Origin of the sequence: Clostridium sp. AF36-4 (assembly GCF_003435975.1) — a bacterium.
GTDB lineage: Bacteria > Bacillota > Clostridia > Lachnospirales > Lachnospiraceae > Eubacterium_F.
Genome location: NZ_QTVH01000019.1, coordinates 1 through 45,329 on the forward strand (window position 1 = coordinate 1; position 45,329 = coordinate 45,329).

The window sequence follows — 45,329 nt, forward strand, 5'->3', positions numbered from 1 at the left end:
CAGGTCACAGGTGTAGTCTGTCTAATACTTTCCGACAGTAAATTTACCCCATCCCCAACAACTTTCAGTTTGAAAAACTGACTATCATTATGGTATAATAGAAATATACAAATCGGAATTTTGCGGGGTGAATCTGATATATGAAATATTGGGAAATCTGCTGACATCAGCAGATTTTATCACGTGAGAAAGACAAGAAACGGTAAATAATTTCAGGACACTATCTCGCTTTTTTTGAACATAAATTGCGAGGTTGCTACAAAAGATATCCTTTATAAATAATTAGGAGATGAAGTATGGATTGGATAAATAGACTTAATAGTGCAATCAATTATATGGAAGAACATATAAAGAATGAGATTGATATGGAAGAGGTTGGGAAAATAGCAGGCTGTTCTTCGTATCACTTTCAGAGAATGTTTACATATATGGCAGATATTACGTTGTCGGAATATATTCGCAGAAGGAGAATGTCACTTGCGGCAGTTGATTTGCTTTCAGGTGAAAAGGTAATTGATGTGGCTCTCTCTTACGGATATGACTCGCCGACGGCTTTTAACAGAGCTTTTAAGAATATTCATGGGATTGCCCCTTCCAAAATATCAGAGGAAGGAGTAAATATTAAGTCTTATCCTCCAATTCATTTCCATATATCAATTAAAGGAGAATGTGAAATGAATTACAGAATTGTCAAAAAGGGGATGCGGACAAAATCCTGGACCTGAAAAAATGAATCAGGAGGGTTAATTAATATGTATTCCTACGAAGACAGAATGCGTGCTGTAAAGTTATATATTCAGTATGATTGTAGTTTTGGATCGGTTAAGAATGAATTAGGGTATCCTAATCATCATGAAACATTACACCAATGGTATCTTGAATATAAAGAAAAGGATGATCTAAAACAAAAGAGTACCAGAAAACCAAAGTTTTCTGATGAGCAACGTGCAAAAGCTATACAACACTATTTTGAGCATGGACGTTGTGTATCTAGAACAGTTCGTTTGCTTGGATATCCATGTCGTACCTTGCTAAAACAATGGATTTGCGAAGAGTATCCTAATGAATTTCCACCTTGTTCTCAAGGAGTTTCTTTGATAAGATTAACTGAAGAACAGAAGGAGCAAGCAGTAATGGATCTATGTACACGAGAAGGAACTGCACATGCTGTAGCAGACAAATATGGTGTCGATCGTTGCTCGTTATACAATTGGAAAAATCAGCTCCTTCCAGAGGGGAGTCCATCAAAAATGCCTAAGAGAAAGAAAAATATTACTGCTCAAACTAAATCAGATCAAATAGCTGAACTTACCAGTGAAGTAGCTGCGCTTTCTGTTGAGGCTGAAGAACTAAAAAAACAAGTCTACCGTTTGAAACTGGAAAAGGATGCATTGCAAAAAGCAGCAGAAATTATAAAAAAAGACCAGGGCATCAGTCTTGAAACCCTTTCAAATAGGGAAAAGGCTATGGTGATTGATGCCCTTAGAAATACATATAGCCTTAAAGAATTATTGCCTGTGTTTCAAATAGCTAAGAGTAGTTATTGCTACCAAAGAAAGGCATTACAATCACCTGACAAATATGAGGATGCACGTGAGCAACTTCGTATTTCTTTTACTGAATCGTATGAATGTTACGGATATCGACGTTTGTACATCTGTGTAAAGAAACCAGATGGAAGCAACTATTCAGAGAAGGTGATTCGACGATTAATGCAAGAAGAAAACCTAGTTGTAAAACGAACTAAGCGTAAAAAATATAGTTCTTATCAAGGTGAAATCACTCCCGCTGTTGAAAACTTGCTTCAGAGAGATTTTCATTCAGAAAAACCGAATGAAAAATGGATTACAGATATCACAGAATTTCATATTCCGGCTGGGAAAATTTATCTTTCTCCTATTGTTGATTGTTATGATGGTTTGCCTGTATCATGGACTATTGGAACATCACCTAATGCTGATTTAGTTAATACTATGTTGGATGCGGCTATTGCTACATTAGGCGACGATGAACATCCTATTGTACATTCAGATCGTGGGGCACACTATCGCTGGCCTGGATGGATTGAAAGAATGGAAAAAGCAGGGCTTACTAGATCAATGTCCAAGAAAGGATGCTCACCAGATAATTCGGCTTGTGAGGGATTTTTCGGTCGCTTAAAAAATGAGATGTTTTATGATAGAACTTGGACTGGAGTAAATATAAATGAATTTATTGAGATGCTTGATCGTTATATCCATTGGTATGCAGAAAAACGGATTAAGATATCTCTTGGAGGATTAAGTCCATTACAATATAGAAAGGCTCAGGGAATTGCGGCGTAGGTCTTAGCCTCCGCTACTATGGACTATCTATTTCCCGACAGCCCCGACAGCCCCATCAGCAATTGAACACCGCAGATGGCGTTGTTTGATTTTAAAACTTTTTTAATATGGCTATGTTGCTTGTTGAAAGCGAAAATGCAAAGATACTTCGTCAAATAATGTTGGATATCGTGATTGATTTTGTGAATCAAAGAACAGGTGGTTCTACAAAATATATCAGTCAAAGAGATCAAGATTTTATAAGTGCATTTCTACAAGAGGAGAACTATCGTAGAGAGTTTACGGATGCATTGAGAATTATGTTGATATGGGAAATAGTAAATATGCTATTTATACAGACAAAATTTATCAAAGTATTTTCAAAGAAAAGCCCCCAAATATAAGAAAATATTGCATCTTTCAAAGAAAGATAATGCGAGAAATACGATGTATTCAGAAGTGTTGGATTTAATCGCATCTTATGAATGTGGATTGGCTGCAATGATTAAAGACCAATCAGAGCAACTTGGACGTAAGTTAAATAACTGGGAAATGTCCAATTTATTCAGTTCATTTGAAACTTTACCTTTATGGAAACCTTTAATAGTAAGAGCCAGAACAAAGATGGCAAGTCAAGATATATTGTTTTTCAGATGGAAACAAAAGAATAGCTATAACTCTAACGGCTATGTTTTTGTTAAAAAATGGGTATATGGCAGTTGCAAATGTGTATTCTAGAGAGATGGAGAATATCAGTTATCATGTGGTGCAGGACATATAGATGAAAAACTATTGCGTAGGATTCTTGAGGCCATATTAAATTATACATATGATACAGATGAAGAATTGAAACTGCACATTTTTAATGCAATTTCTGTTGATGAGGAATATTATTAATAAGCAGTAATTGAAAAACTATTATATCAAAAAACTGCACAAGGACTAGATTGGTTTTTTGATTGAGGGGAACTGATCTACTATTGAAAATAGTCCTGCAAAGGAGTATAATGTCTTTTGTAAAGGGGGTTCTTGTTATGAGAATGAAAAGAATACTTAAAACATTGATTGTATCGCTTTTTTTTAGTTTTATAACATTTACAAATATTGAGGCAGCAGAAAATCCATATGTATATTCATACTATTCCGACAGTGGTAAGCTGTGTTATAATTGTACATATTATGCATGGAAAAGAACTTACGATGTAACAGGTGTTGCTTTACCCGGGTTTAAGGGACATGCAAAGGGATGGTATCAAGGTGCGGTAAATGCTGGGTATACAGTAAGCAGTGTTCCTAGAGTCAATTCTGTCGCTGTTTGGACAGATTCGAGTTTTGGTCATGTAGCATTTGTTGAATCAGTATCGGGAAATAATGTAACAATAAGTGAGGCTGGAACGAACGATGGAGCAACTTCGTATTCTTGCAATACATATACAAAGGAAACATTAAATAATAGATGGGGACAAACGCTGTTAGGCTATATATATGTGGGCAACAGTAGTTCATCTACTGGTATTCCAGCGGCAGTAACAAATCTGCGAAGCGAAAAGACAGTATACAATTCAAAAGAAAGTATAACATTTTCTTGGGATTCTTCATACGGTACACAGAATTATTGGGTGTATTTATGGAAAGATGGAGTGCAATTATACGCACTTGATTGTGGTACAAATACGACGTTTACATCTGCACCGACGGCACCAGGTAAATATACATTAGCAATTCGACCGGGTAATGTTAATGGTTTTAATGAATCTAGCAAGAGTTATTCATTTATTGTAACGGATAGTATTCCAGCGGCAGTAACAAATCTGCAAAGCGAAAAGACAGTATATAATTCAAAAGAAAGAATAACATTTTCTTGGGATTCTTCATACGGTACACAGAATTATTGGGTGTATTTATGGAAAGATGGAGTGCAATTATACACACTTGATTGTGGTACAAATACGACGTTTACATCTGCACCAACGGCACCAGGTAAATATACATTAGCAATTCGACCGGGTAATGTTAATGGTTTTAATGAATCTAGCAAGAGTTATTCATTTATTGTGACGGATAGTATTCCAGCGGCAGTAACAAATCTGCGAAGCGAAAAGACAGTATATAATTCAAAAGAAAGTATAACATTTTCTTGGGATTCTTCATACGGTACACAGAATTATTGGGTGTATTTATGGAAAGATGGAGTGCAATTATACGCACTTGATTGTGGTACAAATACGACGTTTACATCTGCACCGACGGCACCAGGTAAATATACATTAGCAATTCGACCGGGTAATGTTAATGGTTTTAATGAATCTAGCAAGAGTTATTCATTTATTGTAACCGATAGTACTGTGAATGAGGAAGAGATTGCGCAGAATAAGTCGCAGAGCACCATAAATACCACCACTACCGATGAAGCCACAGGAAAGGCAACTTTGCCAGAAGGCCGGGTATGGCAGGATGCCAATAAAGCAAAGGGAACTTATAGAGTGACAGCATCTGACCCTACAAAGGGTACAGTAACTTACCTTGCACCACTGGATAAAAAACAGGCTACAGTAACCATTCCGGCTACAGCAACCATTGATGGTGTGACATACAGGGTAACTGCAATCGAGAAGAATGCATTTAAGAATAATAGATATATTAAGAGAGTAATTATCGGAAACAATATTATTACAATTGGTGACGATGCATTTTATGGCTGTAAGAAACTTGAGAACGTGAATTTTGGTGAGAATGTTAAAATAATCGGAAATAAAGCATTTTGTAAGTGTGTAACACTTGCTAAGGTTACGATTCCATCGAAGGTTAAGACCATTGGTAAGCAGGCATTCTACGCTTGTAAGAAATTAAAGTCTGCAACCATTGGAAAGGGTGTAGCCAAGATTGGTTCAAAAGCCCTCTATGGATGCAGTAAGATGAAGACGCTTACAATCAAGTCTTCGAAGTTAACCGCAAAGAAGATTGGCAGCAAAGCATTTTCTAAGACACCAAAGAAGATGACGGTAAAAGTACCGAAGAAGAAATTCAAGGCCTACAAGAAAATGCTTATCAAACGTGGTGTGAACAAGAAAGCAAAGTTCAAGACGGTACAATAAGGATTGAATTAGATACAGTGGAGCAATATGCGTTGTTCCGCTGTGTTTTTCATAGTCGCGACAACAATTTCGTAGATGGCACATCGGACCTTTAGGTCAATTCTCATCTTTTGTTAGAGTAAAACAATGAATGCTGTTAATATGGAAATCTTGATAATTTTTTTAGGCATTTCCTGATTTGTGTATTTGGAACATCAGCTTCTTTTAATATAAGCATGTATGTAATTGCTCTGAGTAATTCGGCATCAAGAAATGTGTTATGGGAGAGCGTGTGTTCTTTATTACCATGATCTAATGCATTGCCCCCTTTCTCGTTTTTTATTCCACCCATCATTTAGATGGGTGATTTTGATTAATCGATTGCATTTTTAATATCGTTTTTAATTTCCATATTTTCCAATGCATATTGTAGAGCTATACTAATAAGTTCATTTCTAGAACGATTTGTTTTAGCTGAAAGTTTATTATATTCTTCTTGCAAAGTGGCATTTGGCACAACTGTAGAAAAAGATGTTGCGGAAACTATTGATGATTTTCAAGAAGAGTTAAAAAAATTAGAGACAGATATTGATACTTACGAAAAGTATAAAAAAAACCTAACAAAGTTAAAGAATTTTATATCAAAGTCTATAATATGAATAGTACATTGAGTACTAAATTAAAAGAATATGCTGCAAATTATGCTGAATTGATTGTTTTTTGCAACCCCTAAATACCTAAAAGGAAGCATTTAGAATTGTGGGAATTTCGATGCCACTTCAGAGGGAAGTGGAAAAGAATTTTGAGATGGTTCCCCAAATGTGGGGAAAAGCTCATATGGATGGAAGTATTCAAAAACTGCTTGGCATAATGGGTAAAGATATGCCGGGCATATTAGGTGTTAGTATGTGTAATGACGAAGAAGAATGGAAATATTACATTGCTGTTGCCAGCACACAAAGTATTCCGGAGGGTATGGAGGAAAGCATAGTACCCGCTTTTACATGGGCGGTATTTTCAAGTGAGGGAGAAGGGACTTCAATTCAGGATTTAGAACGTCGCATTGTAACAGATTGGCTTCCTACATCAGGATATGAATATGCAGACGGACCGGATGTGGAAGTATACTTAAATGCAGATCCGATGAATATGAAATATGAAGTATGGATTCCTGTTGTAAAAAAATAGAGGGAGGTATATGAAGATGGCAATAACATATGATGACTTTCTCAAAGTCGTAGAAACGAATAATCTTCCATTTGTTAATGAAGTACATAAATTATTTTTGGACAATGGATGTAAAATGGAAATTAAAGAGGCAAAGCAGGGATATGTAGTTACATATGCTCACATAAAAGATAAGAAAAAAATAGCACTTATGAATTACGTTTTTCGTAAGAGCGGAATGCTTGTCAGAATTTATGCAAGGCACATACATATGTATCAGACACTGCTAGATTCCATTCCGGAAGAGATGAAGAAGAATGTGATGAAGGCGGGCGATTGTAAAAGACTGACCGGAGTGTCTGAATGCAGTCCGACATGTACTGCTGGTTACGATTTCATGATGGATGGTGTGAATTACAAGAAATGTAAAAACAGTGCCTTCTTTTGGATAGTGAACGCTGATAGTATGGAACATATTAAGAAGATGTTTATAAAGGAACTGGAGTTGGTTGATGTTGATTAATCTGGAAATGATATTAGCAAATCAGCGAATTGATGTTATAGGAGCGTGAGAATATGGCAATGTGGAATCCGTGGAGAGGTTGCAAAAAATGTAGTGAAGGCTGTTTACATTGCTATATTCATAAAGGTGATGCTAAACGAGGTGTTGACACAAATTCTATTGAAAAAACAAGGGATTTTGATAGACCGATACGGCAACTGAAAAATGGTAACTATAAGCTGAAGTCAGGAATTGTTTATACTTGTTTTTCAACTGATTTCCTGATTGAAGAGGCAGATGAGTGGCGCTATGAATGTTGGCAAATGATTAAAACTCGTCAAGATTGTACCTTTCTGTTTCTTACAAAGCGAATTGAGAGATTTATGGAATGTATTCCTGATGATTGGAACGGTGGATATGATAATGTAGTTGTATGCTGTACGATTGAAAATCAGAAAAATGCAGATAAAAAGCTTTCTGTGTTTAAGGACTTGCCAATTAAACATAAGTGCATAACTGCCCAACCGTTACTGGAATCAATCAATATAGAACAATATCTCGATGATATTGAACTTGTGGTAGTTGGCGGAGAGTCAGATTATAATGCAAGACCCTTTGATTATTCTTGGGTACTTCATATCAGAGAACAGTGTATTGGTAAAAATGTATCCTTTGAATTCAGACAATGCGGAACAAATTTTATTAAAGATGGCAAGCAATATAAACTACAAACAAAGGATTTGTGCAGTCAAGCAAGGAAAGCAAATATCAACTTTAGAGCTAACAGTTAAACAATGTGGTGACAAGAAACTTCCAGTTTGTAGATGCAAATACATAGTAAAAAGGACAATTATGAACCAACTAAATAACATTTCAACCCCAAAGGGAAGAAAGGTATTTTCAAGAAGAATACTTTTCTTCTCTTTTTTTATTTTAGCAGTCATTGCTTTGGCTCTGGGACTTTGGTTTTAGTAATGCAGGCGCAGATGGTGGCAGAATCTCCGAATCTGTATATTGCCAATCTGCCGAAAGAACAGCAGGAATCAAAGGATTTTGTGCGTTGTATCTGCCTGGACAATAATCAGAAAAGAGGGTGGGCGGAACTATTGCAGAAAAACTGGAAAACGATTTTATATCTGTTAGATGAGGCTCAGTTTGTGGATGCGGACACACCGCCGAAACTGGATCTGCGTATGGAAGAACTGGTAAAAAAGAAGCCGGATCATCCGGCTGTAAAAGCCTATCAGCGATACCGGGGAGGTCCGGATGAAACGATCCGTTCTGTCATTATGACCGTAAATGCCCGTATGCAGCCTTTCGATAATGAGGAACTGTTGGAAATCTTTTCATCCAATGACATTCCGTTGGATGAGTTTGGAGTAGGAATTGACGGAGACAAGAAAACAAAAAGCAATCTGTTTATCATTATCCCGGATGACGATGACACCTTTAATTTCGTGCCGGGCATGGTTTACACGCTGCTTTTTCAGGAGTTGTACCGTCAGGCAAGATTCTTTGGAGGAAAGCTGCCGATGGATGTCGGTTTCTGGCTGGATGAAATGGCAAATATCAAGATGCCGAATAACTTTGATAAGATTCTTTCGACCTGCCGGAGCCGAGGTGTGTACTGTGTACCGATTTTACAGTCTCTGGCACAGTTAAAAACACTTTTTGCGGATGGTGCATGGGAGGGAATTGTGGGGATCTGCTGCAGGCACAGGCTCCGGAAGAAGTGATAAAGTCAATTATCCGCCCGGAGATAGAGGAAGGACAGGTACTGCAGAAAAAGAAGATGTGGATGGAGATGGAAGGAAAGTGATTTGGATTATAAAGATTATGCATCTATACCGATTGCAAATAATATTGCAACAGCGAATTTTCTGATTCGTTCTACACTTGTGAATGAACAGTATTCACATCAGATTGTAAAATTTAAAAATACTGTAGATGTCAGAGTAAAAGATATGCAGTGATATGTTATTTCACAACAAAAAAAGGTCGGTTTACAACATGTCGGCTAGCTATTAAAAGACTTTTTCCGATATAATAAATATAATTGTATGTAAGTAAGGAAGTGACAAGATGCAAATAGCAATCTGCGATGATGAAAAATCTATAGGATTGATATTAGAAGAAAAAATAAAGAAATTATTACCGGATGCAGTAATAGAAAAATATTTATCTGGTGATGAATTGATTGCAAGTGGTTGTAAGCCGGATATTCTATTTTTAGATATTCAGATGCCAGGAATGGATGGAATGGAAACGGCAAGGCTTCTGCGTCAGAAAAATGAAAGAATGGTATTGATATTTGTAACTGCTGTGGAGGAGTATGTTTTTCAGGCATTTGATGTTGCAGCATTTCATTATCTGGTGAAACCATTTTCCGATGAAAAATTTGAGGAAGTTGTGAAACGTGCGGTCAGAAGCATTGAACAATATTCTGAAAATCAATCGGATGAAAAATACATGATGGTGCAGTCCGGAGGAAGTCATATGAAAGTGTTTTTGAAGGATATTGTGTATGCTGAGGTATATAACCGAAAAGTCATTATCCATACACGGGATACGAATATTGAATATTATGGAAAATTGCAGGAACTGAGTGAAATTGCGGGAGCAGATTTTTTTCGTACACACAGAGCTTACCTCGTACATTTCAAATATGTTCAGAAATATGATGCAAATTGTGTGACGATGGAAAATGGAACTGCACTGATTGCAAAGCAGAATTATCCTGAGTTTGTAAAACAATATTTGAAATATAATCAGAGGAAAGGAAAAGAAATCGGATGAGTTTGGTAGAAAAATGCTGGATGGTTACATCGAAAATTTCTGTTATTGCACTCCTTATGATTACAGGAATTTATTTTGGAAAATTTGTTTGTCCTTATATAAAAAAGAAAAAAGGGGCTGTGGCAGTCAGTATTGTTTATATTACGATTATGCTTGTTTTATATATGATTCCGCCACAGATTGACAATTTTTCCGCATATCTGATTGGAGTTATAGCAGCATTTCTTACAATGTATGTAGAGGACAGAAAAAATATATATCAGAAAATATTTCTTGCAATTACGTTCTTTTCTATCCGATGGTTAACGGTTGCAATGGCAGACAGATTTGATGATCTTGTTACAAAAGCACTTGTATTTCGGAATATGGATGCAGAAAAAGTGTGGTTGCAATACGGACTATATGTTGGAACCAGAGTTTTGGATCTTGTACTTTGTATTGCTTTTATTGCGATTGCAATAGGACTAATCAATAAAGCGTATATATACAAAAAAGATGAAATGAGCGTCAAAGAGATGGTAATGCTTATTATACCTTCACTTGTAGGCGTCACCGGGTATGGCATTTTACAATATTATCTCATGATATACGAAAGAGATACTGGAAAGAACTTGATTGATACATATGAATTTTATGGAGCTTTAAGCTTTTTACACTATCTGATTTCCATAGTTGCTATTCTTGTTGTGATTGTAATGTTTCAAAACTGGAAAGAGATGCAGGAAGAACAGCGGGGACAAGAGCTGGTATTAAATCAGATCAGTGACATGAAAAAGCATATCGAGGAAGTTGAAAAGTTGTATCGGGATATCCGCTCCATGCGACATGATATGGGAAATCATATACAGACACTGGAACATCTGGTGGCACATAATAATATGGATGATGCTACAGAATACTTGGAACATCTGAAAAATGAATGGGACGAGGTATCTCCGGAAATAAAGACAGGAAGTCCGGTGATTGATGTCATTTTGATGGAAAAGCTGAGAGAAGCAAAAGAAAGGCAGATTCGGTTTATATCAGACTTTCATTATCCGCAGAATACGAAGTTAAATGCATTTGATCTGAGTGTGATCATGAATAATGCCTTGAATAACTGTATGGAAAATGTAAGTGGAGATGATCCATATATCAGCATTTCTTCTTTTCAGAAAAACAGTATCTTTATGATAACCATAAAAAACAGTTTTGAGGGTCAGCTTAATTTTGATGATAGCGATTTGCCAGAAACAACCAAATCTGGGAGGGAACATGGAATGGGTCTGAATAACATTCGCCGAGTTGCCAGAATGTATATGGGAGATATATCTTTGGAGCAGGGAAATGAGGAAGTAATCCTTAGCATTATGATGCAGGTAGAATAAAGAAATAAATTGACACTATGTATTTTGTAAATTACAGAAATATGTAGTGCTTTTTTGAAGCTTCACAACGAAAAAAGGGCGGTTCACAACATCGCGGTTTATTGTGAAGAAAGATATGCCGAAAGAAAAAATAAAGAGAAATCATGTTATACAGATTTTCAGGAAACGGATTTCAGAGTATTAGTTTAAGGAGGACAACGAAATGATGAAAATTAATGGATTTAACGGAACGAATACGCAGACAGGAGCAATGGGAATGGCACAGGCGAATGATTCTGTGAGCAAAAATATTCAGAATCAGATTGCAAATGCACAGCAGAAATTGCAGGACTTATCATCAAATGAAGAACTGTCATTAGAGGATAAGATGAAGAAACGTCAGGAGATACAGCAGGAAATTACAAATCTCAATCAACAGTTAAGACAGCACCAGATTGAACATAGAAAGGAACAGCAGAGAAAAAAATCATCTATGGATGATATGGTGGCTGGTACAAAAAATACATCTGCAAAGAAAGGAACAGGCTTGTCACAGGCAGGTATGCGGGCAATGATTTCCGCAGAATCATCTATGAAGCAAGCAAAAGTGCAGGGTAGTATGGCAACACAGATGGAAGGAAGAGCCGGTGTGCTTGAGTCTGAAATCAAGCAGGATGCTGGAAAAGGCAATACCGAAAAGAAAGAAGAAGAACTGGCAGATTTGCAGGCAAAAGCGCAGTCTGCAACAGCAGCACAGATGTCCTCACTTTCAGATGCAAATAGATCCATGGAAGAAGCATCAAAGGCAGACAACAGTACAGATGCAGCAGAAACAAAGAAGGATCAAACTCAGAAAGCAGAGATTACACAGGAAAATGCAGATACGACAACAGATGCATCAGAGAATGCAGGTGTCAAAACAGAAACAGCAGAAATAATAAAAAATCCAGCATCAGAAAGTGGACAGTCGGTAGTATATACACCGATAGATATACGTTTATAGTTCAGAAAGGAGGCTGGTGTTATGTCAGAAATCAAAAGTTTTAGTGATTATACAAGTAAATATAACAGCAATGCAGATTTTTCAGCTTTGTTTAGTGGAATATGCCGGTATACAGTATTCCTTATCCACAGATAAAAAAGATAGCGGCACTAAAAAATCATATATGGGGATTGTAAGAAAAGAAGAAATCGGATATAGTAAAAACAGTTATCAAATCTGAAACAGGTCACAGGTGTAGTCTGTCTAATACTTTCCGGCAGTAAATTTACCCCATCAATGACGGCTTCAGGCTCGATTTTGCTTAGCATGTAGTCGTATCCGCGTAAGAATTCCTTCTTGTTTTGCTTACTCTGATTAACCGCCAAAATGTTTGCCCCTGCCAAATAAAGCTCGTTCATAACCGAACTGAGAACTCCGGCATTGTCCTGAAGCTTGGCATTGATTGTTGTGGCATCATCCCCCTGCTCGCTGTACTCAAATATTTTATCCTTATATTTATAGTATGCCGAGCAAGATATTCCTGCCATCTTTATAGCCTGCGATGCGTTTGCCGCCTCTCCCGACTGCAAATAGCCCTTTGCCTCAATCACTTTTACATAAACTTCCGGCAAAACAGACATATCTAGAAGTAAATAATTAACTTTTCCCATAGTGTACACCACCTGTAGGCAGTTGTATTACTGTGAAAAACACTTTGTTGTATATATTTCGTTCTATTTTGGACTAATCATCCTTGTATTCTCTGTTCAACGGAAAAGTAACTGTCATAACAGTTCCCTTTTCTGTACTTTCTTCTGCCTGTACTTTGCCACCGTGAATATCAGCAATTTCCCAAACCAAAGAAAGTCCAAGACCCACACCGCCATTTTCTCTGCTACGGGATTTATCCACACGGAAGAACGGCTGAAAAATACTTTCTTTATACTTTTCTGGTATTCCGCAACCTGTGTCGGCAACCCTGACAACAAGATCGTCACCATCCTGAGAAACAGAAACACGCACAGTTCCGTCAGGGCGGTTATACCTGATTGCGTTTTCCGTCAAATTAAAGATCAAACGATAAATCAAGGTGTCACTGCCCACCATAGTGCCGGTGCCGTCACATTCAAGAGTGACCCCTTTTTTCTCTGCCACAGGAGAAAGGTCGGCAAGAATTTCCTCAATCATCGGTGCAAGCTCAATGCAGTCATTACACGGCACAGTTCGAAGCTCGCTCATTTCAAGCAAAGTCTTTGTAACCTGCGACATTCGCCCTGTTTGTTCCTGCAATAATTTGAGGAAGTCGGCACTTTCGGCATCTAAATCAGGATGCTCAACAGAAAAAAGTTCAAGTTGTGCCTGAAGCAATGCAAGAGGGGTGCGCAATTCGTGTGCGGCATTGCCGGTGAACTGCCGTTGTGCCGTGAACCCCTCGTCAAGTCGGTCAAGCATCTGATTAAAAGAAATGCTGAATTGCTTGAACTCGGCAGGCACATCATCGGTTATCTTCATATCGGTCAAGTTATTCGGCTGAACATTTTCAACCCTTGAAGCAAAGGTGTGCAAAGGCTTCAATGCTCTGCCACTGACAAAGTATGCCAAAACACCGCCAAGCAATGTTACAACCGCTGTTATGCACCAATTTGTAGTGGAAAACGACTCCTGCGCACCGTTAACTATAATAGTTACTTCTTGGTCAAGGTCGGCACTTTCAGGGTCAAAAAATTCCTGCTCACCTTTATACGAATCGCTGTTAGCAGAAATGTCACTGCCGATAGAATCCATATAATGTCTGCCCGAATAACCGATAAGGGAATTCATAGACACGCAGGTTATACCTATAAGTATAGCAGTCATCAAAGTGATACGCCATTGAAGAGATATTTTTTTCATTCTTCTTCCTCCATTACATAGCCCTCACCGATACGATTGCGAATCGGGTCATATCCAAGAGAAGTGCGAAGTTTCTTTCTCAAAGCAGAAATATGTACCCTTATCGAATTGCTGAAATTGTCAACGCTATTGTCCCACACATGTTCAATAAATTCTTCCTGACTTATGGGGCGACCTCTGTTTACCATAAGATATTCAAGTATGCCTGTTTCCTTGCGGGTCAACGGCAAAGGTTCACCTCCGACAATAGCCTTGCGAGATTTTGTGTCAAACGAAACATCACCGCAGGTCAGCACAACATCATTTTGAGTGAACTGTCGGAGGGTAAGACTGCGAATCCTTGCAGCAAGTTCTTCCAAATGGAACGGCTTTGCCAAATAATCGTTTGCACCTGCATCCAAACCGTCAACCTTATCAGACACTTCACTACGGGCAGACAAAATCAGCACCTTTGTGTCACGGTCGGTTTTTCTGAGTGTTCTCAAAACAGTCATGCCGTCAGCACCCGGTAAATTCAAATCAAGCACAACGAGGTCAAAGTTATCGTCAGCAAGCATTTGCATTGCGGTTATTCCGTCATAGCAACAGTCAACGCTATAAGCAAGACGCTTCAAGCTACGAGCGATTGTTTCACACAATATTCTTTCGTCTTCAACAACTAAAATGTGCATAAAAACTCTCCTTGCTTTAAAGTATATTTATAATTATAGCACAAAAACATAAAATCTGTGTTAAATTTCTGTTCTTAACGAAAATTTTATATCCGATGTGCTACAATGACGCTAGAAAATGAAAGGAGTGATTGAATTGACCAGAGCAAAAAAGGCTTTATCACAGGCAGTACTGCTTATTTCGGGAGCTATTATGCTCGGCTTCGGCGCAATGCGTGGCGAAACTGAAACCGTTTTGAGCAAGGCAATCAGGCTTTGTTTGGAGTGTGTAGGAATTGGATAAAAAGAAAACAAAGAATAAAAACCATAATAAGAAAAAATATACGGCATCAAACCAATTAGCCAAATTCCGAGGGTGGATTCAGGCAGGAGCAACTCTGCTGACAAATATTCATCTGCCAAACTTTTTTAAAGGCGAAATTTATCAAGGCAAAGGCAAGGCCGTTTGTGTGCCGGGTCTGAACTGCTATTCCTGTCCTGCCGCATCGGGTGCTTGCCCAATCGGCTCATTTCAGGCGGTAGTCGGTTCGTCAAAATATAAGTTTTCCTATTATATAACAGGATTTCTCATTTTGTTGGGAGTTCTGCTCGGACGCTTTATCTGCGGATTTTTGTGTCCGTTTGGTTGGTTACAGGATTTGTTGCACAAAGTCCCGACCAAAAAGTTTTCAACAAAAAAACTCAAGCCACTGACATATATCAAATATGCAGTACTGCTGTTGGCAGTTGTTTTATTACCGGTGCTCATAGTAAATGATTTGGGGATGGGCGATCCATATTTCTGCAAATATATATGTCCGCAAGGTGTGCTTGAGGGTGCGTTGCCACTTTCGGCAGTCAACGAAGGTATCCGTTCGGCATTGGGACAACTGTTTTCGTGGAAACTTGTTGTGCTGATTTCGGTAGTCGTTTTGAGCGTGCTGTTTTACAGACCGTTCTGCAAATGGATTTGCCCACTCGGTGCATTCTATGCACTGTTCAACAAGGTTTCGCTGTTTGGGATGAAGGTAGACGAGCACAAATGCGTTTCGTGCGGTAAATGTGCAAAGGTGTGCAAAATGGATGTTGATGTTACAAAAACACCTAACAGCACCGAATGTATCCGATGTGGAAAGTGCATAAGTGCCTGTCCTACCGAAGCGGTTAGCTTTCAATACGGCTTTGGCTTGTTTAGAAAAACAGTAGACGAAAACGCAAAAATTGAAAACAAAACAAACAAAAACGAAACAATAAAGGAGGAATAATTATGAAATTTTCAAAAATTTTAACAGTAGTATTATTAGTTTCTGTATTGGCAATCAGCCTCATTGCTTGCTCAACATCAAAAAACAACAAAGACGAAAAACAGTCAATAGATTCAAGTATTTCAACCTTGATGGCAACAGAACCGAACAGCGCTGACGAGGCTTCAAAGCTCCACAATCAGCTTATGGAAAAAGAAAACGAAATCTTGTCAACAGACAAAGCTCTTTGGGAAAAAGTATTTATGGCTTCAAACAAAGACAATCCAATGATTGAGGACGGCACAAACTACGGTGACTTCCTTCTCAAGACAATTGAGGGTGCAAAGGACCAATTCACAGATGAGGAATACAAAAAACTCGTTGCCGGTGCAGAACAAATCAAGGAAATTGAGGGCAAACTCACAATCTTGGAGCAAAAATATCCTGAATGTGCAAATGCACCTTCAAACGGTGACAGCGTTCCGGCTGACAGCAACGGCGTTATTTCAAACGGCGGTGGCGCAACAAGTTTTCCGTCATTCGACGGCAAGGACCTTGATGGCAACGATATAAAGAGCAGTGACTTTTTCAAAAGCAACAATGTAACAGTTGTTAACTACTGGTTCAGCACTTGCAAGCCATGTGTCGGCGAACTTCCGGAATTAGAAGCACTCAACAAGAAACTTGCTGAAAAAGGCGGTCAGGTTGTCGGCATCAACACATTCACAATTGACGGGGACAAGACAGCAATTTCAGAAGCAAAGGACATCCTTTCAAAGAAAGGTGTAACATACAAGAACATTTGGTTTGATTCAAACAGCGATGCAGGCAAGTTCACATCAGGCATTTTCTCTTACCCAACAACATATGTTGTCGACAAGAACGGCAACATTGTAGGCGAGCCAATCGTTGGTGCAATCACTGAAAAAAATCAAGCAAAGACACTTGAAAAACTCATAGACCAGGCTTTACAGGTCAAATAAGAATAAAGCATAAAGTGATAACCTCTCTCGAATTGAACTGCCCCAAGTTGTGCAGACAGCACAAAAAAACAGGTCTATGGTAGAATAATTAAATTTTAAGCAACAAACTGATTTCGTTTTTCTAACGGAGTCAGTTTTGTTTGAATACGGTAATTGTTGTGCGAGATTGAGAACAAATTAAAAACTATTATATCTGGTAGTCTTCAGGAATATTTTGGTACATCTTGGCTAGTTAAAGGCCTTCCTAAAAACACCTATACCAAGGCAAAGAAGCTAAGACACAATGAATTCTTAGATTGAGTGCAATTAAGAATAAACTATCCAAGGAATCATATAGTGTTCCAGTTGACGAATATAGTTATGTAAGAAGTGTTTACGACTGGATTATCTCAGAAATTTACAATAGTAGACAAGTGTAATATTGTAAATTTTAAGAGGATAAAGAAATTCAGCAAATCTACATCCAATTTCAATAAAATCAATTTTGTGATAAAAACATACCGTCTAGACAGCTACTTTTTTAGCTATTATCCAAAAGACACATAATATATAGGCTCGAATGGTGAAAGTGCCCATTTGGGTCTATTATTGTATGAATTCATGCGTTACAACCAGAGCAAGATCCACCCATGTAATACAGTATTGTCATTTTGACAATTTTGCATTACTTACATTCAATTAACCGAAAAAATAAAAATTTTTAATCAAGAGCCTGTGGAAAAGAAAATCCAGGCAGATCATTTCGAGCAGCTTGCAACAAATGGCGGGAATATGACAGTGCTGGAACTGGTTGAAAAATATACATCAACCAAAACTGGTGTCAGACCTACTACAGTTAGAAGGACCTTTCTTTCTGAAATCATCTTCTTTATCTATTTCGAAATAGAAATTTGTGCAATCGAAATAGGTGTGCGAAGTATCAAAATGATAGAGCTGATGAATCTGATGATTGTAGATTTCGATAATCTTTTCGTACTCGCAGCCAATATATTCGAGGCCGTCGTAAAGCTGGTTTAAGGAAAAATCATATGTTTCAAAAAGTTTTGGAATTACTTCGTCATATGTTTTGGATTTTGAGCATGGGTGAACAAGCCTTGCATAAACAAGAGATGACATCATATCGAAAACATTAAAACGGAAATCAGTAGCCGTCTGCATCAGGTCAATGTATTTCTTGACCGAAAGTTTATCGTTGATATTTTTAAGCGGAAAATAGCCAATCAATTTTTCAGGAGATTCATCTGATATTTGAAGAGCTTTCTTGGCATTCTTCGTTGTCTGAAAGTCCTGATTCAACTGATTAACTTCTTCCTTAAAATGAGATATGGGATCATCAATCCCCTTTGCTTGTAATTCGTGGACATATCCAATCGGCTTATAAGATTTGTGAGCAGTGTGACCACGTTCCGGGTCATAAAAACTTTCGTAAATCTGAAGATATAATCCTTTTTTGTTCTTTGTTTTTTTTAAGAAATATGCCATAAAAATGCACCCTCTTATAGTATAACACCATAGCACTATAAAATAAAAAATTTGTCAAGTTTTTTTGAATAAGAAAAAATATAGTGCTAAATCCTAAAGACGGAAATAGTACAGTAAAAGAACAGAATAGTGCATTTTTGATTTGTTCAAATTATTTTATACTAGAGTAAAATAAATAAGAAGGAGGTTTTTTGCAATGAGCAAAAACAGGATTTACCGTGTGGCATGTAGTGTATTGCTATGCGTATTGATGTTGGGGTCAATTTTAGTGCCAAGTAGTAGTGATAAGAGGAGTTCGGCAGCTTCGAGCAGTTTATTAAGTACGTATGGTTCTTTATTTGGAAGATCAGGAAACTGCGTATCATTAAGCCAGTTGCAGAATTCGAGTACATTGGCACACATTAAGTCACAGTACAACAGTATTACATTGGAGAATGAGATGAAACCAGACGCATTGTTGGGTTATTCTCCATCCTTGATTACAAGAGACTCCGCAAAGAATCTTGGATACTATGTATCCGGTTCCTTTACAGAATCCTATGTGCCAAAAATCAATTTTGACACGGTAGACAAAGTTTTGAAAATTTGCTATGAGAACGGAATTGGGGTTCGTGCTCATACACTTGTATGGCATAGCCAGACACCAGATTGGTTTTTCCGTGTAGGATATTCTACCAAATATGGTTATGTATCACAGGATCAGATGAACAAACGTATGGAGTACTACATTAAGACTGTTATGAACCACGTATACACAAGCAAGTATGGTAGTTGTGTATATGCTTGGGATGTAGTAAATGAGTATCTTCATGCAACAACATCCGGTTGGGAGAAGATTTATGGTGCGCGTACAACAAGACCAGCTTTTGTAAAACATGCGTTCCAGTATGCATATGATTGTATCAAATACTTCGGTTTAACAAATAAAGTAAGTCTTTTCTATAACGACTTCAATACATACATGGAAGTAAATGATGTAATCACAATGATTAATTACATCAACTCAGATGGCAAGATTTGTAATGGTGTGGGTATGCAGTCTCACCTGTCAACATCATATCCAAGTGTGGCTTATTATACACAGGCAGTTCAGTCCTTTGTAAATGCAGGTTTTGAAGTACAGATTACCGAGTTGGATGCAACCAACAAAGGAGATCAGGATTTGGCAAATTATTTGTACAGTCTGATGAAGAATGTGATTAGTATTAAGAAAGCCGGAGGAAAGATTACAGGTCTTACTATTTGGGGACTAGCAGATGATGTAACCTGGATTAAAGGACAAAAACCATTGTTGTTCTCTACCATTGGAAATCCAAAAACTGCATATTGGTCTGTTCTTCAGGCGTATAAGGATTCGGGAGTGACTCAGGCAACTGTAACACCAAGCAGTTCAAGTTCTACTATCAGCAATGGCTGGTACTACATCAAGAATGTTAATGCACAAAAATATCTTCAGGTTAAGAATAATCAGGGAGGAAACAGCGTTAACGTTGAAATCGGAACTGGAACAGGTGTTCGGGGACAGAAATGGTATGTGACTAATACCAGTGATGGTTACTTCACATTGAAGAATGGTAATGGCTACATGTTGGATGTACAGTATGGTGCAAACAACGATGGCCAGAATATTCAGACATATTCTGCAAACAATGCAAATGCACAGAGATTCAAAGCAGTTAAGATTGGTAATTCCAATGCATATGGTATCGTTACAAAGATTTCCAGTGATAAGAAAGCATTAGATGTATATAACTGGAGCAAATCCGATGGAGCAAATGTATGTCAGTGGTCATACTATGGAAATGCTAATCAGCAGTGGATTTTCGAAAAATGCTAAGATAGACCATAGAAAGAAGATCTTTATACAAAAAACCAATATATGGTGCAAAATGGCCGGGTGGACAAATGTTCATCCGGCCATTGCTCTTTTAGAGGTGGAGTCTTTGCTGATATCAAACATTTGTTAGTGTATAATTTTCATTGGCAAAAATAAGTAATTAAAAAGGGAAGAAGGAAATTCCCTCTTCCCAATCATACAGTTTTTCTTTATTATGTTAGTTGCGAAAAAAACAGATAAAGGAGACTGTATGATGAAATCCATTGTAGACGAAAACTTAGTATCTTTCAAGATGTTGGAGCAAAAAATATATGATTATGTTTGTGAACTTGGTCGCCTGATCACCCAGCAGGTCCTTGAATCCTATGATGCCAAGTTGGCAGAAAGCCGTGACAAAAAAACCTATCGAGGAAAAGGAAAGCGGAAAACCAGTATCAAAACCGTGTACGGTGAAGTGGAGTACAGACGAACGGTATATCGCACAAAAACCAAACAGGGAGAAACGGCATATGTCTATCTGTTGGATGAAGCCATGCAAATGGATAAGATTGGTCTGATTTCAACCAATCTTGCAGAAAAGATAGCAATGACTGTAACAGAGGCACCTTATCGTGTAACGGCAGAAACCATCAGCAATACATGCGGACAAACCATCAGTAGCAGTGGCGTCTGGAATATGATGCAGCGGCTGGGAGAGCGGATTGATGAAGAAGAACAGTATGCTGTAAAAGAAATGCATGCAGACCGGGCGCAAGGTGAAAAAGTCATTCCGGTATTGTTTGAAGAAATGGATGGTATATGGCTGCATATGCAGAATAGCAATCATCGAAAAATGAAAAAACAGGAAATGAAAGTGTTTACCATGTACGAAGGCTGGGACAAAGAGCAAAAAAAAGCGAAGCAGTCTTGTAGAAAAAACTGGAATATTAGAGAAGAACATGAAGAAGGTATTCTTGCCGCACTGGAAAGGATTTATGGAGGCGTCACAAGATGAAACGGAACAGTAGCACTAAATTCATAAAAATATTAGTTTTCAAAAATGACTGTCTGTCTGGAAGATAATTATGAGGCTGTAGAACTTATTCTTCGAATTGTTTTGGGGCAAGAGGATATTACAATCAAATCGATTCGGGTGCAGGATTCCATGAAAAATTTGCAAGGGCGTTCTGCTATTTTAGATGTTCATGCAGTTGACAATACAGGTAAAGAGTTCGATTGTGAAATTCAGAGGTCAGATAAGGGAGCAGGAGTAAAAAGGGCGAGACATAACAGCAGTTTGTTGGATGCGCATATTCTATATGTGAACGGAAAATATCGGGGAGATGACGAAGTTGGAAAATTAATGCACGACTTTTCATGTACCGATCCGGACGATATGAATTATGAAATACTTGCTCATCCGCCCGGAGATAGAGGAAGGACGGGTGCTGCAGAAAAAGAAGATGTGGATGGAGATGAAGGGAAAGTAGAGTGCCGTAAATAACATGATAGGATTAAAAGAGACTCTAATGAGAATCATTCACTCAAAGAGCCTCTTTTATTGGTTCATTTTAAAAGTTTTCGATATTCAGATGGTGAACAGCCTTTTTGTTTATGAAACAGTCGGCTAAAATACAGTGGGTTATCATAACCGACAATGCGTGCAACTTCATTTACAGCGTAATTTGTGGTTTCCAATAACATCTGAGCATTAGTGATTCGGATGGAGGTGATGAACTGCATTGGTGTTGTACCGGTAAATTTTTTAAAATTCCGAATAAACCAACTGACACTCATTCCTCTGGAAGTAGCATATTCTTCGATGTTGATATCACGGTTATAGTTTTCGTTAAAATAGGACGCTGCAGTATCCATTTCATGATCGAGGTATTCGTTTTTTAGTACATGTTTACGAGTAAGCTCCCGGTGAAAAATAATCAGTAAATGGCGTAGCAGTAGTGTCAGCATTTCTTCGTAGTCCTCCTGACATCTTTGTAATTCTAAAATAATTCGTTTGAAAACACGCTCATATTCCAAAGAGGTTCCTACATGAAAGATACGCTGGTCATTCGGGAAACCATAATTTCTTAAAATGTTCTTTACATCACTTCCGGTAAAATGCACCCAGTAAACTTCTGTTTTATCAATGCCATAGTATTCATATTTCTGGAATTCCTTGGGGCGGTAAAGTACTATGTTTCCTGCTGTAACGACAGTATCGTCATCTGCGTTGTCAAAATGAAAATGAGCTCGTCCGGCTGCTATATAGATGATTTGAAAGTCAAGTCTTCCTCTGGGACGATAAGTTGGAAGCTTTGGGTGTGAGGATAGGCGATAGGTGCCACAGCTTCCTACAATAAGTGGTCGGCTTTTGTCCTTGAAGTCGATAAGGGAGTGGTTGTGATAACCGGAATTTATATACATTTTGAGTCCTCCTTTAGAAAGTGAAATATCTGACTGTTAGCAGTCAATGGTGAACCGGAGTTATAAAGTGAATGCCACCTCAAAACCTGCGGTTTTTTCGGTGAGAGCTGCGCTCATATAGTTTTATCCACAGACCAATGTCTGACTGCAAGCAGTCAATATTGGTCTGTGGATAAAACTGCATTCACTTTAGTGTATCATTTTGTGCATATTTTGTCCATTTCTGTTTATAGACATTTTCTTTGCAAAAATGTATGATGGTTTCAAGGTAATACAAGGACGGAAGATAATGAGACACAGAAGGTATTTTATTGATTGCCTAATGCGGTGAATAAAAAAATATATATTAAAGGAGGATTACACAATGCTCGTACCACGCTTTTATGAAGATTTGAATGTTATGCATGACAAGACAATGCCGGCAAGGACATATTACATTCCGGCATCAGTTCGTATGAATGATTTAGTGGAGCATCGGGAAAGATCGGATCGTTTTCAGCTGTTAAACGGAGAGTGGAAGTTTCAGTATTATAACAGCATTTATGACGTAACGGAATCATTTTATGAGAAAGGCTATGATGTTTCCGGATTTGATCAGGTAACTGTTCCGAGTGTATGGCAGATGGATGGTTATGACACGCATCAGTACACGAATATTCGTTATCCGTTTCCATTCGATCCACCATATGTGCCACAGGATATTCCATGTGGAGCATATGTTCATAACTTTGAATATCACAGAGAAGAAAAGGCATCAAAAGCATTTCTGAATTTTGAAGGTGTCGATAGCTGTTTTTATGTATGGGTAAATGGTGCTTATGCCGGATACAGTCAGGTGCCTCACGCTACCAGTGAATTTGATGTAACAGACTTGTTGAATGAAGGGGAAAATACATTAGCGGTTTTGGTGCTCAAATGGTGTGATGGATCGTATTTGGAGGATCAGGATAAGTTTCGGATGAGTGGCATTTTCAGAGATGTTTATTTGCTGAAAAGACCGGAAAAGACAATCAGAGATTATTACATTACGACAGATGTAGAAAAAGACAGCGTTGTTGTGAAATTGGATATGCATTTTGCAGAACCAGTGGAAACGAAAGTTACTATAGAAGATAAATATGGAGCAGTCGTAGCAAGAGGGGAAACAGCAGAGAGTGGTGTGTTAGAACTGACCGTGTTAAATCCGGTTTTATGGAATGCGGAGAATCCTTATTTGTATCAGGTTATTTTGACAATGCCGGATGAAGTGATCGTTGATCGGATTGGTTTCCGGACGATTGAAATTAAGGACAAAGTTGTTTATTTTAACGGAGAAAAGATTAAATTCCGTGGAGTCAACCGCCATGATTCTGATCCGGAGACGGGGTTTGTAATCAGTATCCAGCAGATCAAAAAGGCTCTGATGCTGATGAAGCAGCATAACTTTAATGCGATTCGTTCCAGTCATTATCCAAATGCACCATATTTTTATCAGATGTGCGATGAATATGGATTTATGGTGATTGACGAGGCGGATATTGAGGCACATGGACCATTTATGCTGTACCGGAAGGAGGATACAGACCAAAACCGTTTTCACCGTTGGAATGAAAAGATTGCAGATGATCCGGCATGGGAAAAGGCAATTGTGGACCGTGTCCAGCTTATGGTGCAGAGAGACAAAAACCGTCCAAGCATTGTAATGTGGTCTATGGGAAATGAAAGTGCGTATGGATGTAATTTTGAAAAGGCGCTTGCATGGACAAAGAAGTTTGATCCGGACAGGATCACGCAGTACGAAAGTGCAAGATACCGTAATTATGATATTACCTATAATTATGACAATTTGGATCTTTACAGCCGGATGTATCCGTCACTGCAGGAGATAGAGGATTATCTGAAAAATGACGGAAGCAAACCGTTTCTGCTGGTAGAATACTGCCATAGTATGGGAAACGGACCGGGAGATTTTGAAGATTATTTTCAGATGATTCATAAGGATGACCGGATGTGTGGCGGGTTTGTCTGGGAGTGGTGTGATCATGCAATCGCACATGGAACGGCAGAAAATGGAAAGACCAGATATTATTATGGAGGGGATCATGGAGAAACCATTCATGATGGCAATTTCTGTATGGACGGGCTGGTCTATCCGGATCGTACGCCGCATACGGGACTGCTGGAATATAAAAATGTCTATCGTCCGGTGAGAATCGTATCTTATGACCAAGAAAACGGACAGATGGTTCTTCACAATTATATGGATTTTGATGATTTGAAGGATTATGTGGATATTTTCTATGAAATGACACAGGATGGCTTGACTGTGGAAAAAGGAAAACTGGCAAATGTTGTTGCATCACCCCATAGCGATGCGGAAGTGGAGTTGAAGCTGCAGGTTCCAAATACCGGTAAGATTTATCTGAAGCTTATTTACCGGTTGAAAAAGGAAATGCCGTTGCTTGAACGGGGGTATGAATTAGGTTTTGATGAAATGAAGCTTGCAAATGAGGATGATAGAAACAGACAGGCTGTAAAGTGGCTGGAGCAGGAAAAAGTAATCGGAACCATTGCTGTTAAGGAAAACGATAAGCAGCTCGTGTTACAGGCAAAGGATTTTACTTATGTTTTAGATAAGCGTACCGGATTGTTTGAGGACATGCAGTTTGCCGGAAGAAGTTATATTAACCATCCAATGGAATTGAATATTTGGCGGGCTCCGACGGATAACGATATGTATATAAAACTGGAATGGGAAAAGGCACATTATGATGCTGCCTATACCAGAGCATACCGTATAGAGGTGCTTCAGAACAAGCACGGTGTGCTGATCATGGAGCATCTGGCAGTAGTAGCTGATACCGTACAAAAGATTTTGGATGTGGAAATGACATGGAAGATCAATGAAGACGGGAAAATAGAGGCGGTTATAGAGGCAGTAAAAGATAAAGAATTCCCGGATCTGCCAAGGTTTGGAATTCGGATGTTTTTGAATAAGAAAATGGATGAGATTACTTATTTTGGAATGGGACCACAGGAAAGCTACAGGGATAAACACCAGGCTTCCTGTCATGGATTGTTCCGTTCGAAGGTGGCTCAGATGCATGAAGATTATATTCGTCCACAGGAGAATGGAAGCCATTATGACTGTGATTATGTAGAGCTTACAAATGGTCAATGTGGAATTGCAGCAGTTTCAAAGAATCCATTTTCGTTTAACGCTTCTGTTTATACACAGGAGGAGTTGGAACGGGTATCGCACAATTATGAATTGAAAGAATCGGATAGCACCGTATTCTGTATGGATTATGCAATGAATGGAATTGGTTCAAATAGCTGCGGACCGGATGTCATGGATAAATATCGGTTTGATGAGGAAGCATTTCAGTTTCAGTTTGAATTAGTTCCGTTTGTAAAAGGATAATACAAGACACTGATAATCAAAGCAAATGGTTTCTAAATAACAAATAGTGAAGGGGCGATTCTTATGGAGGAAAAGAAATACTTAAAATGGTACAACAAGATAGGATACGGTTCTGGTGATATTGCGGGAAATGTAGTGTATGCATTCCTGACATCATTTGTGATGGTATATCTGACAGATACGATTGGATTGGCATCCGGTATAGTGGGAACACTGATTGCCGTTTCCAAATTACTCGATGGATTTACAGATATCTTTTTTGGATCAATGATTGATAAGACGCATAGTAAGATGGGAAAGGCAAGACCATGGATGCTGTATGGTTACATTGGTTGTGCAATTACGTTGGTAGCCTGTTTTGCAGTTCCAACAAGTCTTGGCAGGACGGCACAGTATGCGTGGTTCTTTATTGCGTATACGCTGTTGAATGGCGTGTTTTATACGGCAAATAACATTGCTTATTCTGCTCTGACATCACTTGTTACCAAGAACAGTAAGGAGCGTGTGCAGATGGGTTCTTACCGTTTCATTTTTGCTTTTTCAACCAGTCTTCTGATTCAAGCAGTTACTGTTGGATTTGTTGCAAAATGTGGTGGAGATGCAGCCGCATGGCGTATGGTTGCAATTATTTATGCAGTGATCGGATTAGTTGTGAATACTATTTCCACATTATCTGTTAAAGAACTTCCGGAAGAGGAATTAAATGAAGGAGACACAACAGGTGAAGAGGAAAAATATGGGCTGGTTCAAGCATTCAAGCTGCTGGTAAAGAATAAATTTTATCTGATGATCTGTGGTACTTATATTTTGCAGCAGTTATACAGTGCAATGATCGGTGCCGGTATTTATTATATGACCTGGGTTTTGAAAAACAAAAATCTGTTTGGACAATTTGCCTGGGCGGTAAACATTCCTCTTATCATTGCATTAATCTTTACACCAACACTGGTTGGAAAGTGGAATGGTATGTATAAGCTGAACTTGAGAGGTTACATCCTTGCCGTGATTGGCAGAGCTCTTGTTGTTGTTGCCGGATATATGGGAAGTATTCCTTTGATGATGGCATTTACAGCATTAGCAGCATTAGGACAGGGACCTTGGCAGGGAGACATGAATGCAGTGATCGCATCTTGTTCCGAGTATACCTACCTGACACGGGGAAAGCATGTGGAGGGTACGATGTATTCCTGTACTTCACTTGGCGTTAAGATTGGCGGAGGTATTGGAACGGCGGTCGTAGGATGGCTCTTAGAACTTAGTGGCTATGTGGGAACACATGCTGTACAGCCACAGTCCGCGTTGAATATGATGCAGTTTATGTATCTTTGGCTGCCACTGATCTTTGATGTACTTATTATGTTTATCCTTTCCAGAATGAATGTGGAGGAGACAAATGCAAAGATCAAAAAAGAAAAGGAGATGGTTTTGTGGTGACACAGGATTTAGTGAAAAAATTAAAAGATGGATTGTATGATGCAAAACTGAAAGATATCTATGTAGATGAAAAGAAGATATCGTATGAAAGAAATCGTTATATAAAAGCAGTGGAGAGTTATACGGTACATTTTGGCGAAGGTGAGGTATCTGTCTTTAGTGCACCGGGAAGAAGCGAGATTGGTGGAAATCATACAGACCATCAATGTGGAGAGGTGTTGGCGGCGTCCATCAACAATGATGCGATTGCTATTGTGCAGAAATTAAAAGAACCATGCGTCAAAGTTATATCGGATGGGTATGAATTGATTACGATAGATTTGGATGATCTGGACAGGAGAGAGGACGAGGCGGTAACAACAAATGCACTGATTCGAGGGGTATTAGCAAAAACAAAAGAATATGGGTATCAGATAGGAGGCTTTCAGGCTTTTGTCACCAGTGATGTGCTGATCGGAGCGGGATTATCTTCCTCGGCTGCATTTGAAACGTTGATGGGAACCATCTTATCCTATCTGTTTAATGATGGTAAAATTTCGCCGATTGAAATCGCTATGATTGGACAGTTTGCGGAAAATGTATATTTTGGAAAACCTTGTGGCTTGATGGATCAGATGGCATGCTCTGTAGGCAGCTTGGCACATATCAATTTTCAGAATCCGACCGCACCTTTTGTAGTGCGGATTGAGTTTGATCTGGATGCTCAGGGATATAGTCTTTGTATTACAGATACGAAAGGCTCCCATGCTGATTTGACAGCGGAGTATGCAGCAATTCCGGAAGAAATGAAAAAAGCAGCAGCCTGTCTTGGAAAAGAAGTGCTTGGACAAGTTTCAAAAAAAGAAATACTTGCAAATTTGCCAGGAATCAGGGAAAAGGCTGGTGATAGAGCAGCACTTAGAGCAATTCACTATGTGTGTGAAAATGAGCGTGTGCAAAAAGAAGTGGCAGCATTGAGAGAGAATAGATTTGGAGAATTTTTAAGATTAGTTAAAGAGTCAGGTGATTCTTCTTATAAGTATTTGCAGAATGTGTATGTGTGCCATGATGTGGAACATCAGAATGTTTCTATTGCATTGGCTGTCAGTGATATGATTTTAGGCGTGCAGGGAGCAAACAGGGTGCATGGTGGTGGCTTTGCCGGAACAATACAGGCATTTGTACCAAATGATATTGTTACATTATATAAAACAGAGATGGAAAAGGTGTTTGGAGATGGTGCTTGTGATGTACTTAAAATTCGCAAATATGGTGGAATTCAAGTGATGTAAGATACTCAAAAAAGACAAGGAGGAATGGTTATGGGTAGCATTTTAGTATTAGGTGGAGTTGGTTTTACGGTAAAAGAGGTTGTGGAAACTGCAAGAAAAGTGACAGGACATCCAATTCCGGCGAAGGAAGAACCACGTCGAGCAGGAGATCCATCTATGTTGATCGCTTCCAGTGCAAAAGCAAGGGAAGTGTTAGGATGGAATCCGCAATATGCAGATTTGGAAACAATTATCGGTACGGCATGGAAATGGCATAAAAGTCATCCAAATGGATATCAGAATGTGTGAAGGGGGGGAGTGTCATGATTAATGAGTATATCAATGAACTTGTGGCGTATGGATTGAACCAGGGATTGGTTGATCCGGAAGATGAAGTATATGTGACGAATCGCCTTCTGGAATTATTTCAATTGACAGAGCATGAAGGAACAGCGAAAGAGGTTAGATCAGAAAGAGAATTGTCACAGATTTTAAACGATATGTTGGAATATGCATGTCGGCAGGGGATGCTGGAGGAAGAAACAATTACGGAAAAGGACTTGTTTGATACAAAGATTATGGGAATATTGACACCCCATCCCTCTGTGGTTCGCAGGCAGTTTTGGGATAAATACAATATATCTCCTAAAGCTGCAACAGATTTTTATTATCAGTTTAGCCAGGCAACAAATTATATTAGAAAAGATCGAATTGCAAAGGATGAGAAATGGACAGCAAATACAGAATTTGGTGCAATGGATATAACCATCAATTTATCAAAACCGGAAAAAGATCCTCGTGATATTGCAAAGGCAGGAAAAGCAAAAAAATCGGGGTATCCGAGTTGTTTGCTATGCAAAGAAAATGAAGGTTACGCCGGACATATTTCTCATCCGGCAAGACAAAATCACAGAATTATTCCGATTACATTGTGTGGAGAACAGTACAATTTACAGTATTCGCCGTATGTGTACTATAACGAACATTGTATTGTTTTCAATGATCGACATATTCCAATGAAAATTGATAAAGCGGTTTTTGCCAAATTGTTGGATTTTGTGCGGCAGTTTCCGCATTATACGGCAGGATCGAATGCAGATCTCCCGATAGTAGGTGGTTCTATACTGAGCCATGATCATTTTCAAGGAGGCGGATACGAATTTGCAATGGCAAAGGCTCCATATGAGACGGAATTTTCATTAAAACAATTTCCGGACGTTCATGCAGGAATTGTAAAATGGCCTATGTCTGTGATTCGCCTGCAGGGAGAAATTACCGAATCAATAGTAAAGGCTGCAGATCATATTTTAATGCTTTGGCGCAGATATACAGATGAGAAAGCATTTATTTTCAGCGAAACCAATGGAGTACCACATAACACGATCACACCGATTGCGAGAAAAAAGGGCAACCTATTTGAGTTAGATATGGTACTGCGAAATAATATTACGACAGAGGAGTTCCCAATGGGTGTATATCATCCGCATCCGGAATACCATCATATCAAAAAAGAAAATATTGGCTTGATTGAGGTGATGGGCTTAGCGGTTCTTCCTGCCAGACTGAAAAAAGAAATGGCAGAGCTGGAACACAGAATATTGAATAAGGAGAATCTGTGGGAAAGCGATTTGACAAAATCACATGCAGAGTGGGCAGAGAAATGGCTGCCAAACTATGAAATTACAGAAGAGAATCTTCATGCAATTGTGCAGAAAGAAATAGGATTTGTGTTTGCAAAAGTGCTGGAATGCGCAGGTGTTTACAAAAGAACACCGGAAGGACAAGCTGCCTTCAAAAAATTTTTGGAGTGCATATAAAAAAAGGACCATTTCACATTTGTGAAGTGGTCTACTTTTTCAGTATTCAGTTTTCACAAATAGTCCTTTTAGCCAGATTATGCATGATATACATGCTCAAAGTATCCTTTATAGAAAGCTAAAAGGTTGTTCATATAATTTTTGAATTTGCTCATTTTGTATTCCTCCTTTCCTTGTTTGCAAGTTCATTATAGGACAGGCTGGATAAGAATGCTTGCCAAATTAAAAGAAAATGTAGACAAATGTTGCAGAGGAAATCAACAATTAAGTAATAAAGGGGAGATGTATCGATGCATTTGACGTTTAAGGAAACAAAGGAAGAGGTATATGCGGCGCAAAGAGTGTCAAAACATGTATCTCCACATTTACATAATGCATTGGAGATTGTGTGCGTAACGGAAGGAACACTTGAGATGGGAGTGGGGCAGGAATTATATCATATGGAAAAGGGTGATATCGGATTTGTCTTTTCTGATATTATTCATCATTATCAAGTGTTTTCAGAAAAAACGAGCCGGGCGGATTATATCTTGGTTCCGTCTTCTTTTGCAGGAGTATTTAAAGATAAAATACAAGGATATGCTCCTAAATATCCGGTTATTCGTGCGGGGCAGATTGAACCAGATGTTTATAATGCAATTCAGGCGATTATCCAAATGGAAGAAAACGAACCTATGATTGTTCAAGCTTATGTTCAAATTGTGCTGGCAAGATGTATAGGAAAAATGGAATTGGTGGAAAAAAGTTGTGTGGGAAGTGATGACTTAATTTATCGTACTGTATCTTATATATCAGGAAATTTCAGGAGACAGTTTTCTTTGGAAGATATGGCACGCGATCTTGGAGTGAGCAAGTATGTATTATCCAGGGTGTTTTCTAAAACATTTCACCGTAATTTCAATCAGTATCTCAATGATGCCAGATTAAGTTATGCATGCACAAGATTGGTAAATACCAGTGATACGATCCTGAATATCTGTCTGGACAGCGGTTTTGACAGTCAGAGAACATTTAACAGAGTGTTTAAAGAACGCTATAAAACCGCACCAAGTGAATATCGGAAAAACAAAAGACGAAATGGGTAAGGGGATAGAAGTGGGTAAATCAAAAATATAGAAAGGCAGGACAGTTATAGAAAGACTGATTTGGCAATAACAGTACGGGAATGATTCCTAAATTCAGAATATTATGCAGAGTTTGCCAGTGATAGGAGAATACTTTAAGCTGGTTACATTCCGGGAATACCGGTTTGATGATGGAAGGCATAGTGCAGACGTAAAATGGAATAAAATCTATGCAGATAGGGCAGGGATGGATGACTACGAGGAAACCGGAAAACAGGCGCACAAATCAGTCAAAGAGATCAATGCGCAGATGGAGCAAAAGACCGAGAAGCTGCTCAAAGAATTTAAGAAGCAGGTTGGGGCGTTGGGCTACTCCTCTCTGACCGTGGATAGCAAGGTGGTCACGAACTCTTCGAAATATTATTGTGTTATGCTGTCTGCGTTCTCCTCCCAGGCAGATGGATACCAGGCGGATGCCTTCTATACGATAGAAAAGAGTACCGGAAACCTGCTGGAATTATCGAATCTGTTCCCGGAGAATGCGGATTATGTAGATGTACTTACGGCACAGATCAAGAAACAGATGCGCCAAAATATGAAAAATGAATGATGATTCCTGTAGGGGAGGATAGGAGTTGTGATAAAAATTTGTAGGAGGGTATACATTATTTATACGGTGGATGCCATTATGGAAGATTTGGGGTGTGCAAAGGCAACCTGCGTTAAGATTATGAAAGAGCTTGATACCGAAAACGGAATCGGTCTGATTGAAAAAAAACGCCGTGGACTTGGAAAGCCGGACATAATTTATGTGAAGAATTTTTCTACAATTACTGATGCACAGACAGAAGAAAAGTCTGATAATGCTAATAAATCCACAGAAGTTCAAAAACTGAACCTCAAGAAGTCTAATATGCATACTTCCAGAAGTTCATAAAGCAGACCCTATTTATACTAACTATAATCAAACTAAGCAGAGCTATATTGATATGAGTTATACCAATCCTATCAATCAATCTGGTAATGAGAGTGTGTCAGAAAAAAGGATTGATTTGATGGATGATGTCAATGCTTACATAGAGCTGATTAAGGATAACATCGAATATGAGTGAGCATCACATGAAGTACGATGACTGGCAAAACAAGGCTTTGTATGAGGAACTTTTTGAGGTTATCTGTGAGGCTGTATGTGTAAAACGTAAAACAATTCGGATTGCAGGAGAGGATTATCCTTATGAGCTTGTAAAATCTAAATTCTTGAAGCTGAACAGTGGACATCTGGAATATGTGATTGGTTGTATGCATGATACAAATACGAAAATAACCAATATCAAGGCATATATGGTTACTGCTCTTTATAATGCACCCTCAACGATAAACCATTATTATCAGCAGGAAGTGCAGCACGATATGTATGGAGGTGGCTGGCATGAAAAAGGCATTGTTTAAAATAATAATTCCACTATGTGTTCTTGTTCTGTGGATGATTACCTGTTATCCGGTTTGCAATAAAGCCGAGGGGGTTGATTATTTCCTTTATTGGATTTTGGTAGGATGTCCCTATGGAATCAGAAAAATGTGTATGTTTCTTGTGCCGAAGAATTATGGAATTGCAGGAAGTATGGGAATACTGGCATTGAATTGTATCGTTGGAGGTCTGATTGGTGGTATTATTGTTATTGTGAGGATTATTGTTATATTTACGGAGATAATAAAAGTAATAGCAGGACACTTCTGGACACAATGTCCAAAGGTGTAAAAGAAAAAAGAGCAACAAAAAGGCATTGTCAATCAATCATAAACAATACCTCTACTTGTCATCTGGAACATATTCCATAATATCTTCAATCCGGCAGTCAAGTATCTGACATAGCCTGTTCAGAATAATGGTCTTTACCACCATATTTTGACGGAGCCGCTGAAGCTGTGCTTTGTCAATGCCATAGTCTTTAATGAGCTGGTACTGACTGATGTTTTTAGCCTTAAGCGTTTGCCAAAGGGGATCGTATTTAATCATACAGGCAACTCCTTTCCTACCTTGTATTTTAATGGCAGGGAACTTATAATAATATGGTGCGTGTATGCACCATAAAATATACAAATGGTAAAAACGATAATGATTTTTTCAGAAGAATGAGGATATAGATGCAGGTAGTGTGGTTTTGAAACAGGAGGATGGCTAATTGTGAAAGAAAAATACATTACAGACGATGAAAGGGAGAAATGCAGAAAAGTTACAGATGCTTTTGCAGAGCTGTATGAGATTGAAAATATACTTATTGTGGATGCTGGAAGATACGGTTTTGTCAAGTTACAGTATTATAGACCACCGCAAGGTTTTGAAGATGCAATTACTTTTATGGATAGCCGGAGCATGTTTGAGAACTTGTGGGAGGAATGGTTTGACACGCAGCTTTTTCTTCTGGCAAAAGGAACACCGATGGCAGGAATGGGATATCATGGGATATTCCGGTGTCTGCCAAAGGAGAAACAAGATGAACTTATGAATAGAAAAGCCGGATTTGCAAAAACGGCAGGAATAGAATAATCAGGTAACAGCGTTAGGGCAGTTATGAGTGAAATACTTGTAGCTGCTTTTTTTGTGCTTTTGGACACGATGTCCAGAAGCGGGAAGGAGAGCTATATAGATGGAATCAATGAGAGATATTAACAGGGTAATGGAGCGTGAGATAGCGAAGGGGAGCTGCCCTTTGAAGCTGGATCATATTGAATTTAGAGATTATTCGTATCAGGAGATAACATCAAAGGAGAAATTGCTAGAGGTTTTATCGTATTTGTTGCGGATAGGTGATTTCAAGCAGTACGCCGGAAAGACTATCCTAGATAATGTTTATATGGACCTGCGAGGGAAAAAGCCTGTATTCAAGCGAACCAGGACAGCTATGGAAAGAAATAATATATTCTCAACAATCAGAAGGTATGCAAAAAAGCTAAAGTTGTAGTATAATGGAGATGTATATCTGGAAACGGTCAGATGTTATTTCGATATACCGCAAGAAAATCTGGAAAAGTGCCGATATACATATCAAGGGAACGAAACATATGCCTTTCTGATGTCAGACAAGTATATCATGGCATTGTATACGCATTGTCTGGTGGCAAGGAAAGAAGCTGCCATACAGGGGATGCAGATTGAAGGCTTTACGGAAAAAGAATATGGAATGGTAAGGCTGGAGAATGTAGGCGATGTTTTGTTTCAGGCGTTGTTGCTTGATGATATAAAATTGGAGGTGGGAAAGATGTATGCAAAGTTTTATACTTGTTTTGTTGTTAGATGAAATACGTCAAATAGGTATTTGGAGGTTAAATTATGAATGATTACTACGCTGGATATGATGAAAAATATCCTGATTTGATAATAAAGATTCTAGAATATTTTGATATTTCTAATAATGCAGATTTACCTGTGGCAAAAAAATCAGTAATTGGTTTCTGTGAGAAATATCAAGAAAAGGAAGGAAAAGGTTCTTCTTTCATCTATCAGCCTAATATTGTTGATAGAATATGCAGACGATTATGTGAATGTAACCAGATAACATGTATTAAAAATGATGGTGGTCTTGGATTACAAAATAATTATATGTTTATTCTTAACAAAAGTGACTTTTTTGAAAAGAACAAAAGACGGTTGAGTTATTACTTTAACTCAATGGTATACGGATTTGAGTATATTTATCGTACATATAAGGATTCTATTGTTCCATTAGTATGGGAAAAAACGAATGGAGATTATGCTGTTGGAACTGGCTTTGCATATTTAGGTGGAATCATTACGGCAAAGCATTGTGTTACTGATGTGACAAATTTGCAAATTAAAGGATACAAAGCATCTGAACTAAAAGATGCTAAAATATGTATTTCGGATAATCCAGGTTTAGATTTAGCGTTTATAGAAACAAGTCGCTATCAAGAACCACAATTGTTTTGTGAAGACGGTGAAGTAATGCAAGATGTATTAGTAATGGGATATCCTAAAATTCCAGCATTTACAAATTTTTTGACTGCTGAAAAGGCAACTATATCAAGTAAAGCTTCGTCAAGAATTACTCCAACAAAGGGTGCAATCGCAGCATTTGGTACGGAGTATTTAGCTCGAATAGAAGCAATGCTTATTACAGCTAAAATTAAAGGTGGTAATAGCGGTGGTCCTGTGATTAATTCAAATGGTTGTCTTGTAGGGATTGCATGTCAAGTCCCCAATTATGAGGGGGATATAGGCGATTATGACGACTTGGGATACGGAATAGCTGTTCCTGTCAAATATCTAAATGAGTTAATTAGAACGAAACCAGTATGTATGGATGTACCAGTGGACTTCTTTAGAGACTTCATAGAATAGATACTTATAATATTGGAAAAAAGAGGAGAAAGGTTCCAAACTTATCTTTACATATTCTGACAAGAATTATCATAGTGCTGCATATTAGAGAGTTATTGATAAGTTTGAATTTAATGGGAAAATGGTTATTAGAAAAGAATTTATTAGTGTTTTACAGACTTTTGAGCTTGAAGAAGTCGAAAAACGAGTTGGATTATCGTTTGAAAATTGTTTGAATCATATCAACAACGGAAAGAAAGAACATATTTCAATAAAAGTGCAGATTGGATTTGGAAAAGATGATAGAATAGCTGCTTTTGCGGATAAATCTAGGGATGGCGAATATATTGTTGAAGTTAATATGCCATCATATTTTATTATCTATAGTTTTTGCCATTGCATAGTATTGCAAGAAATCTACCCCATTATTTCTTATGACAATAATGAAAATAAAAGAGGGTTTTATGCGGAATTATTGACCGCAATTATGTTAGATATACTGTTGTATCATGAAATTGGACATATTGTGAATGGTCATATTGACTATATAAAAGATAAAGAAATGGAATCAAACATTACAAATGATTTACCCTACGCATTTAGTTATGTTGGGAAAAAAGCAAGACCTTTCATATCTCCAGAAGAATGGCAAGCACTTGAATGGAATGCGGATGATTTTTCTGCCTCCCGTATTGTTGAAAAATATTTAGATAGCGATACAATCAAAACTTTGGAATTACGCGGACCACAACAAACAATGGCTCTCGTTGTCAGTGCATATACGGCATTATACACTTTGATGGAAATGGGTGTTAGATGTGAAAATGCTGAGGAATATAAAAGCTTTGAACATTTACCCAAAAGAATAAGGCTGGAAAAGTCTTTAGAAAGTATGTACAGTTATGTTAACAACATTAAATCGTACAGGATTGGCAAAGAAAGCAAAGAGTACCTAGAATACTATAAAAAGATATTTGAGAAATGGACTGGGTTGTTCTTGAGAACATATTTTTTAGATTATGACTTTATTAAAGTTGATGAAAATAATAATTTAGAAGAACTTGATGATGAACATAGAGAATATTACAAGAGAGTGGAAAATTACTATTTAATGAATTTACCATTAATTCTAGATAAATATTCAAAAATTGCAATTTGTGATCCTGCATCAATGGTTAAGGGGGCTTTACTGAATACAATTCAGAAAATGCATGAGGATATTGATATTAACCATATGGAAATTGGAATTATTAAGGATGGTCATGTTTATAACATTCAATGACAGTGTCAAAATATTTTTGTGGGAACAAGAAACTTCCAAATTTGCCCAGAGAAAATAGAAATTAAATATTTAACAACGTCAGGGCAGTTATGAGTGAAATACTTGTAGCTGCTTTTTTGACTTTTGGACACGATGTCCAGAAGAGGGAAGGAGGGGTATATAGATGGAATCAATAAGGGACATTAACAGAGTCATGGAGCGTGAGATTGCAAAGGGGAGTAGCCCTTTGTAGCTGGATCATATTGAATTCGGAGATTATTCGTATCAGGAGATAACAACAAAGGAAAAACTGCTGGAGGTGTTATCGTATTTGTTGAGGATAGGTGATTTCAAGCAGTATGCCGGAAAGACTATCCTAAATAATGTTCATATGGACTTGCGAGGGAAAAAGCCTGTATTCAAGCGAACAAAGACAGCCGTAGAGAGAAATAATATATTTGCAACAATCAGAAGGTATGCAAAGAAGCTAAAGCCGCAGTATAATGGAGATGTATATCTGGAAATGGTCAGATGTTATTTCGATATATCGCAAGAAAATCCGGAGAAATGCCGATATACATATCAAGGGAACGAAACATACGCCTTTCCTATGTCAGATAAGTATATCATGGCATTATATACGTATTGTCTGTTGGCGAGAAAAGAAGCTGCTATACAAGGAGTTCAGGTTGATGGTTTTACAGAGAAAGAGTATGGAATTGTAAGACTAGAGAATGTTGGTGATGTTTTGTTTCAGGCTTTTCTGCTTGATAATATGGCAGTTGAAAATAAAATAATAAATGTAGAATTATATACGATTTTTTATATTAAGGAGAGTGGATTATGAGATGTGTAATTTGCGATTTGGAAAAAGATGGGTCTAAGGAACATATTATTCCAGAAGCGATGGGTAATAGTAAGTTAATTACTTATAAAGTATGCGAAGAATGTAATAACAAACTTGGAAGTAAAGTGGACAAATATTTAACGGATTATATTATAACAAAAATTATAAGAAAAAATTTGGGCTTTCTGGGAAAAGATGAGAAGAAGATTAAAATATTTCCTAGCATTTTACCAGATGATAAAGGGGAGGAATACTTATTTAGAGAGGATATTCCAAAGAAGAAAGCTCTTGTAGAAATTTGCAATGGCGTATTACATATTGAGGCAGAAAGTTTGGAAGAGGGTTTGGAAATTGCGCATAAACGTTTAAAAAGAATTGGAAAATCGGAAGAAGAAATTTGTGAAATATTAAGTACATATAGAATTGGTGAAAAAAAGAATAGTCAGCCTACCTTTACAATTCCAGCAGATATAGACATGAGTAGATATTTATTGGCAGGAATAAAAATTGCTTATGAATACACATGTGAATTATTTGGAGATATTTATTCTGAAGATAAAGTGGCTAAAATATTTAGAAACCAGTTATATAAAGCAAGCATTGCGGATAAAAAAGACAATGAATGTATTGACTATGAAATAATCAAGCAATATGCAGCATTACCAATTAATGCAACTTTAGAACTTAAAAATAAGATAAAGCCAATACTGGATTCATTACAACCAAAAGCAAGACATGTGATTATCTTACATGATAGTGCAGACCATAAGATGATCTGTGAAGTGTTTCTATGTTTTATCGATTTTATGTCGTTTACGATATGTGTTTCGGAAGATGCAACACAATATTTAGGGAATAATAAAGTTAAAATTTGTGTAGTATTAGAAAATGATCAGTTAATTGAAGTATAATAAATTTTTGCATTTTAGGATATATAATTTTTGGGGCATATTGTTAGAAAATTAAAAGAGGTTAGAAATAAATGAAATTTACAAAACAACAGAAATTAATAATAAAAAAAATTGCATCGGGTGATATTAAGGATATTCCTTCATTTATAAAGGTATTTAATCTTTCTACATTTTATAATCTTAATAAAGAAGATATTGAAAAGCGGATGAAGCTAGATGAAAACGGAAAAACATACAAGAAGCTGAAGGACGGAGTTAAAACATTTTACAGCACTACATCAACAAATAATGCTTTAGGAATTTCTATGCCCTCTTTTCAGCCAATTATACCAAAAGAGGAGGATTTTGAAGAAGTAACAGCAATAATATCATATAGTGGGTCATCAAAGAACATCGAAATTGATGGTTCAACTAAATTTGAATATGACTTTTTTCAAGGAATTAATGTCACGAATTCTTTTACTGACATTAAAGATTTTCTTACTATTTGGCAATTTCTTAAATCAGAGGGCTTAGTATTAGAAGTAGGGAAGAAAGTAACAAAATTTGATTATGAGCCTTTTTTTGAATATAAACCAATTTTAGAAACAAAATATGGAAGAATGAGGGAGCAAAAACATAAAGAAAAGGCAGAAATAAAAATGGACGAAGCCTCAGTAATTCAAAATGGAAAAGTGTTAAGCAGGGTTGATTCCCCATGTGTTTTGCCAGCAGCTGATTATGACCGAATAAAGGACTATAGAAATTACATAGACTATTATTTTGAATATAATAAGGCGAATGAACTTATTTGTTCTCAGTTTATTAATAAACAAATCTATGGGAATTCCGAACTCGATGTATTTATAAAAAAAGGATTCAAAACAAATGAGGAGATAAATATAAGGAAAACGCTTGTACCGGCTTATTTAGCCTTGGTTCTCACACTTGGAATAACAATATGGCAGAATTTTTCTGCTGATAATTCTGATATAATTACAATCCAAAATCAACTTACTGAGATTCTGCAAACCTTAAATGATAATCCATCGCCTGATTTGACAGAGATAGAAAATAAGATACAAGAAATAATTGATACTTCAGATATATCAATAAGTAAATAAACAACTAGATGATATATTACAAGAAATAAAAGAATATAAACAAATGCCATGATTTCTATAGGGATTTGTTTATGGCAATTTTGTAAAATATGGTTTGTGGTGTTCTAGCAATAATTCAATCAAACCCAAAACAGCGTCAGGGCAGTTATAAGTCGAGAGATTTGTAGCTGCCCTTTTTTATTGCTTTTGGACACGATGTCCAGAAGCGGAAAGGAAAATTATGAGGTATTTATTACATCGGCTGTATGTTCCACCTTAGCGGAGCATACGCACATGGAAATGCAGATCGGAGGTACTTATGCAAGAGGAAGTAACGCAGAAAACAATCGCTCTTGTAATTAAGACCGCTAAACTGGATGCCAACGTCTTAAAGGCTGCAATGCGGATGTATTTGAACCACCGCAGGCAGAAAGCACAGAAAGCGCATGGTAAAACTTCTGTGAAAAAGCTGGTTGGCGAAGGCGTGGGAGTTGCATCTATCGAAGTGACGGATGGCAATATCAAATCCTTTGAGCGGGTAGCTCGTAAATATAATGTTGATTTCGCCGTCAAGAAAGACAAGACAACGGACCCGCCCAAATATGTGGTATTTTTCAAGGGCAGGGATGCCGATGCGGTAGCACAGGCATTCAAGGAATTTGTTTATGGTAATGAGAAACGAAAGAGCAGAACTTCCGTAAGGGAGAAACTGAAACGCTTTAGGGATGCAGTATCACAGAATAAGAACAGAGAACGGAGCCGGGAAAAGAATAAGGACAGGGGGCAGAGCCTTTGAGTAACATCATTGAAGGCATAACCAAAGACCTGAAGGCTATCCCGAAAAATCTGAAAGCAAAAGCAGGCGGTATGGATACCAAGAAGCTGGTGCTTTTGAATCTGCCCTATATCTTTGTTGGATATTTCTGTGATAAGGTTGCATGGCTGTGGAGAGTAGCGGAGGGGACAAATGCTTCTGATAAGATGATGGCAGTCATGAACCGTTTTGATAAGCTGTTTGCCAACCCTTTGCCCAGCTTCCACCCAAGAGATTTACTGATTGGTGTGGCAGGTGGCATAGCACTCCGACTTGTGGTGTATTACAAAGCCAAGAATGCCAAGAAGTTCCGGCAGGGTGTAGAATACGGCTCCGCAAGGTGGGGAAATGCCAAGGATATAGAGCCATATATGGACTCTGTGTTTGAAAATAATGTCCTTCTGACACAGACAGAACGTCTGATGATGTCCGGCAGACCGAAAGAGCCGAAGTATGCAAGAAATAAAAATATTCTTGTTATTGGTGGCTCCGCTTCCGGCAAGACTCGCTTTTTTGTGAAGCCAAATCTGATGCAGATGCACTCGTCTTATGTTGTCACTGATCCGAAAGGAACAGTACTGGTGGAGTGCGGAAAAATGTTAAAAAGGGGCAAGTACAAGATAAAAGTTTTGAATACCATAAACTTTGCTAAATCCATGCATTACAATCCTTTCGCCTACATTCGGAGCGAAAAGGATATTTTGAAACTTGTAAACACGATTATAGTCAACACCAAAGGAGAGGGACAGCAATCCGGTGAGGACTTCTGGGTAAAGGCTGAAAAGCTCTATTATACGGCACTTATCGCTTATATCTGGTATGAAGCTCCGGAGGAGGAGCAGAATTTCGCAATGCTGATTGATATGATTGATGCCAGCGAAGCCAGAGAGGACGATGAGAACTTCAAAAATGCCGTGGACTTATTGTTTGAGGAGCTGGAAGCAGAAAAAACCAATCATTTTGCGGTAAGACAGTACAAGAAGTACAAACTTGCTGCCGGAAAGACAGCGAAATCAATCTTGATTAGCTGCGGTGCGAGGTTAGCACCATTTGATATTAAGGAGCTGCGTGACCTTATGGAATATGACGAGCTGGAGCTTGATACTCTGGGAGAGGAAAAGACAGCATTATTCGTTATTATTTCTGATACCGATGCCACATTTAATTTTGTGGTATCAATCATGTATTCACAGCTCTTTAACCTGCTTTGTGATAAAGCGGATGATGTTTATAACGGAAGGCTCCCGGTTCATGTGCGCATGCTACTTGATGAGTTTGCGAACATTGGGCAGATTCCACAGTTTGAGAAGCTGATCGCTACAATCCGTAGCCGTGAAATATCAGCTTCTATTATTTTGCAGTCAAAATCCCAGCTCAAGGCGATTTACAAGGACAATGCAGATACCATAGAGGGCAATTGTGATACCACATTATTCCTTGGAGGAAAGGAAAAGACCACGTTAAAAGAGTTGGCGGAAGTATTGGGTAAAGAAACGATTGACCTTTATAATACCTCGGATACAAGAGGTACGAGCCAGTCCTATGGTCTGAATTATCAAAAGACCGGAAAAGAGCTTATGAGTCAGGATGAGATAGCGGTCATGGATGGCGGAAAATGTATCATGCAGCTTAGGGGCGTGAGACCTTTTTTCTCAGATAAGTTTGATATAACAAAGCACAAGCGGTACAAGGAGCTGTCCGATTTTGATCCGAAAAATGCCTTTGACATTGAGGACTATGTGAAGCATCTGCATCGCATGAAGGTCAACACCGGACACAGAGGTAGATGATGCCTTTGATTGTGGAGAAGTTGAGGGAGATACAACGAAATAGTGACTTTTGGACAGAATGTCCTAAAGTGCAGAACTTACAACTGAATATGGAACCATTAACCTCTGGACATTGTGTCCAGAAGCAAAAAGAGTTTTGTTATGTATTTTCATACATCTCAAAACTCTTTCTTTATGAAAAAAATTTAGAGAAAGAACGAGGGAAAATCCTCTGCTCGTCAGAGGACTCGCATTTTCCTTCGGAAAACAAGGAGGATAATTAAAATGTCATTTTTTACAACAGCAGTAACAGGATTAAAGACGGTAGTAACCGTAATCGGAGCAGGTGTAGGTGTTTGGGGAGTTATCAATCTCCTGGAGGGCTATGGTAATGATAATCCCGGTGCAAATGCTCATGTGCGGTAAAGAAGCGAACAATCAAAAACAAGAGATAGACTGCCAGCACCACACTATTCCGAACCAAAGACCAAAAGACAAGCATTATGGAAATGTGCATAACAGGCTATGGAATCATGGATAACTCTATTCACAGCACATGGAAAAGCTAAAGTGCAGCTTTCCCACATCCTGCAAACAGAATTACCCACAATTCAACGAGATAGCCAGTTGTACACATTCCCACAATGCCGACGACTACGAAATTCCTTTCATTCATCTATACCAAACATGATTGAAGTTGACAAAGTCTCTTTCAAACGATATAATTAAACTCAAAGTTTAATTATTTTCAGGAGGAAGAAATGGGACGAAGAAAAAAAGAACCGAAGAGTGTACATAGAGAAAAAATTGCTACTGCTGCGTCCGCATTGTTTATGGAAAAAGGCATAGCAGCAACATCTATGGACGATATTGCGAAAGCAGCTGGATACAGCAAGGCGACTTTGTATGTGTACTTTGAAAACAAAGAAGAAATTGTTGGTATTTTAGTGCTGAATAGCATGAAAAAACTCTATGATTACATAGCTTCTGCATTGACACAACAAGAAACAACAAAAGAAAGATATGATTTTATTTGCCGTGGACTAATTCAGTATCAAGAAGAGTTTCCTTTCTATTTCAAAATGGTATTGGATAAAATCAATATTGATTTTGAAAGCCATGATTATCTGGTCGAAGAAAAAGAAACTTATCAAGTAGGTGAAGAAATAAATGAGAAAATAAAAGAGTTCATAGTATCCGGCATAGAGAAAGGTGATCTGCGCAACAATCTGGAAATTATGCCAACTATCTTTAATTTTTGGGGTATGCTATCCGGGATTATTCAACTAGCTGCAAACAAAGAAGAATATATCAAAAAAACAATGGGATTATCAAAAAGCCAATTTTTAGAGCAAGGTTTTCAAATGTTATATTATTCTATTGCGTGTGGAGGGAATGGTTATGAGTGAGAAGAATATACTTGCGATTTTAGGAAGCCCTCATTCAAATGGAATGACTGCGGCTATGTTAGATTGTGCAATTCTTAAAGCTGAAAAAGCAGGCTATATAGTAACTAAAATCAATTTATACGAAAAAAATCTTTCTTACTGTAAAGGCTGCAGGGCGTGTATGAAAACACAAACTTGTATTCAAAAAGATGATATACAGGAAATTGTACATCTTATCCGTAAATGTCAAATAGTAATTCTTGCTGCTCCTGTTTACTGGGCGAATGTACCTGCCCCGGTCAAAAACTTATTTGACCGATTATTGGGAGCGGCTATAGAAGAAACAAATACCTTTCCTAAGCCACATCTGCAAGGTAAGAAATATTTGCTTCTGACTTCTTGCAATACTCCTTTCCCTTTTTCGTGGATATTCGGACAAAGTAAAGGTGCAATCCACAATATGAATGAATTTTTCAAGACAGCGGGTATGAAATCAATAGGAAAAATTGTATGTGCAGGCGCAGCAAATAAACAGGAACTGCCAAAGCAGACGGTCAAAAAGATTGAGAGGTGCTTGAAATGAAAATATCACGAAAAAAAATAATTTTGTCTATTGTTATATTCATTTTTACTATTGGCTTAATAGGGGGCGCAGTTTACTTAAAGAATGTTGCAGATTATAAACAAGCGGTAAAAGAAACCACTTTTGATGAAATAAATATTTCTGATGTTTCTGACGGAGTTTACATCGGAGAATATGATGTGAATTTTATATACGCAAAAGTGGAAGTAACAGTACAAAATAGAGAAATCACAGATATTATCATATTGGAACATAGGCATGAACATGGAAAAGCTGCTGAAACCGTAATTAACGAAATTGTTGATGAACAGAGAATTGACGTTGATGCGGTATCAGGTGCAACAAATTCAAGTATCGTTATAAAGAAAGCTGTTGAAAATGCTCTGAAAAGTGGATTGTAGCATTTTAAATGTAACTTGTAAACCAAGCACTGTTCTATGTGGTAGAAAGGGGGAATTTCCATGACCTGTACAGAAGAATATCAAGAACGCATCGAGTACACGTTCCATGCCTTTTGTAAAGTCGTTATCCGCAACGCCATGTATACAGCGTTAAGGACAAGGAGCAGGAAGAACAAAAGAGAAATATCCCTTGATTACCTCACAGAAGAAAAGCACTACCCGTTAGGCACAGAAGATGAATATTTCATAGTAGGAGAGACACTGGCTATGGCAGACCACACGCTATTAGATCCGTCCTGGTTTG

The 45,329-nt window shown here is 37.9% G+C and carries 46 protein-coding genes and 4 pseudogenes; 44 read left to right on the forward strand and 6 right to left on the reverse strand.

The genetic code is table 11. The annotated features are described in order from the left end of the window. Positions 1-296: 296 nt before the first annotated feature. The 12 genes and pseudogenes from DW005_RS10035 to DW005_RS10090 all read left to right on the forward strand — a co-directional run. Positions 297-698: pseudogene (locus DW005_RS10035) on the forward strand (AraC family transcriptional regulator); the annotation flags it as partial. Positions 699-752: 54 nt separating this feature from the next. Then, positions 753-2,324 (forward strand): IS3 family transposase, encoded by a 1,572-nt coding sequence (locus tag DW005_RS10040; protein WP_117479207.1) that lies wholly within the window; start codon positions 753-755, stop codon positions 2,322-2,324. 426 nt (positions 2,325-2,750) lie between these two features. Next, positions 2,751-3,041, forward strand: a complete 291-nt coding sequence (locus DW005_RS13855) for a hypothetical protein (protein ID WP_181975020.1) — start codon at positions 2,751-2,753, stop codon at positions 3,039-3,041. A gap of 296 nt (positions 3,042-3,337) precedes the next feature. Beyond that, on the forward strand, positions 3,338-5,398 hold the full coding sequence (locus DW005_RS10050) for a leucine-rich repeat protein (RefSeq protein WP_181975021.1): 2,061 nt from the start codon (positions 3,338-3,340) through the stop codon (positions 5,396-5,398). Between the two features lie 735 nt (positions 5,399-6,133). Then, positions 6,134-6,565, forward strand: a complete 432-nt coding sequence (locus DW005_RS10055; RefSeq protein WP_347461645.1) for a GyrI-like domain-containing protein — start codon at positions 6,134-6,136, stop codon at positions 6,563-6,565. Positions 6,566-6,581: 16 nt separating this feature from the next. Continuing rightward, on the forward strand, positions 6,582-7,067 hold the full coding sequence (locus DW005_RS10060; protein ID WP_117479209.1) for a hypothetical protein: 486 nt from the start codon (positions 6,582-6,584) through the stop codon (positions 7,065-7,067). A 53-nt stretch (positions 7,068-7,120) separates the two neighbouring features. Beyond that, the gene (locus DW005_RS10065) at positions 7,121-7,837 is read left to right on the forward strand and encodes a DUF5131 family protein (protein WP_117479210.1); all 717 of its coding nucleotides are present in this window, start codon (positions 7,121-7,123) and stop codon (positions 7,835-7,837) included. 195 nt (positions 7,838-8,032) lie between these two features. Beyond that, positions 8,033-8,782 (forward strand): type IV secretory system conjugative DNA transfer family protein, encoded by a 750-nt coding sequence (locus DW005_RS10070; protein WP_181975022.1) that lies wholly within the window; start codon positions 8,033-8,035, stop codon positions 8,780-8,782. Between the two features lie 84 nt (positions 8,783-8,866). Continuing rightward, positions 8,867-9,019, forward strand: a complete 153-nt coding sequence (locus tag DW005_RS10075) for a methylglyoxal synthase (RefSeq protein WP_022376675.1) — start codon at positions 8,867-8,869, stop codon at positions 9,017-9,019. A gap of 109 nt (positions 9,020-9,128) precedes the next feature. Continuing rightward, entirely contained in the window at positions 9,129-9,842 is a 714-nt protein-coding gene (locus DW005_RS10080) for a LytTR family DNA-binding domain-containing protein (protein ID WP_117479212.1), read from the forward strand. Beyond that, positions 9,839-11,209, forward strand: coding sequence for a GHKL domain-containing protein (locus DW005_RS10085; protein ID WP_117479213.1), 1,371 nt, complete (start codon positions 9,839-9,841; stop codon positions 11,207-11,209). The genes DW005_RS10080 and DW005_RS10085 overlap by 4 nt, the downstream gene beginning before the upstream one ends. Positions 11,210-11,411: 202 nt before the next feature. Next, positions 11,412-12,191: a FlxA-like family protein gene (locus DW005_RS10090; RefSeq protein WP_117479214.1), complete on the forward strand. Its 780-nt coding sequence runs from the start codon at positions 11,412-11,414 to the stop codon at positions 12,189-12,191. A gap of 149 nt (positions 12,192-12,340) precedes the next feature. Here DW005_RS10090 and DW005_RS10095 read toward each other — a convergent pair whose 3' ends face one another. From DW005_RS10095 to DW005_RS10105, 3 genes are all read right to left on the reverse strand, one after another. Next, the gene (locus DW005_RS10095; RefSeq protein WP_117479215.1) at positions 12,341-12,841 is read right to left on the reverse strand and encodes a hypothetical protein; all 501 of its coding nucleotides are present in this window, start codon (positions 12,839-12,841) and stop codon (positions 12,341-12,343) included. 73 nt (positions 12,842-12,914) lie between these two features. Continuing rightward, entirely contained in the window at positions 12,915-14,063 is a 1,149-nt protein-coding gene (locus DW005_RS10100; protein ID WP_117479216.1) for an ATP-binding protein, read from the reverse strand. Continuing rightward, positions 14,060-14,734, reverse strand: coding sequence for a response regulator transcription factor (locus tag DW005_RS10105; RefSeq protein ID WP_117479217.1), 675 nt, complete (start codon positions 14,732-14,734; stop codon positions 14,060-14,062). The genes DW005_RS10100 and DW005_RS10105 overlap by 4 nt, the downstream gene beginning before the upstream one ends. 118 nt (positions 14,735-14,852) lie before the next feature. Between DW005_RS10105 and DW005_RS10110 the strand changes: the two genes are divergently transcribed. The 3 genes from DW005_RS10110 to DW005_RS10120 are packed head-to-tail and all read left to right on the forward strand — an operon-like array spanning position 14,853 to position 16,940. Then, positions 14,853-15,017 carry a CD1871A family CXXC motif-containing protein gene (locus tag DW005_RS10110; protein ID WP_104802871.1) on the forward strand — a complete coding sequence of 55 codons (165 nt, stop codon included), beginning with the start codon at positions 14,853-14,855 and terminating at the stop codon, positions 15,015-15,017. Beyond that, positions 15,010-15,978 carry a 4Fe-4S binding protein gene (locus DW005_RS10115; protein ID WP_117479218.1) on the forward strand — a complete coding sequence of 323 codons (969 nt, stop codon included), beginning with the start codon at positions 15,010-15,012 and terminating at the stop codon, positions 15,976-15,978. Before DW005_RS10110 ends, DW005_RS10115 begins: the two co-directional genes overlap by 8 nt. Before the next feature lie 2 nt (positions 15,979-15,980). Next, on the forward strand, positions 15,981-16,940 hold the full coding sequence (locus DW005_RS10120; RefSeq protein WP_117479219.1) for a TlpA disulfide reductase family protein: 960 nt from the start codon (positions 15,981-15,983) through the stop codon (positions 16,938-16,940). 804 nt (positions 16,941-17,744) lie between these two features. Here the strand turns inward: DW005_RS10120 and DW005_RS13860 are convergent. Continuing rightward, the gene (locus DW005_RS13860) at positions 17,745-18,422 is read right to left on the reverse strand and encodes a hypothetical protein (RefSeq protein WP_181975023.1); all 678 of its coding nucleotides are present in this window, start codon (positions 18,420-18,422) and stop codon (positions 17,745-17,747) included. Positions 18,423-18,618: 196 nt separating this feature from the next. On the opposite strand from DW005_RS13860, the gene DW005_RS10130 reads away from it, so the two are divergent. The 3 genes from DW005_RS10130 to DW005_RS10140 all read left to right on the forward strand — a co-directional run bounded on the left by DW005_RS10130 (position 18,619) and on the right by DW005_RS10140 (position 21,742). Further along, a complete protein-coding gene (locus DW005_RS10130) occupies positions 18,619-20,259 on the forward strand; it encodes an endo-1,4-beta-xylanase (RefSeq protein WP_242989420.1) in 1,641 nt (546 codons plus the stop codon). A gap of 250 nt (positions 20,260-20,509) precedes the next feature. Continuing rightward, a complete protein-coding gene (locus DW005_RS10135) occupies positions 20,510-21,253 on the forward strand; it encodes a UPF0236 family protein (RefSeq protein ID WP_181975024.1) in 744 nt (247 codons plus the stop codon). A gap of 150 nt (positions 21,254-21,403) precedes the next feature. Beyond that, entirely contained in the window at positions 21,404-21,742 is a 339-nt protein-coding gene (locus DW005_RS10140) for a hypothetical protein (RefSeq protein ID WP_181975025.1), read from the forward strand. Between the two features lie 62 nt (positions 21,743-21,804). Here the strand turns inward: DW005_RS10140 and DW005_RS10145 are convergent, their stop codons facing one another. Further along, positions 21,805-22,662, reverse strand: coding sequence for an AraC family transcriptional regulator (locus DW005_RS10145; RefSeq protein ID WP_117479221.1), 858 nt, complete (start codon positions 22,660-22,662; stop codon positions 21,805-21,807). A gap of 364 nt (positions 22,663-23,026) precedes the next feature. On the opposite strand from DW005_RS10145, the gene DW005_RS10150 reads away from it, so the two are divergent. The 11 genes and pseudogenes from DW005_RS10150 to DW005_RS10190 all read left to right on the forward strand — a co-directional run bounded on the left by DW005_RS10150 (position 23,027) and on the right by DW005_RS10190 (position 33,389). Beyond that, the gene (locus tag DW005_RS10150) at positions 23,027-26,065 is read left to right on the forward strand and encodes a glycoside hydrolase family 2 TIM barrel-domain containing protein (RefSeq protein WP_117479222.1); all 3,039 of its coding nucleotides are present in this window, start codon (positions 23,027-23,029) and stop codon (positions 26,063-26,065) included. 63 nt (positions 26,066-26,128) lie between these two features. Beyond that, positions 26,129-27,499: a glycoside-pentoside-hexuronide (GPH):cation symporter gene (locus DW005_RS10155; RefSeq protein WP_117479223.1), complete on the forward strand. Its 1,371-nt coding sequence runs from the start codon at positions 26,129-26,131 to the stop codon at positions 27,497-27,499. Continuing rightward, positions 27,493-28,770: a galactokinase family protein gene (locus tag DW005_RS10160; protein ID WP_117479224.1), complete on the forward strand. Its 1,278-nt coding sequence runs from the start codon at positions 27,493-27,495 to the stop codon at positions 28,768-28,770. Before DW005_RS10155 ends, DW005_RS10160 begins: the two co-directional genes overlap by 7 nt. Positions 28,771-28,818: 48 nt before the next feature. Continuing rightward, positions 28,819-29,058 (forward strand): annotated as a pseudogene (locus DW005_RS10165) (UDP-glucose 4-epimerase GalE); the annotation flags it as partial. 14 nt (positions 29,059-29,072) lie between these two features. Beyond that, a complete protein-coding gene (galT, locus tag DW005_RS10170; protein WP_117479225.1) occupies positions 29,073-30,566 on the forward strand; it encodes a UDP-glucose--hexose-1-phosphate uridylyltransferase in 1,494 nt (497 codons plus the stop codon). 290 nt (positions 30,567-30,856) lie between these two features. Continuing rightward, positions 30,857-31,651, forward strand: a complete 795-nt coding sequence (locus DW005_RS10175; RefSeq protein WP_117479226.1) for an AraC family transcriptional regulator — start codon at positions 30,857-30,859, stop codon at positions 31,649-31,651. A gap of 118 nt (positions 31,652-31,769) precedes the next feature. Then, a complete protein-coding gene (locus DW005_RS10180) occupies positions 31,770-32,240 on the forward strand; it encodes a hypothetical protein (RefSeq protein WP_147324435.1) in 471 nt (156 codons plus the stop codon). Between the two features lie 27 nt (positions 32,241-32,267). Further along, positions 32,268-32,567: a hypothetical protein gene (locus DW005_RS14420; protein WP_347461629.1), complete on the forward strand. Its 300-nt coding sequence runs from the start codon at positions 32,268-32,270 to the stop codon at positions 32,565-32,567. Between the two features lie 52 nt (positions 32,568-32,619). Continuing rightward, positions 32,620-32,742 carry a hypothetical protein gene (locus DW005_RS14425; protein ID WP_347461631.1) on the forward strand — a complete coding sequence of 41 codons (123 nt, stop codon included), beginning with the start codon at positions 32,620-32,622 and terminating at the stop codon, positions 32,740-32,742. Next, positions 32,735-33,079: a DUF6017 domain-containing protein gene (locus tag DW005_RS14430; protein WP_347461633.1), complete on the forward strand. Its 345-nt coding sequence runs from the start codon at positions 32,735-32,737 to the stop codon at positions 33,077-33,079. Before DW005_RS14425 ends, DW005_RS14430 begins: the two co-directional genes overlap by 8 nt. Further along, the gene (locus DW005_RS10190) at positions 33,060-33,389 is read left to right on the forward strand and encodes a DUF6050 family protein (RefSeq protein WP_117479228.1); all 330 of its coding nucleotides are present in this window, start codon (positions 33,060-33,062) and stop codon (positions 33,387-33,389) included. Before DW005_RS14430 ends, DW005_RS10190 begins: the two co-directional genes overlap by 20 nt. Before the next feature lie 51 nt (positions 33,390-33,440). Here DW005_RS10190 and DW005_RS10195 read toward each other — a convergent pair whose 3' ends face one another. Further along, positions 33,441-33,647, reverse strand: a complete 207-nt coding sequence (locus tag DW005_RS10195) for a helix-turn-helix transcriptional regulator (protein ID WP_035779437.1) — start codon at positions 33,645-33,647, stop codon at positions 33,441-33,443. Positions 33,648-33,815: 168 nt separating this feature from the next. Between DW005_RS10195 and DW005_RS10200 the strand changes: the two genes are divergently transcribed. From DW005_RS10200 to DW005_RS10270, 15 genes and pseudogenes are all read left to right on the forward strand, one after another. After that, a complete protein-coding gene (locus DW005_RS10200; RefSeq protein WP_347461635.1) occupies positions 33,816-34,178 on the forward strand; it encodes a hypothetical protein in 363 nt (120 codons plus the stop codon). Between the two features lie 100 nt (positions 34,179-34,278). Continuing rightward, positions 34,279-34,593 carry a hypothetical protein gene (locus DW005_RS14435; RefSeq protein WP_347461637.1) on the forward strand — a complete coding sequence of 105 codons (315 nt, stop codon included), beginning with the start codon at positions 34,279-34,281 and terminating at the stop codon, positions 34,591-34,593. 111 nt (positions 34,594-34,704) lie between these two features. Next, positions 34,705-34,929, forward strand: a complete 225-nt coding sequence (locus DW005_RS14440) for a hypothetical protein (protein ID WP_347461639.1) — start codon at positions 34,705-34,707, stop codon at positions 34,927-34,929. 32 nt (positions 34,930-34,961) lie between these two features. Beyond that, the gene (locus tag DW005_RS10210) at positions 34,962-35,990 is read left to right on the forward strand and encodes a serine protease (RefSeq protein ID WP_117479230.1); all 1,029 of its coding nucleotides are present in this window, start codon (positions 34,962-34,964) and stop codon (positions 35,988-35,990) included. Between the two features lie 121 nt (positions 35,991-36,111). Beyond that, a complete protein-coding gene (locus tag DW005_RS10215) occupies positions 36,112-37,251 on the forward strand; it encodes a hypothetical protein (RefSeq protein WP_117479231.1) in 1,140 nt (379 codons plus the stop codon). Positions 37,252-37,561: 310 nt separating this feature from the next. Next, positions 37,562-38,077, forward strand: a complete 516-nt coding sequence (locus DW005_RS10220; protein WP_347461642.1) for a hypothetical protein — start codon at positions 37,562-37,564, stop codon at positions 38,075-38,077. Next, a complete protein-coding gene (locus tag DW005_RS10225) occupies positions 38,074-38,988 on the forward strand; it encodes an HNH endonuclease (protein WP_117479232.1) in 915 nt (304 codons plus the stop codon). The genes DW005_RS10220 and DW005_RS10225 overlap by 4 nt, the downstream gene beginning before the upstream one ends. 71 nt (positions 38,989-39,059) lie before the next feature. Further along, positions 39,060-40,091 carry a hypothetical protein gene (locus DW005_RS10230; RefSeq protein WP_117479233.1) on the forward strand — a complete coding sequence of 344 codons (1,032 nt, stop codon included), beginning with the start codon at positions 39,060-39,062 and terminating at the stop codon, positions 40,089-40,091. A 298-nt stretch (positions 40,092-40,389) separates the two neighbouring features. Further along, complete coding sequence (locus tag DW005_RS10235) at positions 40,390-40,866, forward strand: PcfB family protein (RefSeq protein WP_117479234.1); 477 nt, start codon at positions 40,390-40,392, stop codon at positions 40,864-40,866. 5 nt (positions 40,867-40,871) lie between these two features. Continuing rightward, the gene (locus DW005_RS10240) at positions 40,872-42,674 is read left to right on the forward strand and encodes a VirD4-like conjugal transfer protein, CD1115 family (RefSeq protein WP_181975027.1); all 1,803 of its coding nucleotides are present in this window, start codon (positions 40,872-40,874) and stop codon (positions 42,672-42,674) included. 264 nt (positions 42,675-42,938) lie between these two features. Then, a pseudogene (locus DW005_RS10250) lies at positions 42,939-43,061 on the forward strand (Maff2 family protein); the annotation flags it as partial. Positions 43,062-43,414: 353 nt separating this feature from the next. Then, the gene (locus tag DW005_RS10255; RefSeq protein ID WP_117479237.1) at positions 43,415-44,062 is read left to right on the forward strand and encodes a TetR/AcrR family transcriptional regulator; all 648 of its coding nucleotides are present in this window, start codon (positions 43,415-43,417) and stop codon (positions 44,060-44,062) included. Beyond that, complete coding sequence (locus DW005_RS10260; RefSeq protein ID WP_117479238.1) at positions 44,055-44,624, forward strand: flavodoxin family protein; 570 nt, start codon at positions 44,055-44,057, stop codon at positions 44,622-44,624. The genes DW005_RS10255 and DW005_RS10260 overlap by 8 nt, the downstream gene beginning before the upstream one ends. After that, positions 44,621-45,025: an FMN-binding protein gene (locus DW005_RS10265; protein ID WP_117479239.1), complete on the forward strand. Its 405-nt coding sequence runs from the start codon at positions 44,621-44,623 to the stop codon at positions 45,023-45,025. The genes DW005_RS10260 and DW005_RS10265 overlap by 4 nt, the downstream gene beginning before the upstream one ends. 60 nt (positions 45,026-45,085) lie before the next feature. Then, positions 45,086-45,329 (forward strand): annotated as a pseudogene (locus DW005_RS10270) (sigma-70 family RNA polymerase sigma factor); the annotation flags it as partial.

Coding starts and splice junctions, on each gene's coding strand:
- DW005_RS10230 (WP_117479233.1), top strand. CDS start 39,060: ATGAAATTTACAAAACAACAGAAATTAATAATAAAAAAAATTGCATCG.
- DW005_RS10095 (WP_117479215.1), bottom strand. CDS start 12,841: ATGGGAAAAGTTAATTATTTACTTCTAGATATGTCTGTTTTGCCGGAA.
- DW005_RS10255 (WP_117479237.1), top strand. CDS start 43,415: ATGGGACGAAGAAAAAAAGAACCGAAGAGTGTACATAGAGAAAAAATT.
- DW005_RS14440 (WP_347461639.1), top strand. CDS start 34,705: ATGTCAGACAAGTATATCATGGCATTGTATACGCATTGTCTGGTGGCA.
- DW005_RS10225 (WP_117479232.1), top strand. CDS start 38,074: ATGAGATGTGTAATTTGCGATTTGGAAAAAGATGGGTCTAAGGAACAT.
- DW005_RS10190 (WP_117479228.1), top strand. CDS start 33,060: ATGAAAAAGGCATTGTTTAAAATAATAATTCCACTATGTGTTCTTGTT.
- DW005_RS10175 (WP_117479226.1), top strand. CDS start 30,857: ATGCATTTGACGTTTAAGGAAACAAAGGAAGAGGTATATGCGGCGCAA.
- DW005_RS10130 (WP_242989420.1), top strand. CDS start 18,619: ATGAGCAAAAACAGGATTTACCGTGTGGCATGTAGTGTATTGCTATGC.
- DW005_RS10110 (WP_104802871.1), top strand. CDS start 14,853: ATGAAAGGAGTGATTGAATTGACCAGAGCAAAAAAGGCTTTATCACAG.
- DW005_RS10060 (WP_117479209.1), top strand. CDS start 6,582: ATGGCAATAACATATGATGACTTTCTCAAAGTCGTAGAAACGAATAAT.
- DW005_RS10080 (WP_117479212.1), top strand. CDS start 9,129: ATGCAAATAGCAATCTGCGATGATGAAAAATCTATAGGATTGATATTA.
- DW005_RS10145 (WP_117479221.1), bottom strand. CDS start 22,662: ATGTATATAAATTCCGGTTATCACAACCACTCCCTTATCGACTTCAAG.
- DW005_RS10100 (WP_117479216.1), bottom strand. CDS start 14,063: ATGAAAAAAATATCTCTTCAATGGCGTATCACTTTGATGACTGCTATA.
- DW005_RS14430 (WP_347461633.1), top strand. CDS start 32,735: ATGAGTGAGCATCACATGAAGTACGATGACTGGCAAAACAAGGCTTTG.
- DW005_RS10065 (WP_117479210.1), top strand. CDS start 7,121: ATGGCAATGTGGAATCCGTGGAGAGGTTGCAAAAAATGTAGTGAAGGC.
- DW005_RS10120 (WP_117479219.1), top strand. CDS start 15,981: ATGAAATTTTCAAAAATTTTAACAGTAGTATTATTAGTTTCTGTATTG.
- DW005_RS10105 (WP_117479217.1), bottom strand. CDS start 14,734: ATGCACATTTTAGTTGTTGAAGACGAAAGAATATTGTGTGAAACAATC.
- DW005_RS10215 (WP_117479231.1), top strand. CDS start 36,112: ATGGTTATTAGAAAAGAATTTATTAGTGTTTTACAGACTTTTGAGCTT.
- DW005_RS10140 (WP_181975025.1), top strand. CDS start 21,404: ATGAAAAATTTGCAAGGGCGTTCTGCTATTTTAGATGTTCATGCAGTT.
- DW005_RS13855 (WP_181975020.1), top strand. CDS start 2,751: ATGTATTCAGAAGTGTTGGATTTAATCGCATCTTATGAATGTGGATTG.
- DW005_RS10195 (WP_035779437.1), bottom strand. CDS start 33,647: ATGATTAAATACGATCCCCTTTGGCAAACGCTTAAGGCTAAAAACATC.
- DW005_RS10085 (WP_117479213.1), top strand. CDS start 9,839: ATGAGTTTGGTAGAAAAATGCTGGATGGTTACATCGAAAATTTCTGTT.
- DW005_RS10150 (WP_117479222.1), top strand. CDS start 23,027: ATGCTCGTACCACGCTTTTATGAAGATTTGAATGTTATGCATGACAAG.
- DW005_RS10235 (WP_117479234.1), top strand. CDS start 40,390: ATGCAAGAGGAAGTAACGCAGAAAACAATCGCTCTTGTAATTAAGACC.
- DW005_RS14425 (WP_347461631.1), top strand. CDS start 32,620: ATGAGTTATACCAATCCTATCAATCAATCTGGTAATGAGAGTGTGTCA.
- DW005_RS14435 (WP_347461637.1), top strand. CDS start 34,279: ATGGAATCAATGAGAGATATTAACAGGGTAATGGAGCGTGAGATAGCG.
- DW005_RS10155 (WP_117479223.1), top strand. CDS start 26,129: ATGGAGGAAAAGAAATACTTAAAATGGTACAACAAGATAGGATACGGT.
- DW005_RS10210 (WP_117479230.1), top strand. CDS start 34,962: ATGAATGATTACTACGCTGGATATGATGAAAAATATCCTGATTTGATA.
- DW005_RS13860 (WP_181975023.1), bottom strand. CDS start 18,422: ATGGCATATTTCTTAAAAAAAACAAAGAACAAAAAAGGATTATATCTT.
- DW005_RS10040 (WP_117479207.1), top strand. CDS start 753: ATGTATTCCTACGAAGACAGAATGCGTGCTGTAAAGTTATATATTCAG.
- DW005_RS10070 (WP_181975022.1), top strand. CDS start 8,033: ATGGTGGCAGAATCTCCGAATCTGTATATTGCCAATCTGCCGAAAGAA.
- DW005_RS10260 (WP_117479238.1), top strand. CDS start 44,055: ATGAGTGAGAAGAATATACTTGCGATTTTAGGAAGCCCTCATTCAAAT.
- galT (WP_117479225.1), top strand. CDS start 29,073: ATGATTAATGAGTATATCAATGAACTTGTGGCGTATGGATTGAACCAG.
- DW005_RS10135 (WP_181975024.1), top strand. CDS start 20,510: ATGATGAAATCCATTGTAGACGAAAACTTAGTATCTTTCAAGATGTTG.
- DW005_RS10265 (WP_117479239.1), top strand. CDS start 44,621: ATGAAAATATCACGAAAAAAAATAATTTTGTCTATTGTTATATTCATT.
- DW005_RS10090 (WP_117479214.1), top strand. CDS start 11,412: ATGATGAAAATTAATGGATTTAACGGAACGAATACGCAGACAGGAGCA.
- DW005_RS10050 (WP_181975021.1), top strand. CDS start 3,338: ATGAGAATGAAAAGAATACTTAAAACATTGATTGTATCGCTTTTTTTT.